Below are 54,646 nucleotides of genomic sequence, written 5' to 3'. Positions count from 1 at the left end.
TGCTTGAGCAATATGCAGACCGCACCGCGGCAGCCCGATTGAAGGGCCTGCAGGTTGCGATTCCACGAAGCCAGTTGCCTGCGTTATCAGGAAGCGGCAAGGATGGTTATTACTGGACTGATCTGATCGGTCTTGAAGTCATCAATCTCCAGGGAGAAGAGCTGGGGAAAGTAACGGGTCTGCTTGAGACCGGCGCCAATGATGTGCTTCAAGTGCAGGGGCTCGCAGAGGATAAAGAGGATAAAAAAAAGCGGTTGATTCCTTTTATTGGTTCTGTGGTTGTGCGGGTGGACCTGCAGGGGCGGTGCATGACGGTGGATTGGGGCGTGGATTGGGCATGACTTGTGAATTTGATGTCATCACGCTGTTCCCGGGCATGTTCAAGGCCATCACCGAGCATGGCATAACCGGCCGGGCGAGTATAAATCATCGTTACCAGCTGCATGCGTGGAATCCGCGGGACTTTACCGAAAATAATTATCGCACGGTTGACGACCGTCCCTACGGCGGCGGCCCGGGGATGGTGATGCTGGCGGAGCCGCTGGAAAAAGCCATCATCGCAGCAAAAAATCGGCAGCTGGCCAGCGGCTTGAAGGAAACAAAGGTAATCTATCTTTCTCCCCAGGGGCGCATGCTGAACCACGATGTGGTCCGAGAACTGAGTGAGTTGCCGGGGTTAGTGCTGCTGGCCGGGCGGTACGAAGGAATTGACGAACGTCTGATTGCGCACCAGGTGGATGAGGAGATTTCCATCGGGGATTACGTGCTATCGGGAGGCGAGCTTCCTGCGATGGTGTTGATAGACTGCCTGGTGCGGCAAATTCCAGGCGTCCTGGGCGACCCGGAATCGGCCAGCCAGGATTCGTTTGTCGATAGGCTACTGGATTTTCCTCACTATACGCGGCCTGAGGTTTATCGGGGAAGCCCCGTGCCCGAAGTTCTGATGTCCGGTAATCATGCCCTTATCAGGCGCTGGCGTCTCCAGCAGTCATTGGGAAGGACATGGTTGAGGCGGCCGGATTTGCTGGCGCAGAAGATGGAGCGGGGACTAACGAGCGAGGAACTGAAATTGCTGGAGGAATTCAGGCATGCGCATGCAACCAGCTGAGCAATTGAATCAAAAAATAAGGCAAGGAGTAAACAATGAATCTCATCGAGCAACTTGAAAGCGAAGAAATCAGCCGGCTTGGCAAGACCATTCCTGATTTTGCACCTGGCGACACCGTGGTGGTGAATGTCAAGGTGGTGGAAGGAGATCGCAAGCGGATACAGGCTTACGAGGGGGTCGTGATCGCCAAACGCAACCGCGGCCTGAACTCGGCTTTTACCGTGCGCAAAGTATCCAGTGGCGAGGGCGTGGAGCGAACCTTTCAGACCTACTCGCCGTTGATAGCCAGCGTGGAAATCAAACGCCGCGGGGATGTCCGCCGCGCCAAACTTTATTATCTGCGGGATCGCTCGGGCAAGTCCGCGCGTATCCGCGAGAAGCTTCCCGCTCGCTCATCGGTAAAAAAGGGCGCTGAAAAAACAGAGCCAGCGCAGTCCACACAGTCGGCTTCTAAATAGCGGCGGCGCCAGCGCCAGTCATTTCGCTGACCTGCCATCACACTATGCCATTCGACGGATAGTATTGCCTCGCCTTGCGTCCGGTAGCGGCAATACCTTCATCACGGTTACGCCGGTAGCCCAGGCAGGCCCTATTTTTGTTTCGGCTCAGGCTTGACCTCGATTTCCTTATACCAGATGTCGTAAACCTCGTCTGGCCACAAGGATTTGATCCAGACGATCACATCGTCTATCTCCTGGTTTGTCAGCCTGCCGTCCCATGCCGGCATTCCCCCCGCACCGTCGGGGCTTCCTAATCGAATCATTCTTTCCAGCGTTTCCGTGGAGTGGTGCCAGGCATGAGCGCTGCCATCCAGCGGAGGTGGCGGGTACCGCCCATCAGGGCCCGGATTTCTCCATCCGGAAGTAGCCTCGCCATTCGGGCCATGGCAGCTCGCGCAATTTTTATGGTAGACAGCCTCGCCGCGCTTGATCTTTTCCGGATCGAGTTTGCGCGCCGCCAGGTTTTTTGGCGGCTGTGCCGATGCAACAGGAGGCGTTGTTGACTTTGCTTCCTCTGCAGGCGGAACAGCAGGTTCCGCGGCGGGTGAAGCGGGCGGAGCAGGAGCCTCTGATTGAGGCAGGGCGGGTGCAGATTGCGCTGGTGCTGCTGTCGTCGCGGGCGCAGCAGGTGGTTTTGACTCTCCGCAAGCTGCCATGAACGCGGCTGCCGCGGTGGCGAGAAGGAAGCAGCGGATGCTCATGATTGCACCCTCCATTGCGTCCCGGATTCAGGATTTCCCGGGCGAAACTGCAGGGGATCTTCCTTCGTTCCCGTACGCTGTTCATACCCGCCAGGATTCATGCTGATCATTTCAATCTCATCATGGACTCTTTCGGATCTGAGGGCAGGTGGCGGCTATACACTGTCGTATCCCCCTGCTTGTTGATCAGGAGCACATCATAGGGATCGCTGCGCGCGCCTTCCATTCCTGGAGAACCGTGCGGCATGCCCGGAGCGGTGAGGCCAGTCGCGCGGGGACGTTCCCTGAGCAAACGTTTTATATCCTGCGCCGGTACGTGCCCTTCGATTGCATATCCGTCGACAAGGGCGGTGTGACACGAACCGAGCGTGGTGGAAATGCCGGCAAGTTCTCGCGCTTCCTTATTGCCGACGTCATGGGTATTGACGGTAAAGCCATTTGCGCGCATGTGATCGACCCATTTTGCGCAGCATTTGCAAGTCGAGCTTTTGTAGACCTCCACCGTGGAAGAGGCAAGCGCCGAACCGGTCAGTATGCCGGCAAGAATGGATCCGGCCAATATTTTATGAATCGACGTTTTCATTTGGCCTCCACGTTGATCGTTCCAAGCATGCCTTTCGAGTGACCCGGCAAGGGGCAGGCAAAATTGACGGTGCCTGCTTCAGCGAATTGCCATATCAGCTGCCCCGTTTTTCCCGGCTGTATGGTGATCATGTTGGGTTCATTGGGGTGTTCCATATCCGGAAATTTTTTCATTATCTTGGCATGCTCATCCAGTTCTTCCGGAGTGCCGATCATCATCTCGTGTTTTTTCTTTCCACTATTTTTCAGTACGAATTTTATCGTTTCTCCCTGCTTTACCGTTATATCCGCAGGCTTGAAGCGGTTGTCCACCATGGTTATTTCGATCGTGCGCGATACGCTGCCAGGATCGCCAGGGCTACCGATGGAAGGATCAGCCACGCTATCATGATGGTCATGGCCATGGCTGCCATGGTCAGTATCTGCAAACGCATTCATCACGACAAGGCTTGAAATCAATGCGGACAAGATAAAGATTTCTTTCATGGTTTTCCCTCTGCAACGCGTGGGGAGCGGCTACCGGGTCGAACTCCTCATGCTCATGTTTGAAAATATCGCTTCTATCGTCTCCAATGTACCGAAAGGACATCGTACATTCGCGGGCGATAAGCATTGCCGATCAATATAAACCCGAAACAGAATTTTACATTATGCGGATGCGTGATTCATCCTTATCCGGCAAATTTCGCCCGCAATGACTCACTGCAAAAAAACACCTCTTTATCCGGCTTCCCGCCATCTCCTGCAGCGATATGGTCTTATGCGCCTTGGGTGGTAGACTAACGGGCTCCCGCGAAGTTCCTGGGTCCCATGGAGACTTCGCGTTCCAGGCGGAATCGATCCGGTTCGGAAACTGCACAGGTAACTGTACAATGCCAGGGGTATTTATGCGAACATAGCACGGGCCCTCATTTGCATACTTCCTACCGAAGATCTGGATGAAAACACGGCGTACACGACCCACTTTCACATGGCCGAGTCCCACCTGGCATTTTGTTTATTTGACGCCGTGGCTCATGCTCGCGCTTGCGCTGACCGGCTGCGTATCGCCCATCGCACTCAACCGCGCCGTCCTGGCCTATGACGAAGCAATAACCAGCGCAGCTTCCAAGCAACTGCTGATGAATATTGCACGGGCGCGCCACCATCAGCCGGTCCATTTTACCGGTGTATCGAATGTTGCCGCCACTTTCGATTTTCGCTTCAGCGCGGGTGCTACTCCGGCACTGGGAGGGCTCGCGGGAGCGGTGCTTATGCCGATATTTGGCGGTAGCATCGCGGAAAACCCCACCATCAGTATTGTTCCGATAGAAGGCGAGGAATTCACGAAGCGGTTGCTTACTCCATTCCAGCAAAATAAATTTACCCTGCTGCTGCGTCAGCGCTTTGACGTGGATCACTTGCTGCGGCTGATGGCGCAGGAAGTGCGGCTCGAGCAATCCGGGCAACACATCGCCTATCGCAACACGCCTTCCGACCGGCAAGGCTATGAGATGTTCCGGCGCGTGGCCCTGCACCTGTCGGCTATTCAGGACCAGAACCAGCTCTATACTGAACCGTTGACCGTAGAGCATATCTGGAATATCCCGGCTGGAGCGGTTTCAGCGGAAGGCTTCCAAGCGCTGGAGAAAGAGTATTCTGTCATTTATGACAAAGAGGACAATACCTACACGTTGCGCAAGCGTGTGGCCGGACCCATCCTGATCACCAACTACGATCCTGATATCCTGTCCCCGGAGGAACGCGCGCGGTTGAGCGGCGCGGCCCAGGACTGGGCGACAAGCGATGTGACATTCGATATCCGCCCCAATCATGTGGGGGGAGAATGGCCTATCACCGGCACCTTCCGGCTCAGGAGCTTTCATTCCATTCTTCATTTCCTTGGCCAGGCCCTGGGTAATGAACCCGAATTTCCAGTAGAGAAAGATCCGCGCACTCCTCCCGTTACTAATGATGAAAACCCGGTAGCGGCGATGGATATCATCGTGTCGGATTCGCCTCCCCTGGACTCGGACCTGTCGATCCGTCTGCATAACCAGTATTACACGGTGAATACCACCGGCCCGCTTGTCCGCTGGAACCGGGACGGCTTCCAGATGTTATACCTGCTATTCCAGATGACCATTTCGGATATACCCCGCGTGGGCGTGCCAAGCATCACCATTGCCAAGTAATTTTTTATCGAGAACGGACAGACATTCCTGTTTCAGGCGAGTTTGCCGGCTGCTCAAATGAAACATGAAACGGGACGGAATTGAAGTTATTCGGGACCCTGAACTGGTTTGTACAACGCTTCCGGCCCGAGAAGCGCCTGCCCGATTTCGATCACCTTGCGGCGGGATTTTGTTCCTCGTTTGAGCGTTACTTGCCGTAGCGGCACGCTAAAAGCCCGGGCGATGAATGCCATGAGTTCGGCATTGGCAGCACCTTCGACCGGTGGCGCGGATAGCCGGATTTTGAGCGCATCGCCATGCAACCCGGCTACTTCTGTTCGTTTCGTCCCCGGCTGCACATGGAGGTTGAGGACGAGCGTTGTCCCTTTCGGATTATCGATAATCTGGCACCAGGTGCAGGGATGAGATGCTATCCGGCCTTGTTGCAAGCCTGATACCCCGTGCGGAGCCGACAGGGGACGACCTGGATCAGAATAATCGGGCAATTTCCGTTTCCGATCTGGCAACCACGAACAACAGCAACTGGATAATGATCAGCACGAACAGTGGCGACAGATCGACGTTGCCTATGGGCGGAACACGCCCGCGGATGGCTCCCAGTATGGGTCGGGTGAAACTGTCGAGCAGCGGCGCCAGCGGGCTATAGGGATTGATCCAGGACAGGATGGCCTGGATGATTATTGCCACCATGAATATATATAGCGTGGTTTTGATGATCTCCACCAGAGCCAGCAGGCTCAATCCGCCTGCCGCGATCCCGGCACTGGAACTGAAATTGTATCCCTGGAGCATGAGCACGCCCGCGAGCATCGCAAGCTTGGTCAGCCATGCCAGTACGAGCGTAGGCATATCCATGCCGCGAAAGCTTGGAATGATTTTCCGTGCGGGCCGCACCATGAAATCGGTTACCGCGATAAGAAACTGGGATAGTGGATTGCGGTACGGCGCGCGCAGCAGTTGCATGTAAAAACGCAGCAGCAGCGCCAGCGAAAAAAGGTTCAGCATTGTTTCCAGCAGGAAGACCAGCATCTGGCTCAGCATATGAATTTTCCCAGGCTATTTTGGCTACTCGGATATCTCTGGCGAACGACGATAATGCTCTTGCCAGGCAACCGTCATCTTTCCACCCCTTCAAGCATGCAGGCCCGGACTTATCCAGGGCCTTCTCAAGCCTTGCCGAATTCATCGGCCAATTCGCGGGAACGGCGTCGCGCCGCGTGGGCTGCACTGAGGATCGCATTTTTGACGCCTTCTCTCTCAAGCACTTTTATTGCCTGTTCGGTAGTGCCTCCTGGTGACGTAACCCGCGCCCGCAGTGTGGCGGCCTCTTCCTTGCTGCTGGCTGCGAGGGTCGATGCGCCCAGGAATGTCTGCAGGCTGAGCGATCTCGCCTGGGCTGGATCCAGCCCCAACTCCCGGGCGGCTTGCTGCACTGACTCGATGAAATAAAAGATATAAGCCGGTCCGCTGCCGGAAATCGCGGTTACCGCATCCAGCATCTCTTCGTTTTCGCACCAAAGCACGGAGCCCACCGCTCCCAGGATGGCCTCCGCAGCGCGCTTCCCTTCGGTGTCCACATCCGGCAGGGCATACAGGCCCGTCACGGCTGCGCGAACCAGAGCCGGGGTGTTGGGCATTGCGCGCACCAAGCGTTCGTAACCGCCCAGCCAGCGCGCAATATCCCTGGCGCGAATGCCGGCGGCGATGGAGACCACGAGCTGGCCGGAAAGCAGTGGTGCAAGCTCGCGCGCCACGGGCGCCAGTTGCTGCGGCTTTACCGCGAGCACGATCACGCCGGTATTGGCCGGGCCTCCAGCATCGAAGACCTTGCCACCGAGATCCGGTGCCGCCTCCACATCAAACTCGCGTTTTATCCTGCCGCGCTGGTCGGCATTCGTCTCCACCACGGCTATTTGCTCGCGGGAACAGCCTTGCTGCAGCAGACCGCCAATCAATGCGGCGGCCATATTGCCGCCACCAATGAAACGAATATTCATGATGATTTTATGATTTCGAACCCATGGCCTGTTAACACACGTTTTGCGCCCGCGATAATGGAGGATCTCCACCGGAACGAGGCACGAGCCGCACGGCAGAGCGGAAAGCGAGCGCTTCCTTAGGATGATATACCAAACCTTGAGGTTTTAACTGAACCAGATCACGAGGATTTATCCAAAGGTTTCTTAGAATTCGGCATGGACCCTGAGTCCGTAAACATTCACGGGGCCACGATCGGCATTGAAACCGGGATTGGAGATATGCTGATAGTCGGCCGTCACCCAAAGCGAACGCAGCACATTAACGCTATAGAAAATATCCACTACGTGCTCCGCACGAGCCTTGATGCGGCCATCACCGATAAATCCGTCGATGCCTCCCATATTGAGGTATTTGGCATGCTGGCTCGAAATCCAGCCTGCGGCAAATCCGGCTCCGAGCAAATCCTTGCTTCGTCTCCAGCGGGAACCGTTGGCCAGAGCACCAAATGCAATCGACCGGTCGGTCGAGGTATAGGAATACACTTCGGTTTTGCCATCGCTATACATTCCCCGGAGGAACACGCCCACATCATCCAATACCTCTTGTTCGAGATTGATCCCTATACCCATCTTGTCGTTCGGCTTGCGCGCCCAGCATAAATCCGGGGCGCCCGCATTGCCTGATTCATAATTGAAACCGGTGCAGGTTGTGGCGTTTTTATTGGGGTCGGATCGGAACGCGGCAATGGCATCGCTGAATTTACCCATGTTTTCATGATTCCGGTAAGCCAGCACCCGGACGGCCCCGGGACGGCCATGCCACCGATGGCGGCGCTCGACTTCGACCTGATGCCCGTAAAATTTGAATGCCCTCATGTCGAGCGGGAGCTGGTTGGGATCCTTGGAGGGGATGACGTGGGCGAAGCGCACTGTCCAGTCGTCATGAAAATATTCGGCTACGCCACCCCAGGTATATCCTCTTGCATCCGCGGCGAAATCGAAGGCCGCGTAGGTCATGAAGGCCATGTTCAAAAATTGCCTGCGCAGATCGCCGGAGTATGAATTCTTGTCGAAGAAATCGATCACACTGAAGTTGCCGAACCTGAGAACGAGGCGCCTGCTGTCCACCGTCGTTCCGAGCTGCATCGGATCGGAAGCGAGTTGTATGCGCTCTCCGCCAAATCCGAAAGTCTGTTTGAAAAACAACCGGGACTGGTAATAGATGGGAGTCTCGCTGCCGCCTTTTTGCAGCTCGAAGTTTTGTATCACGCCGCCCAGCCCTTTCAAGTTCGACAACGGCCGCATGGATATCATTTCCGGCGCAAAATAAATTTCTCCTCCCTGCCATGTCTTGAGTCCGAGATAGAGCGTGGCGGTTCCGGTGAAGCTTCTTTCGCTTCCCGGCAACAGGGAATTAGGACTTCCATTCAGGTTGGTATACAAAGCTGGAAAAGCACCCTTCCAGCTGGAAATGTAGGTGAACTGACCGTAGGCATTCCAGCGCTCATCCTTCAAATCATGCCATTCCTTTTTTGCCAGCATATTCATGATATCGAATTCATCTTCGCCGCGCGGATCCGGCTCCGTCACGCCGGCTTGCACCGGCGCAACGGAAAATAGCAGGCAGCAGACGAGAAATATCTTGAATAGTGGCACTGTCGCTCCTATGGAGCCTCCGAACAAATCCTCATAGGCGCGACGGCAGCTTTCCGGGATGGAATGCCCGAAAGAGCAGTCTCTTCCAGAGGAAGATGCGACCCCGTAACGGGCTGTTTGAGAGCGGTGCGGCTCGATATCCGATCGGCCGCCCGCGCATGCTTCTTGCTTATTATTTTAGGTTTCAGCCTATTTCTGGCAACGAGGGCAATAAAAGCTCGAACGCTGTCCCTGTCTGATCTGAATGATGGGCGTGCCGCACTTCCGGCAGGGTTGCCCGGTTCGCCCATATACCCAATACTGCTGCTGGAAGTAGCCGGGTTTGCCGTCACTGTCGACAAAATCGCGCAAACTGCTGCCCCCGGCCTCGATTGCGAGATTGAGGGTGTGCTTTATCGCTTCCGCCAGTTTCTTGTACCTGCTCAAGCCGATTCGATCGGCAGGGGAAAGAGGGTTGATGCCTGCGTGAAACAGAGCTTCGCTAGCGTAAATATTGCCCACTCCCGCCACGATATGGCTGTTCATCAGTACCTGTTTGATGCTGGCGCTGCGGCCTCGCGTTTTCTTATGGAGCACCGCGCCGTCAAACGCGGCATCCAGCGGCTCGGGACCAAGCTGGGCCAGCAATTTGTGATGCAGCGCATCGTCGCATGACCAGAGCATTGCTCCAAAACGACGCGGGTCACGCAGACGAAAAATAGTGCCATTGTCGAGAATCAGATCGATGTGGTCATGCTTCTGCGGCGCCACGGCAGCCAGCGCTGACGGCATTGCCGTCGAAGGGATCAACAGTCTCAGGCTTCCGGACATCCCGAGATGCAATATCACTGAGCCCTCGCCGCAATTCAGCAGCAGGTATTTTGCGCGGCGCGACACGGAATTGATTTTCAGGCCACGCAGGGTTTGCGCCATGTTCGGCGAGACCGGCCAGCGAAGATTCGGGTTGCGTATCGCGACATCGGCAATATGCCGTCCCTCCAGATGAGGCGCGATACCGCGGCGGATCACTTCGACTTCAGGGAGTTCAGGCACTGGATTGGAAAACGCAATCGTTACTCTTGGTGTGTTCGTATCTCTGCCGCCACGTGTTGCCACGATAGCGCACTACTCGTTTGCGTGGCAATAATAATACGGTTTTTTTCAAATACCGGGCTTTGGTAGGGCCGGACTATTGAAGGTGGTTGCAGCAGGGGACTTCAGGCATTGGATGCCAGTACCTAAAAAAACGAGGAGGAACTGATAAGGATGAGGAGCAGAGCATGACCCTAAGGAAGCGCTGAACAAATCATCATTTGATCGAAGATGGCACGAGCAGGCGGCACTCATTCATCATTTACATCGACGCGGGCAGGAAATGCCTGCTCTGCTCCTGTTTTTGGGCGGCATTTGCCCTGTTTTCCCGCGAATTTCATCGTTTCGCCTATTTCAGGACGCACCTTGGGCGTCGAGTGCAAACCGTCGCCGCTTGGCGATCAGCAGATTCGCCAATCCGAAGAGGGTATAAAGCTGTGCCGTGTTTTTGGCCAGTCCGCGATAGCGCACCTTCTTCATGCCGAAGAGGTTCTTGACGATGTGGAAGGGATGCTCGACCTTGGCCCGCACACTCGCCTTGATCTGCTCGATCTGCTCCTTCAGGCGGCCAATTGGAGTATCCGGCAACGTCTTGCGCTTGCCGGGGCGCATCGCTACTTCCCATTGAACTTCGGTATTCAGGTTCTCTTCCCGTTTCTCGACACCCTGATAGCCAGCGTCGCCAAAGACAACCTTCTCATTCCCATGCAACAGCGCATGGGCTTGGGTAACGTCATGGGTATTGGCTGGCGTGGTAACCAGCGTATGGGTAATGCCAGACTCGACATCGACGCCAATGTGGGCCTTCATGCCAAAGTGCCACTGGTTGCCTTTCCTGGCTTGGTGCATCTCTGGATCACGCCCGCCACTCTGGTTTTTGGTCGAGGACGGGGCTGCGATGATCGTCGCATCGACGACGGTGCCCTCCTTGAGAATCAACCCCTTCACGGCCAGCAAGGTATTGATGGCGGCAAAGATGCGCTCGGTCAGCTTGTTGTCTTCAAGCAGGCGACGGAACTTGAGCAGGGTGGTGGCATCCGGTGCCGACTCACGCAACAGGTCAATCCCGACAAAGGACCGGAGAGCCTGACTGTCGTAAATGGCATCTTCAATGCCTTCATCCGAAAGACCAAAGCATTGCTGGGCGATGTACATGCGCAGCATGCGTTCCACGCCAATCGGTGGACGACCACGGCCTGTGCCCTTGGGGTAGAATGGCTCAATCTCGGCCACCAGTGCCAACCACGGTGTCACAGCATTGATCTCGCCCAGAAATCGGTCGCGTCGCGTCACCTTCTTCTTCGCCGCGTATTCCAGGTCAGAAAAACTCCCTTGCATCGCCAAGTGCCTATCTGTTTTCAATGCACCAATTCTCGCATGTCATCCACTGCCTCCGTTCGTCAAAATGCATTAAATCAGCGTTTCCCTAATTATCGAATTTGAAAGCAAGACCCGGAGTGCGGCGGGCTTGGGGCATTGGTAAATTGACAACCGTTACCAATATGCAACTGGAGGCAATCGTGAATTCGAATAAATCAGTGAAAAAAGCGCCGCTTGCCGACGCCACGCTCAACGACCCGCGCTGGACGGCTGTCAAGGCGCGCAGCATCGAAGCGGACGGCAAGTTTTATTACGGTGTACAGACCACTGGCGTTTACTGCCGCCCTTCCTGCGCCGCCCGTCCAGCACGGCCGGAGAATATCCGTTTTTACGGAACGCGCGAAGAAGCCGAGCAGGCCGGTTTCAGACCCTGCAAACGCTGCCAGCCGCACCGGCCCGTGTTGGCTGAGCAATATGCAATCAGGGTCACCCAGGCCTGCCGCATCATCGAGGGAACGGGGAATACCCCGACCCTCGACGTCCTTGCCAGGCAAGTGGGCATGAGCACTTATCACTTCCATCGCGTGTTCAAACAGGTGACCGGGTTGACGCCGAGACAGTATGCCGCCGCACAACGCGAGAAAAAGATACGTGATGAACTGGGACGCGGCAGTTCGGTGACGAATGCTATTTTCGACGCCGGATACAGTTCCAATAGCCGTTTCTATGAAAAGTCGAACAAGGTCCTGGGTATGACACCCACCCGCTATCGTGCTGGCGGCGCCGACACGAAAATCCGCTTTGCCATCGGGGAATGCTCTCTGGGGTCGATCCTGGTTGCACAAAGCGAGCGTGGCATTTGTGCGATTCTTCTGGGAGATGATGCGGAAAAGCTGGTGCGCGACCTGCAGGACAGTTTTTCCTGTGCCAACCTGATCGGCGGGGATGCGGATTTTGAACAACTGGTGGCGCAGGTAGTCGGCTTTGTCGAGGAACCGAGGCTTGGCCTGGATCTGCCGCTCGATGTACGGGGCACCTCGTTCCAGCAGCGGGTGTGGCAGGCGCTGCGCGAAATTCCCGTGGGGCAGAGAGTCAGTTACACCGATATTGCAAAACGCATCGGCTCGCCCCGGGCAGTGCGGGCAGTGGCGCAGGCCTGTGCGACCAATCGGCTCGCGGTGGCCATTCCCTGTCATCGGGTGGTACGCAACGATGGCGCCTTGGCTGGCTATCGTTGGGGCGTGGAGCGCAAGCGTTCTCTTCTGGAAAAGGAAGCAGGCGAGGAGGTGCGAGCATGAATACCCTGGTGCCGAAAGCATGGGAAACCATGCTGAACAAGGAGTTTGCCTGCCGCGTGCATGAGCTTGACTGGGAAGGGATAGGGAATGACCTGGATGCGCAAGGGTCCGCGGTTATCGAAAATCTCATCACACCGGCGGAGTGCGATGCGCTGGCCGCTCTTTATTCGAAGGATGAGATTTTTCGCAGCCGTGTCGTGATGGCCCGGCACGGTTTCGGACGGGGAGAGTACAAATATTTCCGTTATCCGCTTCCCGAGATCATTTCGGATTTGCGCAATGCGGTCTATTCATGCCTGGTTCCAACCGCCAATCGCTGGAATGAGGCGATGGGCATGGATGTGCGCTACCCGGCGAAACATGCCGACTTTATCGGGCGCTGCCATGAAGCCGGCCAGTTTCGTCCGACCCCGCTGCTGTTGCGTTACGAATCGGGAGATTACAATTGCCTGCACCAGGATCTGTATGGGGAACATGTATTCCCGCTTCAGCTCACCATTTTGTTATCCGAGCCAGGACGTGATTTTACAGGCGGCGAGTTCGTGCTGACCGAGCAACGGCCGCGCATGCAGTCCCGTCCGGAGGTGGTTCCACTCGGGCAGGGTGATGCTGTCGTATTTGCCGTGCATCATCGGCCGGTCCAGGGCGCACGCGGAGTCTACCGGGCCAATCTGCGCCATGGGGTCAGTCGCCTGCGCTCAGGCCATCGCCACACCGCGGGGATCATTTTTCATGATGCGGCCTGATGACGATGAACAAATGATGTTGCCCCTGTTTCCAGATGCGGATACTGAGCGCCTCCCCGAGAGGGAAGAATTGTGTCCCGGCGCGGTTCTGCTGCGCGGCTTCGCGCTGGCGCGCGAAACCGGGATTCTTGATGCGCTGCATGTTATTACAGCAGAGGCTCCGTTTCGCCACATGATCACGCCGGGCGGCTTTTGCATGTCGGTAGCGATGACCAATTGCGGGTCCTACGGCTGGGTATCCGATCTTACGGGTTACCGCTATGATGCGATAGACCCGGAAAGCGGGAAGCCCTGGCCGTCCATGCCTGCGGTTTTCCTGAAACTGGCGCACGAGGCCGCGGCAAGCGCCGGCTTTGAAAATTACGTGCCTGACGCCTGCCTTGTCAATCGCTACGAGCCCGGGGCGCGGCTATCCCTGCATCAGGACAGGAACGAGCGTGATTTCAGTTCGCCCATCGTTTCGGTCTCGCTGGGAATTCCGGCGGCTTTCCTATGGAGTGGTTTACGACGCAAGGATAGGCCTGTGCGAATCCCGTTGATGCATGGCGACGTAATGGTGTGGGGCGGACCGGCAAGGCTACGCTATCATGGCGTGCTGCCGGTCAAGGAGAGCAGCCATTCTTTTGCCGGCAGACATCGGATCAATCTGACCTTTCGCAGGGCTGCTTCGAGCCGCCAAGGCTGATAGGTCGCCAATGGCTGATCCCGAGTGACCGCAAAATCCGGGTACAGGCTCATCCGCGGGATTCACGAATGGTTGTCCCGAGACGTGAGCGGTTCCATATTGCCTTAAGATATGCCTGCTTCTCACATCTGCCCATGTTGCAACCTCATCGGTCCGGTTGCCAGCAATCCGAGGTAACGTATCTCCTTAACCTACTTCTTTGCCACTCTTTCGGTTGCTTTTTTATTGAGGGTTGCTTTTTTATTGAGGCAATTCGTGAGGCAATTTGGTCCTTGTAATTTGCCGCCTTTGATCTATGAATAAACTTCAGGCTGACAGGTTATTCGCTTACACGCCTGCGGCAGCGGACCAGGGTTGCGCTCGATGTCCCGCATTCGGTCGCGAGTGCGCTGGCATGAGCTGGTGTGCGTCAGGAAGGGGCAACGATGAAAGGCAGGTGCAGGAGTGCAGGGATACGGGTTATATGGCGATCTATCTTTTCAAGCACGTTTATTTTCCAATGCATCCGTCCCGCTTTTCGGAATAGGGCATTGACAGAAGGAGCAGACAATGGGCTGGGCACCGAATTGGGTTGGGGTCAGCGGTGGTGTGACAGCACCATCCACTTCCATTACCTCGATAGCGAGGTATCCGCAGCATCTCGATATCTTTTGCGTGGGCACGGATCACGGAATCTACAGTGCGTGGTGGGATATTGCCACGGGATGGGCGAATTGGTTTCAGGTTCGGGGCGGTATCGCAGCACCAGGAACGACGATCACCGTGGTTGCCCGCAATCCGGATCACCTCGATCTTTTCGTCGTGGGCACGGATCACAAAATCTACAGTATCTGGTGGGACGCCAACGGGGGCTGGGCCAATGGGTGGTTCCGCGTCTCCAACCTAACCGCGGCGCCCGGCACTTCCGTTGCGGCCATTGCCCGAAACCCCAACCATCTGGACCTGTTCGTGGTCGGCTCGGACATGAAAATCTACAGCATCTGGTGGGATGCCAACGGGGGTTGGGCAGCGAACTGGTTTGTCGTCAGTGGCGGTGTCGCGGCAGGCGGCACGTCGATCACGGCCGTGACCCGCAACCCCAACCACATAGACCTGTTTGCGGTTGGGTCGGACCACGGCATCTACAGCACTTGGTGGGACGCCAACGGGGGCTGGGCGAACTGGTTTCAGGTGGCTGGCGGGGTCGCCGCTGCGAACAGCTCGGTTGCGGCCATCGCACGCTATCCGACCCACCTGGATCTGTTCGTCGTTGGCACGGACCATAGAATCTACAGCATCTGGTGGGATGCCAACGGGGGCTGGGCAGCGAACTGGTTCGTTGTCAGCGGCGGCGTGGCCGCGCCCGATACCTCCATCAGCGTCGTCTCGCGCTATCCCGATCACCTCGATGTCTTCGCCGTAGGCACGAACCACGGCGTATTCAGTGTCTGGTGGGACGCCGGCACCGGTTGGGGCTCCTGGTTCCAGATTGCCGGAGGCGTCGTCGCGCCACAGACTTCGATCAATGCGCTGAGCCGCTATCCCGACATACTCGACGTCTTTGTCGTTGGAACCGATTATCATGTCGATACGATCTGGTGGCTCGACCAGATCTATTTCTTCATGCAGCAGCAACAGCAGTCGAACTGGTGCTGGGCAGCGACAGGGACCAGTGTCGGCCTGTTCTATCAACCAGGAAGCGGCTGGACGCAGTGCGCGGTGGCCAATGGCGAACTCGGCCGAAACGACTGTTGCGGCGCGGGCGCATCCGGCCCCTGCAACGTCTACGGCTATCTCGACCAGGCGCTCACGGTGGTGGGTCACTTCGACCACTGGGTGGGCGGCATAGCCACCACCGCCCAGATCGAGAACGAGGTGACCTTCGCCCGTCCCCTGGGGATTCGCGTGGCCTGGTCGGGCGGCGGCGCCCACTTCCTCGTCATAAAGGGACAATACAGCGCGGGGGGTATCGACTACGTTTCCGTTGATGACCCGATCTACGGCCGCTCGGACGTCAATTACGCCACCCTCCAGACCGCCTACAAGGGATCGGGCACGTGGACCCACACTTACTACACTAAATACTGAGGAGCTTCTGATGGCCCTTATTACTCCAACCCCTCCAAAGCAGGCCGTGGACGCCGTGCATTCCACTTTCCTCGAATTGAACAGGAACCGTGCCTTCAGATCTCCGGCCTTGCGTGGTGCAACCGGGACTTTACAGCTCACCGAGCCCCATCAGGTATTCACGCTGGGGCTCACCGACCTGGCGGCGGGAAAAGGGCTCGATGCAGCCAGGCCAACCGGGTGGCGCTATCTCGTGCAGGAAGGTGACAAGGTTCTTGCCTCCGCCGAATCGGTTGCCATGGGTGCCGCAAACGAACACGTATTCTCAGCCTTCAACGAAGGCGGTTTTGTCGCATCGAGCGCGAGTGCGATCCGCGCAGTGAGGGAGGCTCCAGAGGTGGAGCAAGGTGGTTTCGAGCTGCGGCTTCTCAACGTCCCCGGACTATATGTTCTGGCCCTCTGGCTGCATGGCGCCCCGGGGAAAGGCGATCTCCTGGTGCCGCTGGCGCCCTCTCCAGTGGAAACTCCAGCAGGCAGGCCGGTTCCTGCCGCCGTACTGCTCAAGGAGCTTGCCGACAAGGCCCAGGCGCCTATCGCGGCCGCCGACCGGACTGGCGGGTAGGGCCGCTGAGCAATGCGCTCATGTTGAAGGCGAGCGCAAACCTCAAGACGCCGCCACGAATCCCGCAAGGGGTTGTGCGCAGGTTGATCCCGGTCTCGGCGATGAATCGCCGGAAGGCATGGCGGAGAGGATACAGTCCCCTCCGCTTTCAAAGCTGTTCATTTCTCAGTCTCCATCACAGGCGCACCCTCCAGTCGTCGCCGCGCACACGACGGTTGAGGCAGCGTGCCAGAAAAGACATATCGCCTTTGAAGCCAGGAGGATGGCCGTCGAAGTAACCGCCCCAATCTTTGAGAAACCGCCTTGTGTAATCGCTGATGCGGGGAAGCGACGCTCGTTTACTTATGGCTGTTCTTTTCGAGGTCATTACGTACTACGATTTCTAGACAATATCGTTATTGCAAGACATAATGATCGTATTGATCATGAAGGTTAATGAAAATCAATGATAACGGAAGTCAATGCCGTAAATTTTCGCCAGAACCTGGGAGAAATGCTCAACCAGGTCCAATATCGCAATGACAGTATCATCATTAACAAGGACGGCAAACCTGTAGCCGTTCTGGTGGATGCGGAACTGTTTGCCCGTATCCGCCGGATGCACGACCGCTTCGACGCGCTCAGCAACCGTTTGGCCCAGGGATATACAGGCGTTCCCGAGGAGGAAGGCCTGGCGGAGATTGATGCCTTGCTGGCCGAGGAACGGAAGAATCGCTAGCGCCAGCATGCGGGTGGTACTCGACACCAATGTGCTCGTATCAGGGTTGGCCTACCCAGGCAGCGTGCCTGGCAGAATCGTAGGTGCCTGGCGGCTTGGAAGCCTGGATGTTGTACTGTCGCGTCACATTCTGGATGAGATGGCGCGGATTCTCCCGCGTCTGTCCAGAGTGAAACTCAGTGCTGCTGAGATTAGAGACCTGGTAGACAGTTTCATGTTCCTGGCAGATGTAATAGAACCGGGTAACGAACCGGACCCCAACTTGCGCGACCCTGCGGATCAGCCAGTGTTGGCCACATTAACAACCGCCCAAGCACGCTATCTCATAACAGGCGGCAGGGATCTGCTGGCTTTGGCTGATCGGTATCCGATCGTATCACCGGCGGAATTCTGGAAAAAATACGGCGGTTGACATGCCTTATGCTCATGTCCTGTCACAGGCTGGGCAGGGCGAGGTGCGAAGATAACGGGAGAACACCGGATTGCCGGTGTCCCAGGCCAGGAAGCTGGCGGAATGCGGCACGACGTCACGTATACAACATTCATCCCGGCAAAGCGAAGCGGTCTTAATTTCTCGTTCTCTTGCGCCAGATAATGACTCCGGTCATGACGAAAACCAGGGGAAGCACGAGCAGGAAACCCGCGCTGATCAAGCCGAGCACTGTTTTGTTCAGGTTCAGGCTGCTATCGAGCGTGGCGCGAGGCTGGATGGCAATCAGATTTTCATCGCCGGCCAGCCAGTTCATGAGGTTGATCCCCAGATCCAGGTTTTTCCCCTGGCCAAGGTAGTCGTTGGCGAGAAAATAACCCGTGCCGACCACGGCAATGCGCTGCTCCCGTTCCTGCAGATTCCGGCTCAGGGTAACAGCGATACTGACGGGGCCCGCCACATCATACATCTTGTCGAAAGTCATTTTACCATCGAGCGCTCCGGCTTCAACCCAGCCTTCGTCCGCTACATCCACCAGCGACAGGCTTTGCCATTCGTCATTGTCATTGACAGTGATCTGGCGGGCAAAGGGAAATACCGTGGTATATTCGAAATCAACGGCGACCCGGTGCTGTCCATAATTTGCGCCTATGGCGAAGGTAATGGGCAGATTCAGCTGACGCGCCTGTGGATCGATCACCACTCCTGGCGTGAGGGTCAATGCCAATTTTTCCGCCAATGGCTGCAGGCCATGCAGAGGCTCCGAGTCGATCAACCACAGAAGATTTCCGCCGCGCGCAATATAGGCGAGAAGTTTCGCCACTTCCTCTTTCTGCAACCCGATCTGCGGGGAAGAAATAACGAGTACATCGGTTTCCGCCGGGACTTCCCAATCGACGGAAAGGTTGAGGTTCCCGACCTTGAAGCCCTTGCTTGCCAATTGTGCGCCAAAGCTGCCCAGGTCGCGGCCGGCTGCACCATCGAATTTACGTTCTCCATGCCCGGCAAGCGCTGCCACAATTTTTTTTCTTGGCCGGACCAACTGCAACAAGACATTGGTAAACGCCTGCTCGTTAACCGATGCGAGGCGTTCAAGCCTGCCATCGAAGGCGACTATCATCTCTCCGTTTGCCTGTATTCCCGCTTGCTGGGCCTGCTGGGGTTGCTCGGTGGGATCGATGAACGTGACAGTTATGTCGGACTTCGCCCGCTGGTAAAGCGACAGGAATTCGCCGATGATCTTGCGAATATTTCCCAATTGCGCATCATTAGCGGTTGCATACACGGTAACGGCCAGCGGTCCGTTCAATTCCTTCAGCACCGCCAGGCTGGCCTGGCTCAAGCTGTTGCGTGCGTTCTGGCTGACATCCCACTGGATACGGTTTTCCTGCGCCAGGTACCCCAGCAGCAATGCAAGCGATATCAACGCCACCACGAACAAACTGTGCCTTGCCTGCCATCGTCCATGGCGTTTTTTATCGGTGGTGATCATTGTCTGCCTGGTTCAACTGCCGATCCGCTCTCCATGCAGGCGATGTATCGCCAGCACCAGAAAGACGAGCACGAAAAGCATGAAATAGGCAAGATCGAACGTATCGATAATGCCGCTATTGAAACCTTGATAATGCGAAAGCGGGGAGACGTGGCCTATTGAATTCGCCGGCCCGTCTTCCGCGGCCATATCCACGACCCATAGTCCCAGCAGGATGCCCAGGGCAGCGGCTCCTGCAATAGCGGGGTGTGTGCCGAGGGTTGAAATATATAGCCCGAATGAAGCGAAGCAGGCACAGACAAGGAGAAGTCCCGCAATATTGCTCAGCAACAGGCCGAGATCGAGCACCCCTCCGGCAAGCAGCGAAACCGACATGAGCGCGACCAGGGCAACCACCAGGGAAAGGAGCATGAGAAGGCTGAGAAATTTGCCCAGGACGATCTCTGCCATGGAAACCGGGGCTGACAGTAAAAAAGTGAGCGTATGGTTGCGCCGCTCTTCCGCGATAAGGCGCGCCGCAAAAAATGGTGTGATCATGAGCAGAACCGCCGCCGCCATGGCGAATACCGGCATGATGATGGCTTCGGTTACTCCCGGGGGATTGGCGATTTTCACCAGTTGGGGCTGAATTTCCAGAAAAGCATTGAGATGCGCCAGAAAAGTCCAGGCCAGTATCACCTGAACCAGCGCTAGCACCATCCAGGCGAACGGCGAACCGAGCAGGATTTTCAGTTCCTTATGGGCAATGGTTAAAATCATGGCTGCGGGTAACGTGAATAATCGAGAGAAGAAGCAGCGGCTTCATGAATCAAGCGAGGAGTCACTGCGTAGCGGTTGAGGCGGTTCATCGAAGCGTTCAGCGAGGTGATCGGACACTTCCCGGTCCTGCGTGAAACGAACAAAAAGCTCCTCCAGGCTTTCCCCTTTCTGTTTCAGGCGTTCGATCGTCTCGCTGAAAACGATGTGTCCCTCATGCATGATCTGGATGCGATCGCACATGGTTTCAGCCTCATGCAGGATGTGGGTGGAAAGAATGACGGCTTGCTCCGCTCCCAGATCACGTATGAGGCTGCGTATCTCCCGGATCTGGTTAGGATCGAGGCCGGACGTCGGCTCATCGAGTATGACGACGTCAGGCTCATGAATGATTGCCTGAGCGATTCCAACGCGCTGCTGATAGCCTTTGGAAAGCGTGCCCAGCAGCTTGTTCCCGAGGCTGGACAGACCGCATCGCTGCTTGATCCGGTGCAAAGCGGAAGCGATATCCTTTGGAGCGACTCGATGCAGGTGTGCCGCGAACCGAAGATATTCGTCTATGGTCAATTCCCGGTAAAGGGGCGGGATCTCGGGCAGATATCCAAGATGTGCCTTGGCATCCCGCGGCCTATCAAGCAGATCTTCCCCGCAAACTTCAACCCTGCCGCAGCTCGGGGCAAGGTTTCCCGTCAACATCCGCATGAGAGTGGTCTTGCCGGCCCCGTTGGGGCCGAGAAATCCCAATACTTCCCCATGCCTCAGCTCCAGGCTGATGTCTTGCACAACCATCTTCCCGCCGAATTGGCGGGACAGGCGATGTGCAGAGAGGGCAGGCGGATGTTGTCCGGGACTGATCACGGGAGCGCTCCTCCCCGCATCGACTTCCTCCTGCGCCAATTTACGGACGAGGGTTTCATGCCATTTCCAAGATGCTGCCGGTGTTGCCATGGATAGCGAATTATTTCGCACATCGAATTCATTGTACCGCCAAAAACCCTTTTGAAGACTCTGCGGGAGCGCAATGCGCACTTGTGATAAGCGTAAAATATACCTAATATGGCGGCTTATCGTAGGTCAGCCCGCCTCTTTATTTCCTTGATAGCATTATTTTTCGAACCCTGTGTGGATTTTCCATGAATCTTAAAATTCCTGGCGCTCTGTTGCTGCTTTTTCTCGGTGCCTGCGCGCAGATTCCGACAAAGACAAATGTCGAGACGCGCAAACCGGATGAACAGAGCGACGCTCAAAAATCAAAAATACCGAATCAGGAATTGACCTCGCCGATGCTGTTCGATTTCCTGCTGGCGGAAACTGCCTTGCAGCGCGGTGATCAGGATATCGCAATCCGCACTTACCTGAAACTGGCACGAATTACCCGCGACCCGCGCGTTGCGCAACGCGCAACGGAAATTGCTCTTCAATCGCGCCAGGCGGCGCCAGCCCTGGAAGCAGCAAAGATCTGGATAGGACTGGATCCGGATTCCATTCCTGGGCGCCAGACTGTGGCGGCCTTGCTGGTGAATGCGGGGAAGCTGGAAGAGGCCAGACCTCATCTCGAAAAGTTGCTTGCCGGGGAAGGAGGCAGTGTCGGCGAAGCGTTCATGCAATTGAACAGCTTGCTGGTGCGCAGCACCAACAAAAATGCGACATTCGAACTTGTCACGCAATTGGCGGAGCCCTATTCCAATCTGCCGGAAGCCCATTTCGCCGTATCCCAGGCGGCATGGTTTGCAGATCAATTCGACGTCGCCCTGGCCGAGATGAAGCAGGCCCTGGCGCTTCGCCCGGATTGGGAAATCGCCGCGATATATCAGGGCCGGATATTGGCGCGCACCTCCGAAGCCAGCGCGCTGGCATTTTATGAGGATTATCTCAAGCGTTATCCCAAAGCCAACGATACACGCATCACGTATGCACGCTTGCTGCTTGCGGAAAGAAATTACACCAAGGCGCGCGAGCAGTTCCAGAGATTGCTTGCGGAGAATCCAGGGAATGCCGACGTGGCCGTCGCGGTGGGATTGCTGTCGATGGAATTGCGGGACTACGAGGTTGCCGAGTCCAATTTTAAAAAAGCGCTGGAGCTGGATTACAGGGATCCGGGGATGGTGCGATTTTATCTAGGCGGCGTTTATGAGAAAACCAACGATATCGATACAGCCATGGAATCGTATCGGTTGGTGACCAGTGGAGCGCAATACATTCCCGCGCAGATAAAATATGCCATTCTCTTAAGCAGGAAAGGCAAGACGGAGGAAGCGGTCCACTATCTGCAGCATCTGCCTGCGGCAAATGAGCAGCAGCAGGCCCAGTTGATCATCGCCGAAGCGCAGTTGCTGCGCGAGGCCAAGGCCTACCAGAAATCCTATCAGTTGCTTAGCAAGGGTCTCGAAAAATTACCGGATTATCCCGATTTGCTCTATGATCGCGCCCTGGCCGCGGAACGAATCGGCAAGACGGAGTCGATGGAGCGGGATTTGCGCAAGCTGATCGAGTTGAAGCCTGATCACGCACATGCTTATAACGCGCTGGGTTACGGCCTTGCCGAACATACCAACCGCCTGAAGGAGGCGCTGGAGCTTATCGAAAAGGCGATCAGGCTTTCCCCGAATGATCCCTACATCATGGATAGCCTGGGATGGGTGCATTACCGCCTGGGTAACTTCAACCAGGGCCTGAGCTATCTCAGACAGGCATTCAGCATGAATCCTGATCCGGAAATTGCAGCCCATCTGGGAGAAGTGCTATGGATGCAGGGAGTAACGGATGAGGCGAAGGAAATCTGGCAGGCAGCACTCAAGGATCATCCGGGGAATGAAGCGCTGCTGAGCACCATGAAGCGATTCATCAAGTAGGCGTGGCGCAGCACACGCAGAGGCAGCATGTCTGGCCGGCTGGCATAAAATGGCTGCGATACGAAGCGCTTCTGCGCCTCTGTCACGAAAACCGGTGGATACTTCGAAGGCGCTATCTCGTCATTTTATGCATTCTGCCTTTTTTCGGCTGTGCCTCTCTTGTGCCGCAAAATGCCAGCGTGCATACCATAGCCGCCGAACCGGGGGGAGGCCTTAGCTCGGAAGCACTACCGAGCTTCGGGCTGAGCGGGAGAATTGCGGTCAAAGGGAGCAAGGAAAGTTTCTCCGGGGGAGTCCAGTGGCATCATGCGGAAGGCCGCGACGACATTCTGCTGCTTTCGCCGCTAGGGCAGGCGCTGGCCCAGCTCGAGCGCACTACCGAAGGCGTGTACCTGACGACTGCCGAGCGGGAAAATTATTATGCATCCGACGTGGAAAGCCTGACCGAACAGGTTCTGGGATGGCGTCTGCCGATCATGGGGCTGCAGTACTGGGTGCAGGGCAAAAATTCGCCGTTGACTTCTTCCGCCATCGATCTCGACGATGAGGGCCGCGTGGCAGCAATCAGGCAGGACGGGTGGGAGATCGTTTATTCGAGCTATTTCCCTGCGGAACCGGCTCTAGCTGCAACCCCGCAGGGCGCGCGCGTCAGGCTGTTGCAACTAAAGCGTAGCGGGTTGCAGATAAGGCTCGTAGTGGATAGATGGGATTCGGTCGATACTGATGGGATGCTTGATTGACAACTCAGCTTGCATGCGTTGCCCCTGCGAAACTCAACCTCTTTCTGCATGTTGTGGGACGCAGGGCGGACGGCTATCACCTGCTGCAAACGGTTTTCCGTTTCATCGATTTTTCGGACCGGCTTCATTTTTCTCTACGCGACGACGGTAATATCAAATTGCGCTCGCTGTTGCCCGGCGTGCCCGAGGAAACAGACTTGTGCGTTCGTGCAGCAAGATTATTGCAGCAGAAAAGCGGTGTCGATCTGGGTGTGGAAATTGCATTGGAAAAGCGCATTCCCATGGGCGGCGGCCTGGGCGGCGGCAGTTCCGATGCGGCTACCACGCTGCTGGCGTTGAACCGCTTATGGGGGATTGGCTGGAAAAGAGACCAGTTATTGAAACTTGGACCCGAGCTCGGCGCAGATGTGCCGGTGTTCATTTTCGGTGAAAGCGCCTTTGCCGAAGGCATAGGCGAAGAACTATCGCCTATTGCCTTGCCAGCCGCCTGGTATCTGGTCCTTATACCGCCCGTAAGCGTTTCCACGGCACAGGTTTTTACCAGTAAGGAATTGACACGAAACACGATTCCTATCAAAATACCGCCCTTTTCCGTCGAGCATGGCCATAATGACCTGGAGCTCGTGGTATGCCGGAGATATCCGGAGGTGGCAAGTTATCTGGAATGGCTCAGGCGGCTCGATAATTGCCGGAAGGCAGCGATGACGGGCTCCGGTGCTTGCGTTTTTGCGGAATTCGCCACAGAATCGGAAGCGCGGGCAGCATTGGTCCGGCTTCCGGCCGGCATGGAAGGGTTTGTAGCGCAAGGGCTGGATCGTCATCCCATGCATGATTTCGTTGAACAGTAAATTTGGGGAGTCGCCAAGCGGTAAGGCACCGGATTTTGATTCCGGCATTCGTAGGTTCGATCCCTACCTCCCCAGCCAGTTTTTAGCCGGAACGCCTCCAGCACTCGATTGCGGCCGGATTGACAAGGCAGAGGCCTGGTAAGGCGGGAGCAGGTCGCGGCAAAGTTGGCCGGAGGGTCCAGCCCGGTCCGTGATCCGAGGAACAGCCGCCATTGTATGTGTCATCATGAATAACACTGCCAGAGAGCAGTCCCGGTTTTTCAGCGGCAACTCTCCGGCGAACCACAGTCACCATGGCCTACGATAGCTTGATGGTTTTTACCGGCAACGCCAACCCCAGGCTTGCCCAGGATGTCGTAAGGCACTTGAGTATCAGTATCGGAAGGGCGGTCGTAGGCCGTTTCAGCGATGGCGAAGTGATGGTGGAGATCCTTGAGAATGTCAGGGGAAAGGACGTGTTTGTCCTGCAATCCACCTCCATGCCGACGAACGATAACCTGATGGAGTTGCTGGTGCTGGTGGATGCGCTCAAGCGAGCTTCCGCCGGGCGAATCACGGCTGCGATGCCTTACTTCGGCTATGCCCGCCAGGACAGAAGACCGCGCTCGGCGCGTGTGCCGATCACGGCAAAGCTGGTCGCAAATATGCTGGCTATCGTCGGGGTAGACCGTTTGCTGACCATGGATCTGCATTCAGACCAGATCCAGGGTTTTTTCGACATCCCCGTGGACAACATCTATAGCATGCCCATCCTCCTGGGTCATCTATGGAAAAATGATTACCAGAAGCTCGTGGTCGTCTCACCGGACGTGGGAGGCGTGGTCCGGGCGCGGCAGATGGCGAAGCGGCTGGAATGTGACCTGGCGATCATAGACAAGCGCCGCCCCAAGGCCAATGTGGCAAAGGTGATGAACATCATCGGCGAGGTGGAGGGACGCACTTGCGTTATCATGGATGACATGGTGGATACCGCCAATACGTTGTGTGAAGCAGCCCGTGCCTTGAAAGAGCAGGGAGCGGCGAGTGTCATGGCTTATTGCACCCATCCCGTGCTATCCGGCAAGGCGGTGGAGCGTATCGCGGATTCCGCGCTGGACAAGCTGGTGGTTACCGACACCATTCCTCTCAGGGAAAACGCCAAGGCCTGCGCTCGCATTCATCAGGTGAGTGTTGCAAGCCTTCTCGCGGAAACGATGTTGAGAATCAGCAACGAGGATTCGGTGAGCTCCTTGTTCATGGAATAAGGAAAAGCGAATCTCAAGCGGGAAGCGGCGGCAACAGGCGATACCCTGATGGGGTGGGCAGGCGCAACGGCCAGGCCATTCCATGGCGGTTTTTGCCTCATCACTACAGATAGTGCAGGCATCATGGACAGAAAATTTTTTTAACCGGGCATCTGGTCGCGGAGCCCAAACTTTGGAGTAAATAATGCAAATCGAAATCAGCGCCAAAAAGCGCACGTTGCAGGGCAAGGGTGCGAGCCGCCGCCTGCGTGGTTCAGGCACTGTGCCGGGAATCATCTATGGCGGAGAAGGACCAGCGCAGCCTATCGAGCTGGACCATAACAACCTGTACCATAAGCTCAAGCTGGAAGCCTTTCATGCCTCCATCCTTTCGATGGATGTGGAGGGCCAGAAGGAACCCGTTTTGCTGCGCGATGTGCAAATGCATCCGTTCAAGCTGCAAGTGCTGCATATCGACTTTCAGCGGGTTGACCGGAGGAAGAAAATACACATGAAGGTGCCGCTGCATTTCATCAATGCGGACGTTGCGCCAGGAGTGAAGCTTTCGGGCGGTATCGTCAGCCATGTGTTGACCGAGCTGGATGTTTCCTGCCTGCCCAAGGATCTGCCGGAGTTCATTTCTGTGGACCTGGTCGATCTTGCCGCCGGGAATACGATTCACTTGAGCAATTTGCAGCTCCCCCCTGGCGTGGAGATTCCATTCCTTGCCAAGGGTGACGATTTGCCTGTGGCAACGATCATCATACCCAGAGCAGTGGCTGCCGAAGAAGCCGCCGCCGTGGCTGCCGCGGAGGTTCCTACCACTGTGCAGAAGAAGGAAGGAACAGCGAAGGAAGGCGAAAAGAAAGACGCCGGAAAGAAAAAATAATCTTGCGTTTTCAACTGGCCCGCCGGGTAATGTCAACTCCGGTGGGCTCTTCTTTTTTGCGGCGTCTCTTCTTTTCATTATTCGATGAAGCTTATCGTAGGTCTCGGCAATCCAGGCAGGCAATATGAGGCGACGCGCCATAATGCCGGCGCGTGGTGGATTGCCCGGCTTGCCGATGAATTGGGCGTCACCTTGAGAGCGGAAGCGCGATTTCACGGATTGTGCGCACGTATCGGTCAGGGTGAGGCGGAGTTTTGGCTGCTCAGTCCGCAGACCTACATGAATGCCAGCGGAAGATCCGTAGGCGCGTTGTGCCAGTTTTACAAGATTCCGCCCGAGCAGGTTCTTGTGATCCATGATGAACTGGATTTGCCGCCAGGCAGCACCAAGCTAAAGTTGGATGGCGGGTTGGGCGGCCATAACGGATTGAAGGATATCGCCGCCCGGCTAGGCACAAAAAATTTCTGGCGCCTGCGTATCGGCATCGGGCATCCCGGCGATAAAAATGCCGTGGTCAACTACGTATTGCAGCCTCCGCGCAAGGAAGAAGCCCTGTTGATCGATGAAGCCATGCAGCGAAGCCTGGAAGTCTGGCCTCTGATTGCGAAGGGCAATTGCGAGGCGGCGATGCTGAAACTGCATACCAAAACTACAGCGGACTGAACCGATCTCGCATCGATCGAGCTATTGGTCTGGCGAGAAAATTGTATGATCGTCATACCTGCGCAAGCAGGTATCCAGCAAGGCCGACCTACAGCTACTTGTGCGGGACAGGTATAGTCCTGTTTTCCTTATGTCCAGTCCGCTTGCTACTTTCGAAGGATAACCATGAGCCTTAAATGCGGTATTGTCGGCCTGCCCAATGTCGGCAAATCCACGCTTTTCAATGCCCTGACCAAGGCTGGCATCGCAGCCGAAAATTATCCCTTCTGCACCATCGAGCCCAATATCGGCATAGTGGAAGTGCCGGACCAGCGCTTGTTGCGCCTGAGCGAGATCGTGAAGCCGCAAAAAGTCCAGGCGGCAACCGTTGAGTTTGTCGATATCGCCGGGCTGGTCGCCGGGGCTTCGAAGGGCGAGGGGCTGGGCAACAAATTCCTTGCCACCATTCGCGAAACCGATGGCATCGTCAATATGGTCCGCTGCTTCGCCGATGACAACGTGGTGCACGTCAGCGGCAAGGTGAATCCGGTTTCCGATATCGAAACCATACAGATAGAGCTGGCGCTTGCTGACCTGGCGACAGTGGAGAAGGCGATTCATCGGGAAACCAAGCTGGCGAGATCAGGGGACAAGGAGGCGGCCAAGCTTGTCGCGCTGCTGGAAAATGTCCGCGCCTGGCTCGATCAGGGCAAGCCTGTCAGGAGCATGGGGTTGGACAGGGAACAGCAGCAATTGCTGAAACCGCTATGCCTGCTGACTGCCAAGCCGGCAATCTATGTTGCCAACGTGGATGAAAAAGGTTTTGCCGGCAATCCGCTGCTCGCCGCGGTGCAGGAACATGCCGCGCGCGAAAATGCGCCTGTCGTGGCAATCTGTGCCTCCCTGGAGGCAGAAATCGCCGAGCTGCCGGATGAGGACAAGCAGATTTTTCTTGCCGACCTGAACCTGGAAGAACCGGGCCTGAACCGTCTGGTCCGGGCAGCCTATGAGCTGCTAGGGTTGCAAACTTACTTTACCGCGGGGGTAAAGGAAGTGCGCGCCTGGACCATATCGAAAGGGGACACCGCGCCCCAGGCCGCAGCCGTGATCCATACCGATTTCGAGAAAGGCTTCATTCGCGCCGAAGTCATTTCGTATGATGATTTCATCGCCTGCAAGGGCGAGCAGGGCGCGAAGGAGGCGGGGAAGATGCGGCTGGAAGGCAAGGAGTATGTAGTCAAGGATGGGGATGTGATGCATTTTCGGTTTAATGTTTGATTCTTCGGATTTTGGCCCATATTCTGGCGGAAGAACACTCGCTAAAATCCAAGTGATATACGGATAAATAATGGTCTCGACAAGAAATACGAAAAGGACGGGAGCAACCGAGGACCGGCCCGCGTCTGAGCTGATCGACGAAAGGATCGCCGAGCTTGGGGACTGGCACGGGGAGACCTTGGGCAGGATGCGCAAGCTCATCAAAGAGGCTGATCCGGACGTCGTGGAGGAATGGAAGTGGATGGGCACTCCCGTATGGTCGCACGATGGGATCATTTGCACTGGCGAGTCATACCAGTCGATAGTGAAGCTGACTTTCTCCAAGGGAGCCTCATTGGAGGACCCTGCCAGGCTTTTCAACTCGAGCCTCGATGGAAAGGTAAGGCGCGCGATTGATATTCATAAGGGAGAGGAGGTCGACCCAGATGCGTTCAAGGCGCTTATCCTCGCCGCGGTTGCCCTCAATACATCCACCAGAAAGGCAAGGATGAGGCAAGCGAGGTAGGCATGGGATGCGGTCTTGCACCCATCCTTGTGCCTCGGACATCTGCAGTCAAGAGGTCGCCGCTTTCTTGCAACCCGTTCATACGGTTCCAGCCATGGCAGCACTATTCCATTTCCATACCCGGCCCTCGGATGAGGTGCATGCTTGATAAGGCAAAGACACTCGCCGGTCAATATTATTCAGGCATAGGCGCTGCTATGGCTTTCGTGTGTAAACGATCTCCATCATCTTCATTTCCTTACCGCCATGATGGGTCCCGAACATATCAAATGTCTGAGTATTGCTATCGATAATCTTCCAGATAGCGCGGTGGGTCATATGTCCTCCGCCTGGTTCGGCATGTTGTCCCTTCAACGTGATGGTCTTGTCATTGGCGCTCGCCGTACCTTCCATGATGAAGATACTGGTGCCCATGGTACTCATCCAGGTTGTGACATAGCGCTTGAGAAGATTGTCGTAGCCGATTAGCTCAAGTCCGGAGAAGGCCTGTCCCATCATTTGGCCGCTGTATTCCTGCTGAAGAAAACGTCCATCCAGCCGCATTTTCATTTCTGCAGAACCGGTGGACTCCACAGCCGGTTTACCGGGTTCCATCCATTCTTTCGTTTTGGTGGTCCAGCTTCCCGCAAGGCTGGCTAACAGCTTATGGGGTTCTCCGGGGGTGGCCAGTTTCTTGTAGAGTTCCATCGCAGCCTGCGGGTCCATGGGTTGCGCTGCCTTGTTATCCTGTGCAAAGGCAACCGATGTCATCAGCATGCAGAGTGTGGCTAGGGTAAATTGTATGGTACGCATGGAATCCTCCTTGTATATTGAAGCGGTTGGTGCACCAATTACGTTTGCTACTTTTTTCACGCATGGCCGTAAAGTAGCTTAGAGGGAAAGCCGCCATAAGATATCTTATTACTATAATCCAGGACATTCCGTTCGGTTTCATACGGAACAACCCAGGTTATTTCCTTATGTAGAACTGGGCAGCGGAAGGTTGGAGGTGGTGCTCCGTATGGATGAGTGGAATGAGTGTGTGAGGTTGCGTACTCCCGCCGACTTGTAGTCAGTCGCTCGGTACGAAATCATAGTTTCCTTTCTGTATGAGCAAATAGGACGACGGTTCTTTTTCTGAATTAATCAGCTTATGGATTATCCTGGGAGGAATTGGGTGAATCTGCCCAGGCGACAGGGAGACCCTTGTCTTTTGTAAACCATACTGCAAAACAATATTGCCAGACAGGCAAACAATGTTCTCGGCAACATGAGTGTGATGATGCTAAGGTGACTCCTCTCCGGCCGACATGGTAATAATGGCTACTCTTGCATCGTCGGTAAAAATGAGGTCTGACCTCTCCATTTGCTCATTCCCTTATGCGCCAGTCCGAGATTCTGGTGCCGGATGAGTGCATGCCATACCGCAACTCCTTGGCAAAATATGCCGTCGCCTTTTTAGAGCACGAGGCGGAGAATTTGCCGCACTGGTCATGCCTTTCGCGCGAGTCCCGCCCTATTCTACATTTAGCTTAAACCCTTTGGTTATTAAGGAATTGCTAATAGTTTTTCTTAGCATGAAACCAGTGTTTCCCCAATATTTTCATTTGAAAGTTTAAGATATAAGCAGGTTTCCAGGTAAATGCATATACATGATTGAAGTTGCGGATCGCGTCCAATCAACAGTCGGGATAGCGATAAATCGGGTAATGCGTTTTGCAAGACAAGAGAGTAGTGAATCATGTTCAAACTGAGACCGATAAAAGATATGAAGATGCCTGCTCATCTATACAGCAAGACAATTCTTCTCGTTGCCTTTGCTGCAATTTCCGGCGTGGTCCACGCACAGGAAGACCATGGAAAAAAGGCGGAAGAGCACTTGGAAATGGCCTTGAAGAGCGGGAAGGCGGGCGACGCGAAAGGCGTGATCAGCCACACCGAAGAAGCCAGGAAAGAGCTTATTGACGATAACGAAGAGCATCCTTATACCCATCTTCATAAACCAATCTACGGAGAGCACCAGAAGGCGGAGCGCGACGAAGAAATTTTCGAGGAAATGGATAAGGCCATTGATGAAGCCAGGGAGGGACATACCCAGGAAGCGGTGGAGGCTGTGGAGCGGGCTTCAAGGCATCTGCGGGAAAAAGAAGAGGCGAAGTGAGGAAGAAGGAAAAAAACCGGGATCGAAGAAGAGCATAGGCATGCTGTTCGCTGGTTTTTTGCCGTTTAACTCCCGCCTGTAAGGATCAGGGCTGTAAGGATCAGGGCAATTCCCGCTCCTCTCGCCTCGAGAGGAGCAGGGCTGATCGTGCCTGAAGCCGTGCGGGGATCAGGGGACCGGCGTAAGGACGGGTTTCTCGCTGCTCTTCAACAGGAAAACCAGGAACCTGGCGGGCTTGGTGAGACTGGCGTTGCGTCCAATCGTATGCACATCGTTCGGGCCTTCGTAGAAGGTCTGGCCGGGCGTCAGCGTTATCTCCTTTCCGCCCTTCACTCCCATCACGATCGAACCCTCCAGCACGTAGACGAAAGCATGCGCATCGTGGCGATGCACGGGGTCGACGGCGCCCGGCGGATAGTCGACGGTGATCATCAGGACTTCCTTGCCCGGATAATCGGCGAGCGCCTTGGTCATCAGCGATGTCACGCTTGCGGACGGCGCCTCCTGTGCCCCGGCGGTACCGGCTGCCAACAGCAGCAGCACAGTAAGAGTTCTGACAGTTCTGAAAATAGTCATGGCTTTATTTCTCCTCATTATCGGGTCTGGGCGACCCCCAGATCGCCAGAATTCGGTGAACCGACGCACCTTTACGTGGCTGCGTCGATGCATGATCAGGACAGGCCGGCTTTATCCAGACCGTATGCCTTGTCGGCTGCACCGGGTGGGGCGCGGAAGCCCACGCTGGCGCGATTCCACCCATTTATCGCCATCACCAGAAAAGTCAGGTCCGACAATTCCCTTTCGGACAGTTGCGCGCGAACGCGTTCATATATGTCATCCGGCACACCTTCAGCGGGGAGATGGGTCAGGACTTCGGTCCATGTCAATGCGGCGCGCTCACGCGCGCTGAACGTGGGGATTCGCGCCAGACCGCGATGTGGTGCAGGCGGAGCGGCCGTTCGCCATGGATCGTCGCTTCCTTGACGTGCATGTCCACGCAGAACGCACAGCCGTTGATCTGCGATGCCCGGATATTCACCAGATCATGAATCGACTCCTCGATTGAGGAGTGCCTCAGGGCCATGCTGAACTCGATGAATTTCCTGAACAACTCGGGAGATTGTTTCTGGTAGTCGATGCGCTGGGTCATGAGAGATCCTCCATGATGAACAAGCTTATGAAGATGGACGGGTATCAAACCGCCGCACAAATCGGTCAATTGACGCGCCGGCGATAGGTGACTGAGCCAATTCCGGAAGCGGGCTGAGCCGGATAGGTTATCGCCAGAGGTCAGCGATCCACCATTCAACTCAAACCAGCCGGCCTTTGCTACCATAGTATAGTTATCGGCTTCAAGCCTTAAACATGATTTTCACGAGGGCTGTGCCGTTAATGTCGGCTCGTTTTGAATGGTCAATATTCCGGCTCAAATTCGACACCATAGATTCTTTGGGAGTTCCATATTGCTCTGGTTTGCTGCTCTTCCTGCCTCCGCAGGTTTTTCCATCCCCTTTCCTCTGAAACTGGGCCTGCTTTCATTCAAGCGCCTCCAACTGCGGCAATCTGTCGCATGCGGCAATATGCCGCATTGATCCATGTCCATAATGTGTATATGGTTATATCGGCTGAAGTATTTTCATTTTTTTGCACGAAAAGAAGGTTACGGGTGAACCTGTAATAAAAACCTCCAGGAGGAAAGATGGGTTCCAGGTCGGCTCATCTGAAAATCAAAGGCATGCACTGCACCGGCTGCGAGGAGACCATCGAAAACGCGGTGGGGCATCTGGCCGGAGTCCGGAATGTCAAAGCGGATTATGTCAAGCAGACCGTAGACGTGGAATTCGATGCCGGGCTGATTGGCGATAACGAAATTCGCCGGGCGATCGAAGAAAAAGGTTATGAGTTTGAAAGCGTCTCGAAACCTCCCAGCCAGTATCTGCGGAACAGCCTGATTTTTTTGTGCTTCCTGCTGGTGGTAGGCGGAGTCACCTTTTGGGGAAAAAGCATGATACCGGGGCTGGTGGGGGAGATGAGCCCCAATCTCGGCTATGCCATGCTGTTTTCCATAGGTTTTTTTACCGGATTTCATTGCATCGGAATGTGCGGCGGCTTTGTGGTGGGTTATGCAACCGCAGGCGGCCCGCAATCCCGCGCTACAATGGCTACTCGTCATCTGATGTATGCCGTTGGCAAGACGGCTTCTTACACGATGATAGGGGGCACTTTGGGCCTGGTGGGCTCCGCCATAACCTTCACCCCCTTTCTGCGAGGCATAATCAATCTTGCAGCCAGTCTTTTCGTAATAATCTACGGCTTGAAAATGCTCAACATCTTTCCGGCATTGCGCCGCTTCACCTTGCGTATGCCTCATTTCGTCACCAAAGGCGTATCCAATAAATTAAGGGGTGAACGCAGTCCGCTCGAAATTGGCTTGCTGAATGGTTTGATGCTCGGCTGCGGTCCCTTGCAGGCGATGTACATCATGGCGGCGGGCACAGGCAGCCCGCTTGAGGGAGCAGCCATGCTGTTCTTCTTTGGCCTGGGTACGCTATTGCCGCTTTTGAGCTTCGGCCTTGTTGCCAGTAACATATCCCATTCCGTCATGCGTCAACTGGTTATCGCTTCAGCCATCCTGGTTATTGCCATGGGCCTGATGATGGCGGATCGGGGGTTCAAACTGACAGGATCTGGTTATGACTTTAATTCTTTATCGTCTCGCTGGCAGCAACCTGCGCCCGCAGTCGATCACATGGAACCGATAGAAAGAGGGAGCAGGTAGATTGAAAAAGTGTGAGCCAAAAGAAATATGAATCGATTTTCGGTTGCTCCTGCCATTCCCAACCTGAATACTGGAAACACTGTCAAATGGAGACTCGGTAATAGCATCGTTACGGCGGTTACCGCCAGTTATGAGTCAACTTCAACCAAAAGGAGTAATGAAATGCCAACAGAAATCATCAGCGTTAAGGGTATGTCGTGCATGGGTTGCGTAAACAAGGTTAAAACCGGCCTGGAGAATACCGCGGGGGTGAAAAGCGCCGAGGTATCGCTGGAACAAAAGCAGGTGACAGTTCAGTACGACGAGACAAAGACCCGGCCAGACCAGCTCAGGGACGCGATAAAGAAGGCAGGTTATGAGGTTGTGGGTTAGAGTCTGTGAACACTTGTTTTACGCTCACGTTGCTACACGAAAAAGCGTAAGAGCAAGGCGCGAAGCGCAGGGAGTTCGGTAAAGGTGTCTGCGCCGCGCATAATATGTTGGGATTGAATGAACTCTTCAGTTCAACGCTTCAGCCAGCATGACGATGACGCCCGCTCAGATATTTCAGCAGCCTGTCAGGCCCTGTAGTATTTGCGATACCAATGCCCTTAACTTCGTATTCGATGTTCGTATACCACTAGCGAGTAGTTTCTTCTCTGTCCGCCGGTTGACATCTATACGCACACTCTCCGTCCCTTCATGGCGAAGAAAGACATAGCCGCCGCTCACGTAGAACTCTTCACGTTTACCCAATGGGGCAATATCCGTGACCACGTTCAATCCGCGATAGCCGAGTGGAGCAGGTCTCGGAATCTTTCTGCTTTCCGTCCTTAAGTGACTAATTTCCTCTAATACATCCCGACAAGTTTTATCGTCCAATTTCCAACACGGATTGGGTTGTCCGCTGTAAACATCAAGCTCGACAACCGTTGAACATATCATTGCCTGAAACGCTGCCAGATTCCTGATTATCTGATCCGATGTCGTTGGCTGTTGCATCCATAAAAATAGCCGCAGAACTGCGTATAGGGACCGCGATTGCACGTTTGCGGGTCAAAAATCACATTGCCGCTATTATCAACGTTTCTGGCCTGAGTACCCCCAGGCTTGTGCCCCCAGAATCCCTCTTTATGTTTGCGATACCAGTGGTAATCAACGAATCCCGGTCCGGGAGAGACGACCATGGCTACCAGAAAACGTGGTTTCTCATTATCCGGGAAGCAATCGTAACGATGGTGCATTCCATCTGATAAAGCTCCTGAAGATACATCAGGGCATGTAATTGCAGGATAGATGTGACCTGAACCGCGGCCAGGCTGAGCGAATGTATTTGTTCGCCAGTTACTAGCGTAGTTATAACAGTTGTTATGGCTGAGAGTGTTAGCATTATTGTTCCAAAACCCGGGATTGAACGGCCACAATTCAATCCAGCACACCTGAGCAAGTCTTTCCAGATGCGGCTCAGGAGGGTGTTCTACTAAATGATCCTGGAAGGAGCCTGCCAGTGACAACCTGAGTTGTTCCATGAGGTATTGGTGCAATGCTTCATCGTCGCCCAGCGTCTCAGACTCTTTGACCTCATGACGTTTTCCGCGGCTCAGTAGTGCAATGAGCCGCTCTGCGAACTCGTTGCTGCGCCAATGCCGTGAAAGATGTTCCAGCGGGATATAAAAGGAAGACTCTAAACCGAATTGATAGGCCAGATGATCATCCAGCAGCTCAACTTTAAACCCCCGAAATCCCAAACCCGCCTCTATTGGAACATCCGGAAAAACAACACCCCGTTCTGAGGAAAGAAGTCCTAGCGTAGCCCTGAGTTCGGGTCCCTCTTCAATCAACCATTGAGGATTGGGTCTCCCCGAAAAAAGATCGGCAGCGACAATTAACATGATTATCTCCTTCAAATATAAATGGACGTGGTTCAATTGGAAGCTCGTAATCGAGCAATCGACGGGGAAAATACATATCTACCATTCAACTTTTTATAGGCTATGAAATTATTAATAGCAAACCATCATGAAAATCCCGAATTACGCCACCTTGTTCTCAGTTTCGCTGAAGGCAAAAAAGGAATTGCTGGTCATAGATGACGGTTACCGGCAATCGGAAGCATCATGGAAGAAGGTCTTGCTGGACCTGAAAACATGCATTTTGAAGATAGACCCGCAGTTGGCCATCGGTGATGGTGCGCTGGGTTGACCGGCCGGCCATTTTTCGAATACCGCAGCCATGGAAAGAGTTTTTCGGTGGCATGGTGTGCTATTGTTGGACTGGACTATGCGTCCGAAGATATCATTTCATGCAAGGATGGCGAAGCTTCGGTTAATTTATTGGGGGTGCGCATGATTTACAAGGTTCTGATTACCCATGTCGAGCCAAGCGCTAATGACAGGCCTGATTACAGCGGTGTGCTGGCCGACTATGAGATAGAAGCGGCTTCAGAGGATGAGGCGAAAGACCGGGCTTTTACGCGCTTCTGCGAGGAAAAGCCTTATCACTCCCTGAACCGGGATGATTTCATCATAGACGCGCACTAAGGAAGCCCTGAAAGGAAGTCCCGAACAAGTCTCCGCTGGCAAGACGGTGGCTTTGCGGAATGATTTGTCCGGACGGTAACAAGACCGTCAAAGGACGTGTCCATCCTCGACGTTTTTCATTTGCAAAAATGGGGTAATCGGTAACAAGGGTATCGGCTGGGGCAATCTTGTATTTTCCCGGTTCGCCCAAATGTATTGGTTAATTTGTGGGCAGGCCAAGTGGCTGAGGTATAATTTCTTATTGTGATTTTGCGTTGCTGGAGGTTTGCATGCCGATTTATGAGTATCGTTGTGGCTCTTGTGGTCTTGAAAAGGAATATTTGCAAAAGGTAAATGATGCGCCCGTTGCAGCATGTCCCGCATGCGGCAGCAATGCTTTTGTCAAGCTTATTTCTGCCGCGGGTTTTCAATTGAAGGGCAGCGGCTGGTACGCCACCGATTTCAAGAATGGTTCGCAGCCGAAACCCAAGACGGAAACCGAAGCGGCGGGGGAAAAGAAGACCGACGCCATGACCGCTGCGCCATCCGGCACCGATGCTTCCTGTTCAGCTTGCGCCGCCGACTGAAATATATCGTTCGCTTATTGATATGAAACGTTATTTCATCACCGGGCTTTTGATCTGGGTGCCTCTTGGCATCACCGCCTGGGCGTTGAAATTTTTGATTGGCACGATGGACCAGTCGCTGCTGCTCCTGCCGGACAGTCTCCGGCCGGAGGCGCTGATCGGGGTATATATCCCCGGCATGGGTACCGTACTCACGCTGCTGGTGGTCTTTCTGACCGGGTTGCTGACAACGAATATCATCGGCCAGCGGCTGGTATTGTTCTGGGAGGGGGTGCTATGGCGCATCCCGGTGGTCAAATCGATTTATTATGGGGTCAAGCAGGTCAGCGATACGCTGTTTTCCAGCCAGGGAGAAGCATTTCGCAAGGCCCTGCTGGTGCAGTATCCGCGTCAGGGCTCATGGACCATCGCCTTCATGACCGGATATCCGGGCGGTGATGTCGTAAACCACCTCAAAGGGGAATATATCAGCGTCTATGTTCCGACCACCCCCAATCCCACTTCCGGTTTTTTTCTCATGATGCCGAAAAGCGACGTGATCGAGCTCGACATGAGCGTGGATGCGGCGCTCAAATATATTATTTCCATGGGTGTTGTCACGCCAGCCAATGGGAAAAGGGTGGCCGATCCACAACAGGCAGCATTACTGAATACCCGCGGCACCGCCAGCTCCACGCCAGACGACAATCCCTGATCCCAATTTCCCCGATTTTCCGAGACGTCATGCGAACTGACTACTGTGGCCTCATTGATGCCAGATACATGGGACAGCCGGTTGTCCTTTACGGCTGGGTGCATCGCCGCCGCGACCATGGAGGCGTCATCTTCATCGATCTGCGCGACCGCGAGGGGCTGGTGCAGGTAGTATGCGATCCGGATAATGACGCAGCTTTCCACAGCGCCGAAAAAATTCGTAACGAGTATGTGCTCAAGGTCGCCGGCGTCGTGAGAAACCGCCCTGCAGGTACCGTGAATCCCAATCTCGTCAGCGGCGAAATCGAGGTGCTGGTGCAGTCCATCGAAATTCTCAACACGTCGCAACCCCCTCCATTTTTGATGGATGATGAAAACTTGAGTGAATCCGTGCGCCTGGAACATCGTTATCTCGATCTGCGCCGGCCGCAGATGCAGGCAAACCTGCGTCTGCGTTACAAGGTGGCAATGGGGGTGCGAACGTTTCTCGACAAGCATGGGTTTATCGATGTCGAAACCCCCATGCTCACCAAATCGACCCCGGAAGGCGCGCGTGATTATCTTGTGCCGTCGCGCGTCAATTTCGGTCATTTTTTTGCGCTGCCGCAATCGCCGCAGCTATTCAAGCAATTGCTCATGGTCGCCGGCTTCGACCGCTATTACCAGATTACCAGGTGTTTCAGGGATGAAGACTTGCGCGCAGACCGGCAGCCAGAATTCACGCAGGTGGATATCGAGACGTCTTTCATGGACGAAACCGGCATCATGGGCCTGATGGAGGAGATGATCTGCGGCGTATTCAACAGCGCGATGAATATCGAACTGCCGACGCCATTCCCCCGCCTGACTTATGCCGAGGCCATGTCCCGGTACGGCTCCGACAAGCCGGATTTGCGCGTGCCGCTGGAACTGACCGAGCTCACGGATGTAATGAAGGAGGTCGAGTTCAAGGTCTTCCGCGAGGCGGCGCAAAGAACGGGAGGGCGTGTTGCGGCTTTAAGAGTTCCCCAGGGGGGCAGCCTGTCGCGCAAGGAAATAGATGACTATACCGCCTTCGTGGGAATATACGGGGCCAAGGGTCTGGCCTATATCAAGGTCAATGCCATGGACAAAGGTCTCGACGGCCTGCAGTCGCCGATACTGAAATTCCTTTCGGATACGGCAATAAAGGCCATTCTCGACCGCACGAACGCAAGAGACGGAGACCTGATATTCTTTGGCGCGGACAAGGCCAGGGTCGTCAATGAGGCGCTGGGCGCGCTACGGGTCAAAATCGGGCATGAGCGCGGTTTGGCCGAATCGGGCTGGAAGCCCCTGTGGGTGGTCGATTTTCCCATGTTCGAGCGAGACGAGGAAGAAAACAGGTGGAAAGCGTTGCATCACCCGTTTACTTCCCCCGCCGATGGGCACGAGGATTTGCTGGAGACACAGCCGGAACAGGCCCTTTCGAAGGCCTATGACATGGTTTTGAATGGTTCGGAAATCGGCGGCGGTTCGGTGCGTATCCACCGGTCGGATGTCCAGTCGAAGGTTTTTCATGCCTTGAACATCGGAGCGGAGGAGGCCCAGGAAAAATTCGGGTTTTTGCTGGAGGCGCTGCAATATGGAGCGCCACCGCATGGCGGCATCGCCTTCGGCCTGGATCGCGTGGTTGCAATGATGAGCGGCGCCGAATCGATACGGGACGTGATCGCTTTTCCCAAGACGCAGCGCGCCCAGTGCCTGCTGACCCATGCGCCCAGCGCAGTGGGCGAGAAGCAGTTGCGGGAACTGCATATCAAGCTGCGGCACGTGGAAGGGCTGAAAAGCTGAGAGGCGCCCGGTCATAGGGTTGTGGCTGTAGTAGCGCGGGATTGCGGTAGTTGCGATGTAGCTTCCGGAGAAAATGGTCAAGATTCCGGTTTCCGTTCTGGTCATTATACATACGCCGGATTTGCAGATTCTTCTGCTGGAAAGGGCGGATCATCCCGGTTATTGGCAGTCGGTGACCGGGAGCCAGGACCAAAACGAAACGCTTTGGCAAACGGCGGTGCGAGAGGTGGCGGAAGAGACCAGCCTGGATGCCAGTCGCTATGTTTTGACCGACTGGCACGCGCAGACCCGATACGAAATCTACGAGGAGTGGCGCTGGCGCTATGCGCCCGAAGTAACGCACAATACCGAACACGTTTTCAGTCTGCTCGTGCCGGAACCCGTTCCAGTCTCGGTGGCGGCGCGAGAGCATCTGGCTTTTGCCTGGCTGCCCTGGCGGGCGGCGGCGGAGAAGGTTTTTTCTCCCAGCAACGCGGAAGCGATCAGGACTCTTGTGCAGAAGTTTTCCGGAGAGAAAGGCGGCAATACAGCCAAGGAGCCATAAATAAGGCTTATGCGGGTGAACCCATACGGTGCCTCTTACCTGAGTTCCTCTGTTGGTCCGGCGAGTAACAGTATATGTAAACGTCATGCCGCCGGAAGCCGGCATCCAGGGCGTTTGAAACAGGCTGTTTGCTGATCTGGAGCTGGATTCCGGGTCAGGCCCGGAATGACGTATTCATGGTATTTTCCAGCCGGATCAATTGGCTTCCTTAAGAAGAGAGGAGGGGAGAACCGATCCTGGAAGACGTTGTCTGACATTGTTTTCATTGTTTGACCTGTTTTCAACTGTTTCAGTTGTCTTGATGGAGCGGCCATGCGAGCAGAAGCGATAGCGTTTGACCACTTTGATTCTTTGAAGGACGACGATTGCGAGGAACGCATCGTCGCCGCGAAAGCCGCCCTGGGCAAGCGCGCAGTGATACTGGCGCATCATTACCAGCGCGCGGACGTATACAAGCACGCCGATCTGACTGGAGATTCACTGAAGCTTTCGCGCCTTGCAGCGGCAACAGACGCGGACTACCTGGTATTTTGCGGCGTGCATTTCATGGCCGAAGTGGCGGATATTCTGTCCAAGCCGGAGCAGACCGCGATTCTGCCCGATCTTGCCGCAGGTTGCTCCATGGCTGACATGGCGAACCTCTCGAAGGTGGAGCGCGCCTGGCGCGAGCTGATGGAGGTGCTGGACCCTGATGAGACGATTACCCCGGTAACCTATATCAATTCCGCCGCCGATCTGAAGGCTTTTTGCGGTGAGCACGGCGGTATCGTTTGCACCTCCAGCAACGCGGTCAAAATCCTGCAATGGTCCTTCTCCCGCCGCGAGAAGGTGCTGTTTTTTCCGGATCAGCATCTCGGGCGCTGGAGCGGGCACAAGCTGGGCATTCCGCTGGATGAAATGCCTGTCTGGGATTTCGATGAACCGATGGGCGGCCTTGAGCCTGAGCAAATCAGGAAAGCTAAAATTCTGCTGTGGAAGGGGCATTGTTCCGTTCACCAGATGTTTCAGCCGCAGCATATCATCCGCTTTCGCAACCAGCATCCCGAGGGCAAGGTGATCTCCCATCCGGAATGCAGTTTCGAGGTGTGCAGGAATTCGGATTTCGTGGGATCGACGGAATATATCATCAATACCATTCGTGAAGCCGAGCCGGGAACCCGCTGGCTGGTGGGAACGGAGCTGAATCTGGTCGGGCGCATCGCCGAAGAATTCAAGCCTGAAGGGAAAATCATCCAGTTCATGGCGCCGACGATATGCATGTGCTCCACCATGGCACGTATCGATCCGCAGCACCTTGCTTGGGCGCTGGAAAATCTTGTGGCGGGAAAAGTGGTGAACCCCATCAGGGTTCCGGAAGCGGAAGCGGAGCTGGCGAAACTTGCGCTGGAGCGGATGCTGGAGGTTTCATTATAATAACGGACTCCAAAATACCATGAATCTCGTCATTCCGGGCTCGACCCGGAATCCAGCTCCAGACCCAGCCCCAGGCCGGCAAACAGCCTGTTTCAAACGCCACTGGATACCGGCTTCCGCCGGTATGAGTTTTATACGGCTTGGCTAGACCAACAAACGATGAGGATTTTCCTTTCCAGGCCGGCCGTCTTACATGCTGAACAAGCTGCATATCGCGACATATAACATCCACAAGGGGTTTTCCCATTTCAAGCGCCGCATGACGGTGCATCAGCTGCGCGACAATTTAAGAAACCTTGGCGCAGATATCATTTTCCTGCAGGAAGTGGTCGGGCAGCACAAAGGCCATGCAGAACGGTTCGAAGACTGGCCGCCCGCGCCACAGCATGAGTTCCTGGCCGATTCAGTCTGGACTGACTTCGCCTATGGGAAAAATGCCGTGTATGATGAAGGCCATCATGGCAATGCCATACTGAGCCGTTATCCCATCGTGCGATGGAACAATGTGGACGTTTCCGCGCACCGTTTCGAAAGCCGTGGCCTTCTTCATTGCGAAATCAGCATGCCAGCCTGGTCGGAGAACCTGCATTGCATCTGCGTTCATCTGGGGCTGTTCAAGCGTGGGCAATCCCTGCAATTGCAGGCGCTGGAGCAGCATATCGAACAGCTTGTTCCCAAGCATGCGCCCCTGGTCATAGCGGGCGACTTCAACGATTGGCGCGAACTCGCCAGCGGTATACTGGTCAGGCGTCTCAATCTATCCGAAGTATTCGAACTGACTGGAGGGAGAGTGGCGCGCAGCTTCCCTTCCGCCTTGCCGCTGTTTCGCCTCGATCGAATCTATGTGCGCGGTTTTCATGTGGAGAATGCGCAAGTGCACCAGGGCAGGCCGTGGTCACGGATCTCTGATCATGCGGTGCTGTCCGCGAGGATGATCCGCAGGTGACCGCGTGGGCATCTGACGGGCTGGCGTGGGATGTGCCAGGTATGCCAGGTATGCCAGGTATGCCAGGTATGCCAGGAAAAGCTGGCTTTCGGGTTGAAATCGTTGCAACCGGCGAATCACTGGCATGACCAGTGCACCCGGAATGCATGACCAGATCATCCACGCCGCCACGCTTCTCAAGGCAGGCGGCATCGTGGCCTTCCCGACCGAGACGGTTTATGGACTCGGGGCCGATATCTCCAGTTCTGCCGCGGTGAGGCGCATTTTTGAAATCAAGAAGCGGCCTGCGGACCATCCGCTGATCGTCCATTTCGGGGATGCTTCCCAGTTGCGCCGCTGGGCCAGGGTCATACCGGACTCGGCCATGGCACTGGCCGTGCGTTTCTGGCCGGGACCGTTGACATTGATTTTGCCCCGCACCCGTCAAGTTTCGGGGTATGTGACCGGCGGCCAGGGAACCGTGGGGTTGCGGGTGCCGAATCATCCGGTTGCCCTGGCCCTGCTCGCGGAACTTGGCGAGGACAGGGCGCTTGCGGCGCCTTCGGCCAACCGGTTCGGGCATGTGAGTCCTACCATGGCAGCCCATGTCCGTCAGGAATTAGGCGATGCCGTAGACATGATTCTGGATGGGGGGCCATGCGAAATCGGGCTGGAAAGCACCATTGTCGGTTTTGAAGGGCAAACCGCGATCGTACTGCGCCCCGGTGGCATTCCACTCGCTTCGCTGGTGGAGGCGCTGGATGGCAATGTGGTCCTCGCAGATGGAACCCGCGCGCAGCGCGTTCGCGTGTCCGGATCGTTAGCATCGCACTATGCGCCGGCAACGCCGCTCGAACTGTTGGCGGGAGAAGCGCTGTGGCAGCGCGCCCTGGAACTGCGAGCCCGGCGATTGCGCGTTGCGGTAGTGAGCTGGTCGGCATCGAGCAGGGAACGGCGTGCGGAAGTGGTGGATGAAAAAAATATCCTGAATGTCTCCATGCCAGCCGATGCCCTGCAATATGGCCATCGCTTGTATGCGACCCTGCGCAATCTGGATAATGACGGGTTCGACCGGTTATTGGTCGAAACCCCTCCTGACGATCCAGCCTGGCTGGCCGTTTCAGACCGCCTGCGGCGGGCTGCCCATGCTCCATGATTCCGGAGGCCAGCAGTCCGGCGAGGGCGGTGAAGCGAATAAATAGTACGTTGTACCGAACTACGAACACCACAAACGGGAGCATGTTTGAAAACATATACTGAAAAAAATGGACCATTGCGGGCAGTCCTGTTCGACGTGGATGGAACGCTTGCAGACACCGAGCGCGATGGTCATCGCCCCGCGTTCAATGCCGCTTTTAGCGAACTGGGACTCGGCTGGGATTGGGACGTCGAACTCTATGGAGAATTGCTGGCGATAACCGGTGGCAAGGAACGCATACGCCATTACATGGAAAAATACGCTCCCGATGAATTGGGTAGACACGAACTGGATAGCTGGATTGCTTCCCTGCACAAGATCAAAACGCGGCATTATGTAAACATGCTCGAAAACGGGGGAATACCGCTGCGCCCAGGGGTGGCGCGCTTGATCCGGAACCTGCGCGACGAGAACATAAAAATTGCCATCGCCACCACTACCACGCCGGAAAATGTGACTTCCTTACTGAAATCTGCTTTGGGGGAAGATTCTCCGGACTGGTTCGACGTGATCGGCGCCGGGGATATCGTTCCCGGAAAAAAGCCCGAGCCGGATATTTACCATTGGGTTCTTGAACAGCTTGGGCTGCCGGCAAGCCAGTGCATTGCGATAGAGGATTCGGAGAACGGGATAAGGGCATCGCTTGCCGCGGGGCTCGATACGGTGGTGACGGTCAACGCGTACACCCAGCTGCAGAACTTCGATGGGGCCGCGCTGGTATTGTCAGACCTGGGAGAGCCGGCTCAGCCTTTCCAGCTATTGGAAGGAAGAGCCGGTATCAATGGTATCAACGGATGGGTGGACCCCGATTTGCTGCGCAAGCTGAAAGACCGATAATTCAGCTTTTCAAGATCGTGCAATCGTTCACCGGTTTGCCTGAAATTGGAATTGTCATACGGAAGAGGTAGTATTACCATCTTCCCAACCTGATCATTTTCCCGAAGAATGCTTCATCCCCGCGCCGCCCAATATTCCCGCCGTACCCTGTACTTCTTCGAAGGCGCGGGGCTGATCGTCATCGCGCTGGCGACGATATACGCGGGCTACCAGGAAACCATGCTGATGGTCACGAACGCCAGGGTTACGCTGGCGGATCTGCTGCTGATGTTTCTCTACCTCGAAATTCTGACCATGGTAGGATTGTATTTCGAGTCGGGCAAGCTGCCGGTGAGATTTCCACTATACATCGCCATGGTGGCGATGGCGCGCCACGTGATCGTGGATATCAAGGAGATGGACAATATCCACCTCCTGGGCGTTTCGGCTTCGATCGTGCTTGTAGCCATCGCTGTGCTGGTCATACGCTATGGGCACGTGCGTTATCCCTATCTCGAGGATCTGGAGGAGTTGGCGGATTCCACCTCCAAAAAGAACAATCTCAGCGATTAGAAAGGCATTAATGGAAAAGCCGCGAGTGGGCGTCATAATGGGCAGCATCAGCGATTGGGAAGTGATGAAGCACGCGGCGGGTGTCTTGAAAGACTTCAATGTGGCGTATGAGGCCGAGGTGGTATCGGCTCATCGCACTCCCGATCGCATGTTCCGGTATGCGGAAAGCGCCGTTGAGCGTGGGCTCAAATGCATTATTGCTGGCGCGGGTGGCGCAGCACACCTTCCCGGTATGATCGCGGCAAAAACCATCCTGCCGGTCCTGGGTGTGCCGGTCACCTCCAGGCCGCTTCAGGGCATCGATTCACTCCTTTCCATCGTTCAAATGCCTAAGGGCGTTCCCGTCGCCACATTTGCGATAGGCGAGCCCGGCGCTGCCAATGCCGGTTTATTCGCGGTTTCGCTGCTGGCAGCGGAAGATGCGGAGCTCGCCGGTCTTCTCGTCAAATTTCGCCAGACCCAGGCGGAAACCGTCCTGGCAATGACATTGCCAGCGTCATGAGGACTGGCAGCATCATGCCGGGAGCAATGCTGGGAATTCTTGGCGGAGGCCAGCTCGGCCGCATGTTCACCATGGCGGCGCAACGCATGGGGTACCGCGTGACTGTGCTTGACCCGGACGAGCACAGTCCGGCCAGCAATATTGCCGAGCGGCATGTGCGCGCAGATTATCTGGATTCCGCTGCCCTGCGGGAGCTAGGGTCTTCCTGCGCCGCGTTTACCACGGAATTCGAAAACGTACCCGCTGATTCCCTGAAAACGCTGGCTGAATATGGCGTGGTCAGTCCTGCCGCGAGCAGCGTGGCCATTGCCCAGGATCGCATTCTTGAAAAGCAATTTCTTGCGGACAGCGGCTTTGAGGTCGTTCCCTACGCGGTAATTCAGGATGGAAAAGGTTCCTGGAACGTTAAAAGCATGTTTCCGGGAGCGCGTTCAGAGTCGAGTTCGGCCTTGCTTCCAGGCATCCTCAAGATAAGCCGGCTGGGCTACGATGGCAAAGGCCAGCAGCGGGTAAGCAGCCAGGTTGAGCTTGACGAGGCGTGGGCCGCGATGGATCACGAGCCCTGCGTACTGGAACAGCGCGTGGCTTTGTCGAGCGAGGTTTCGGTAGTCGTGGCGCGCGGTTTCGATGGCGAGGTGGCGACTTTCCCGGTGTCGGAGAACCAGCATCGCAACGGTATTCTCGACATAAGCATCGTCCCGGCCAGGGTAGCCCCGGAGATCATTCGAAAAGCATGCGAAATAGCGGTTTGCATTGCCGAAAAACTGGATTATCGGGGTGTGCTATGCGTAGAGTTTTTTATCCTGGGCGATGGACCAGATGCCCGGCTACTGGTAAACGAGATTGCGCCGCGTCCCCACAATAGCGGCCACTATACAATGGACGCCTGCGTGACCTCCCAGTTTGAGCAGCAGGCGCGCACTCTTTGCGGCATACCCCTTGGAAGCACGGCAATGCGGGGAACTGCCGTGATGGTGAATTTATTGGGCGACTTGTGGCGGGAGGGAGAGCCTCCATGGCAGGAAGTATTGCGGCATCCCAATGTAAAATTGCACTTGTACGGCAAGCAGGCTGCCCGGCCTGGAAGAAAAATGGGTCACTATACAGTCCTTGCGGAAACCGTCGAAGCGGGCCTGCAGCTTGCGCTGGAGATCAAGGAGGCGCTTACCGCATCCTTATGCCCGGAGCAGCGCAGCAGGCACGATGCACATGACAGCGCGCATAGCGCACAAAGCGCATGACGGAAGCGAATCATGGCTGAGCGGAACGACGCACAAGGCAGCCTGCTTGAAACAACCATCCAGAGCCTGCCGCTCCTGCATCGCGGAAAAGTCCGGGATATTTACGCCGTGGATGAAGACAAGCTGTTGGTCGTGCAAACGGACAGGTTGTCTGCTTTCGATGTCATCCTGCCAACGCCCGTACCGGGAAAAGGCAGGCTGCTGACGGCGCTATCCAGCTTCTGGTTCGAAAAGCTCGATCACATCATTCCCAATCACCTTACCGGCATTGCACCCGAATCGGTCGTGGCAGAGAACGAGCGTGAGCAGGTAGCCGGCCGCGCATTCGTGGTAAAACGGCTGAAGCCCCTGCCGATAGAGGCCATCGTACGAGGATACATCGCGGGTTCCGGCTGGAAAGATTATCAAGCGACCGGGGCCATCTCCGGGATTGCGCTTCCCCAGGGTCTGCAGCAAGCGGCCAGATTGCCAGGCGAACCCATTTTTACCCCTTCCACCAAAGCTGCAGCAGGCTTTCATGATGAAAACATTTCATTTGCAGAGGCGGAAAAATTGCTGGGCAAGGACCTGGCAGCCACAGTGCGGGGCAAGGCCATAGCACTCTATGCCGAAGCTGCGGATTATGCCATCATGAAAGGCATTATCATTGCGGACACCAAGTTCGAGTTCGGCCGGGATGAAGCAGGAGCGTTGTACCTCATAGACGAGGCGTTGACCCCTGATTCATCGCGTTTCTGGCCGGCTGATCAATATTCGCCGGGACGCAATCCGCCCAGCTATGACAAGCAGTTCGTGCGCGACTGGCTCGAAACCCAGGACTGGGACAAGAAGCCGCCAGCCCCCGCATTGCCGCCCGATGTTCTTGCGAATACCAGCAAGAAGTATGAAGAAGCCCTGCGCCGGCTGAGGGAATAGCCGCGCAGGCAATAAGATAAGACGTTGGGGTCTATAAGAAAGGATAATGATGCCCTCCTCTGGTTGCATGAAGAGATAACTACTATCATACGTTGTACGTGTACGTACAATACGAGGTTAATCATGCATAAACGAATGACTATTACTCTTGACGAAGCGGTGTACGAAGGTCTTTATCGAACGGTCGGCAAACGCCGCATGAGCCAGTTCATCGAGGACTTGGTAAGGCCGCATGTCATGAATAATTCTCTGGATGAAGAGTATCGGGCGATGGCTGCCGATAAGGAGCGAGAGGCGGGGGCAAAGGAATGGATTGATGCGCTTGCCGTCGATATGAGCGATGAAACGCGGTGAAGTGTGGTGGATGGAATTTGACCCTGCGGTCGGAAGCGAGGTTCGTAAGACGCGACCCGCTGTTATCGTCAGCAATGATGCTGCCAACCGAAATCTCGCACGCGTTGTCGTAATCCCCTTGACCAGCAACACGACCCGTCAATATCCTGGCGAGGCATTAGTGACCATAAATGGAAAGCAGGGTAAGGTAATGGCCGATCAGATCATGGCCTCAGATAAAATTCGCCTGAAAAACCGGGCCGGTATCCTGTCAAAGATCGATATGCTGGCTGTGGAAGATGCAATCCTGATTCATCTGGGGATGCCCAGATAAAGAAATTCTGATACTCAGCAGATGAACCTCTTTTTCGGATCAGTGGCAGTAGGGCGCCAATAAGCGAAGCGCATTGCGCCGTATGGCTGAGTTAACAATTTGTCCGGCTTGATCCTCAAAAAAATTCCATCAGCATTTTTATCCCCAGAAAATAAAGCAGCACCACAAAAATCTTCCTGAGAGTATCCGTCTGGATGACGTGCGTGGTTTTTGCGCCCAGCGGCGCGGTCAGCATGCTCGCCAGCACTATCCATATCAACGCTGGCGGATACACGTACCCCAGGCTATGCTCTGGCAGTGGCTGGGACTGCGCCATTCCATTGACGATGTAGCCAATGGTCCCAGTCAGGGCAATGGGGAAGCCTATGGTGGCCGCGGTTCCGATGGCGTGCTGCAGCCTGACATTGCAAAAGGAGAGAAACGGAACGCTTAGCAGCCCGCCCCCGATCGCGACAAAGCTGGAAATCATCCCGATAAGGCTTCCCGCGCCGAACATGCCTAACCTGCCAGGCAGGGCGCGGCTGGGCTTGGGGGAGATCCGCAGCAGCATCTGCGTGGCCGCATAAAAAATGAACATGATGAAAATGATGCTGAGAGCCTTGCTTGAGAGCGCGTTCACCAGTGTCGCGCCTGTCAGCGTGCCGATGATGATCCCCGGGGTAATGTGTTTCACTACCTGCCAGTTCACCGCCCCGTGGGCATGATGCGTGCGCAGGCTCGCAATAGAGGTGAAAACGATTGCCGCCATGGTAGTGCCTAGGGCAAGGTGGAGGACGCGGTCAGGCGGGAAGTGCTGCGCGTTGAAGATGAAAGTCAGCACGGGCACCAGAACCAACCCGCCGCCAATGCCCAGCAGCCCGGCAAAATACCCGACAACTGCACCCAACAGCAGATAAGCCGGCGCCCATTCCACCTCAGGTTCTATGATGATGGATGGCTGGCTTCAATTTCTGGAATGGCGGAAACAAGCGGATCGGCGCAGGTGCCAAATCTTGGCCAGGCTTGGCGAAACGCCTGGGCAGGCCATCAAAGAATACCCAGGATGAATTTCCATTCAGCAGGGTCCACCGGCGTAATGGATAGCCGACTGCCTTTTTGCAGAATGCGCAGGCTGGCCAGTTCAGGGTAGGTCCGCAATTCCTTGATGCCAACCAGGCGAGTCTTCTTTTTGAATCGCACATCCACATTGAACCAGCGGGGAGTCTCGTGTGTAGCCTTGGGGTCGAAATATTTATTGCTGGAATCGAACTGCGTGGCATCGGGATAAGCCAGCTTGCTCACCTCGGCAATGCCCGCGATTCCCGGCTGATCGCAGCTCGAATGATAAAAGAAAACGCCATCCCCGACGCGCATCTGGTCGCGCATGAAATTACGCGCCTGATAATTGCGCACACCATACCAGGCGACGGTTTGCTGCGGCATAGCCGCGAGATCATCGATGCTTACGTCGGAAGGTTCCGATTTCATGAGCCAGTAGCGCATATGAGGTTTTTAAGGGCCTATCGGATTGCTCGCAAGGCGTGGATCGAGCATGGGCATTGGACTGGACCGGTCCACCGATGGAAGTATAACAGCTCGAGTTTCGTAGGCGAAAGGTGCATTCGAGAGGGCTTATGAATTGTAGTAGTCACGACTTCATCTGACAGTTACCCGATTTGACCTGGTGCGGTGTCAGATCAGATTTGGCTGTTCAGTGATGTGATTTTATCGTTCCAAACCTCCTTTGCGTCAATCAATATTTGCATGGGTGTGCGACCGCAACACATCTTGCCCTGATGGGTGCGGGCCTCGTTGTAATAGCGCAACCAGTCATCCAGATCGATTTGCAACTCCTCGATTGACCCGGTATATCTTGCGCGGCCCGCCACCTGGTAGAACTCTTGCAGGATGGTCTTGTGGAAGCGCTCACAGATGCCGTTGGTCTGCGGGTGATTGGCTTTGGTCCGGGTATGCTCGATGTCGTTGATCGCCAGGTAGAGCTGGTAATCATGGGTTTCTGGCTTTCCGCAATACTCGGTCCCGCGATCAGTCACACACGGATCAGGCCCATGCCTTGCCCTGCGAAGAAGGGCAATACCTGATCATTGAGCAGATCGGCTGCCGTGATCGGCGTTTTGGTCGTATAGAGCTTGGCCGCCGCCCACTTGGAGTAGGCATCGACGAAGGTCTGCTGATAGATCCAGCCCACACCCTTGATCGTTCCCACATAGAAAGTATCCTGGCTGCCAAGGTAGCCAGGATGCGCGGTTTCAATCTCGCCATGGGCCGCATCATCGTCCTGCTTCTTCTCCAGGGCACAAACCTGCACTTCGGTCAGCACTTCGCCGGTTTGCGCAACATGGCGTTCCAGGGCTGCCAGCCGCTTCCTGAATAATTCCAGATCGTGCCGCAGCCAGACTGAACGAACTCCTGAGGGCGAAATGAAGATGCCGCGTTTGCGCAGCTCGTTGGATACCCGTACCTGCCCGAACGCAGGCTGCTCAATGGCAAAAGCGGCCATTGCCATCTCCGCCGCTTCTTCAACCCGATTCCTGGGGTTGGGCTTTTTCCGGTTGGCATCGATCAGGGCATCGAGTCCGCCATCGCCGATTGATAGCGATAAAAGGTATCACGGGAAAAGCCCATTACCCTGCAGGCGCGCGATACATTGCCAAGCTCGGCTGCCAGATTGAGCAGGCCTACCTTGTGTTTGATGACGTTTTGTTGAAAACTACTCATGGGGTTACTCCTTTGCGCTTGCGCGCTCAATTGATAAAGATTTCGCAACCTCTATCAAACCGGGTAACCCCACCCTTTGGCAAGGCCCTACTGTCATAGATGGTCGCCCCGGTTTGTCAAGCATTCAGTCAATGACGGTAAGAAGGTAAAGACTGCAGTCATAGATCCGGACTTTCTTTGAGGCAAGGCCTCTGTCCCTGATGGAATATGCTGACTGGCTCCTCTAACAGATTAACGTGCTTTTTAAACACTCTGACAGACTCGGGTTTTGCCAGTCACGGTTCTGACCTATCTTGCCATCACGTCATGATTGCCTGAGCAATCGGTGGAGTACCTGCTCTACCAAACTTGAGCTGGTTGCGCAACTATATTGCGGGGAACCCGTATTCGTTCGCCATCCCATAGTCGGCTTCGTAGTTCCGGTCATGTGCCAGGAGCGCCCAAACCGTGCGGGCGTTCTTGTTAGCTAGAGCGACCGCTGCCCCAGTCGCTGCAGCAACAAACGGAACGCGCCAGGCAGATCGTTCTCGCCATCTTCCATAATCTCCGGTAGGCGCTTGGCCATGTGGCCGATCCCTTGCGGGATGACGATCCCATACTCCGTCAGCAGTCCTCGGATCTGGTTGGCTTGTGCTGTTCGTGCTTTGACGAAACCTTGCCGGGCACGGTGCAGGGACAGCACCGCCTGCTGCTCGGCATTCTTCATCGGCACAAAGCGCATGTTTTGCCGACCTACCGCTTCGCAGATCGTCTCGGCGTCTGCGGCATCGTTCTTGTTGGTCTTCACGTACGGCTTCACATACTGCGGTGCCATCAGCTTGACGGTGTGGCCATACGCCTCAAGTTTCCGCGCCCAGTGGTGCGCGCTACCGCATGCTTCCATTCCTATCCGGCACGGCGCAAGGTTGGCAAAAAATGCCACCACTTGAGCGCGCTTCAACTGCTTCTTCAATACTGTCTTGCTTCGCTCATCCACGCCATGCACCTGCAAAACATTCTTTGCCAGATCAATACCGATTGTCGTAATCTTCATTTCGGTCGCCTCTCCTCGTTTGTGGAAATTCCCATTCCCACTTTGGCACTCAGATGCCGTTTGGGGAAGGGGCGACCATCCCATTAGATTAAATCGGAACTACTACACGTAACGGGCGCTACCGTTCTTCCGATTTCATATTGTTCGGGGAAAACGCTAATCGTCATACCTGCGGAAGCAGGTATCCAGTCGGTCAAACGACTATTCCGGATTTCAGGCCGAGTCCCAAAATCCCAGAACAGTGGAATTTGGATATCAAACTGTCAGGCAACAACGGTTCAAGGTTGCCCAGCTCCGGGCAGGTTAAGAAATTGACGCCGTGTCTTCGGCCCGTAGGTAAGAAAATGCGGTTCCGGATGCTCAAGGTAAGCGAGCCGTTCCCCCGCAATGCGGTCGCGGCGCGCATCTCGCCTGATTTCCTCAGGATTGATCGAATAGACCTTGGCAGCGTTCAATCCAAAGATCTTGGCGCGAAGCTGTGGGGTGATTTCGGGATAGCCATACTTCTCCCGCAATTCCGGGGAGATCTGGAAGGTGCGGAATGCCTGGATCTGGTCCTGGGGTGAGCCATACCATATCGAGTCCGTTCCCCAGAGCACGTTGTTCTCGCCGCAGTACTTCAGGAGCTTGCCCAGTGCATGGGCCGCGGCTTCAGGGTCGCGCATCAGGTAGCGCCAGGTGCTGCCTAATTCACCATAAACATTGCTGTTGGGGGCGACATTGTTTTCGATGAGAGACTGGATCAGGGTATCGATGCCATCGTCCGCGCCCTTGCCTTCGAAAGCGCACTCCGGAACCCCGGTGACGAAGCCGGAGTGGTAGACAAGGAAGGAAACGTCGGGGAAGCGTTTGGCGACTACGCCGATGTCGCGGCATTGGCTATGCTCATAGGACTGCCTGCCAAAGGGCAGGCCCTTGTGCACGCAGATGACGTTGACGCCGAGCTTGCGCGCTTTTTCAATGAATCGGGTGCCGATATCGTCCGACAGGAAGTAGCCTTTTCCTCCGGGCCCAAATTGCGTATAGGTTTTCCACGCGGAAACACCCCAGCGTCCTTTCAGTTCATCCATCGAGTCCAGGTCACCCGCCTGGTTGGGGTTGACCCGGCCATGCAGCAGCAGGCGGTGCATTCCTTCCATGCGCTCGACTATCCTGCGCACCGCATCGGCGGTCTGGATGGTGAGCGGTTCCGCGTCCGGCTTGGAAGGTACGAAGGAGAGCACCATCATATCCGTATCGGAATCGAGGAAGACATCCTTGATGAATTCTTCCGGACCCAGGCAGCGCAAGTAGCTGTGCGCGCCCGGCTCGGCCGCGAGAGCGCAACCTGTTTTGGGCATCTGGCTCAACGGCTTGCTTCCGGCTGGCAATTTTTTCAGCCACGCTCCATTGGGGTCCACGAAATGTCCCTGCACGTCGAAGATGAATTCGCTTTTGCCACCTCTCAGGGATGTCTCGGCCAGCGAAGGCTCGAGCGCGGCGCCGGTGGGCAGATCGAAAAAACCGCCAAGTTTGCCAGCCGCGGCATTTGCGGCATTGAATGCAAGCAGCGTCGACGCAGCGCCGCAGGCGGAGACAAGAAAGCATCTTCGAGACATGGCAAGACGCTTCGCGTTGACTGTCGCTGCTTCGTGAGCAAGTTTATTTGCCGCCTTATTCGTCGGGGACAACGGAACCGGCTCAAACTCGCCATTTGAAGTCGCATCGAGCTTGATGGGGAGGCGCGTGCCTTCGGGATCGATGCGAGGGTGGGAAGGTTTCATAAGCAATCCTCCTCAAAAGCGGCTGGCAGCTTGTGGTTCGAGTGGAATATCGATTTTCCCCACTGGCCGATATAGAGCTTGTGATAGGCAAATATGGGCAAATCCGGCTCAATTTCAACAAAAAGAGCGGCATCGCCGCTCTTTTTGCACTACGAAAATAAAGTCCCCGCAAATGCCGTCAGGTCATTATCTTGAACCTCTAGGTCCAAGTTGGTCACTGGCCGGATGCATCAGGCGCTTCCGTATAGGATTCGCACAACAGCATCGCTGTGGTTCGTAACCGGTTCTTAAAAAATTGGTTCAAAGAATATAGACCTTAACAAACACCGCAGGGAACAACCTTGATCCGCTTTCCGATTCTTGTCCTGACAACTTTACCTTGATACCGGGCGCCTCTGGTTTTCAGGATCGAAACCGGAGTTTCCCCCGCATGGACATTCCCGGCCAGCTATAACAGTTTATCCTGTTCCGGCATTACCGCATCCAGCGCTGCCTGCATGCGATCGATTCTACGCTTAAATTCCTCTGTGTCAAAGTCCCCCCTGTTTCTCGCGACGAGCATCTCGTGGGTGACGTTGAGGGCCGCCATGATGGCGATGCGTTCCGCGCCCACCACTTTGCCGCTATCCCTGATTTCACGCATTTTTTTATCGAGATAGGTTACCGCCTGCAGCAATTCTTCCTGCTCGTCGTCAGGACAGGTGACGCAGAATTCGCGGCCCATGATAGCCACATCCATGACCTTACCTGGTTTCATCGTCGCCTTCAGGAATATGTGACAGCAGCGCTTCCAACCGGCCAGCCGCCGCGCTTATCTTCTGGTTGAGCTGTTTGTTCTCGCTGGTTGCGCCTGCGAGAGCCTGGCGCAATTGCATGTTTTCAGCACGTAATTGCTTGCACAGTTGCACGAAGTAGTTGATTTTTTCTTCGAGGGATGTTAGTTCCGGTTCCATCTGGATGCTGTGCTT

The 54,646-nt window shown here is 55.4% G+C and carries 59 protein-coding genes, 1 tRNA gene, 1 other RNA gene and 4 pseudogenes (1 of these 65 cut by a window edge); 39 read left to right on the top strand and 26 right to left on the bottom strand.

The window, feature by feature from the left end; all coding sequences use genetic code 11:
* The 3 genes in view from rimM to rplS are tightly spaced (at most 35 nt apart) and all read left to right on the top strand, a layout consistent with a single transcriptional unit that may run on beyond the window.
* Nucleotides 1-341: the 3' portion of a ribosome maturation factor RimM gene (gene rimM / locus ACZ5CE_RS12765; RefSeq protein ID WP_464575288.1), read on the top strand. 175 nt of this gene lie to the left of the window's left edge; 341 of the gene's 516 nt are visible here — the last part of the coding sequence; its start codon lies off the left edge, out of view; the stop codon is at nucleotides 339-341.
* Entirely contained in the window at nucleotides 338-1,108 is a 771-nt protein-coding gene (gene trmD / locus ACZ5CE_RS12760) for a tRNA (guanosine(37)-N1)-methyltransferase TrmD (protein WP_464575287.1), read from the top strand. Before rimM ends, trmD begins: the two co-directional genes overlap by 4 nt.
* Nucleotides 1,109-1,143: 35 nt before the next feature.
* Nucleotides 1,144-1,566 (top strand): 50S ribosomal protein L19, encoded by a 423-nt coding sequence (gene rplS / locus ACZ5CE_RS12755; RefSeq protein ID WP_464575286.1) that lies wholly within the window; start codon nucleotides 1,144-1,146, stop codon nucleotides 1,564-1,566.
* 131 nt (nucleotides 1,567-1,697) lie between these two features.
* Here rplS and ACZ5CE_RS12750 read toward each other — a convergent pair whose 3' ends face one another.
* The 3 genes from ACZ5CE_RS12750 to ACZ5CE_RS12740 form a co-directional block, all read right to left on the bottom strand.
* Nucleotides 1,698-2,309, bottom strand: a complete 612-nt coding sequence (locus ACZ5CE_RS12750; protein ID WP_464575285.1) for a c-type cytochrome — start codon at nucleotides 2,307-2,309, stop codon at nucleotides 1,698-1,700.
* A 106-nt stretch (nucleotides 2,310-2,415) separates the two neighbouring features.
* Nucleotides 2,416-2,892, bottom strand: coding sequence for a DUF411 domain-containing protein (locus ACZ5CE_RS12745; RefSeq protein WP_464575284.1), 477 nt, complete (start codon nucleotides 2,890-2,892; stop codon nucleotides 2,416-2,418).
* Complete coding sequence (locus ACZ5CE_RS12740) at nucleotides 2,889-3,377, bottom strand: cupredoxin domain-containing protein (protein ID WP_464575283.1); 489 nt, start codon at nucleotides 3,375-3,377, stop codon at nucleotides 2,889-2,891. Before ACZ5CE_RS12740 ends, ACZ5CE_RS12745 begins: the two co-directional genes overlap by 4 nt.
* A gap of 452 nt (nucleotides 3,378-3,829) precedes the next feature.
* Here ACZ5CE_RS12740 and ACZ5CE_RS12735 point away from each other — a divergent pair, with 452 nt between their 5' ends.
* Nucleotides 3,830-5,065 (top strand): hypothetical protein, encoded by a 1,236-nt coding sequence (locus ACZ5CE_RS12735; RefSeq protein ID WP_464575282.1) that lies wholly within the window; start codon nucleotides 3,830-3,832, stop codon nucleotides 5,063-5,065.
* An 86-nt stretch (nucleotides 5,066-5,151) separates the two neighbouring features.
* On the opposite strand, the gene ACZ5CE_RS12730 is transcribed toward ACZ5CE_RS12735, so the two are convergent.
* From ACZ5CE_RS12730 to ACZ5CE_RS12705, 6 genes are all read right to left on the bottom strand, one after another.
* On the bottom strand, nucleotides 5,152-5,550 hold the full coding sequence (locus ACZ5CE_RS12730) for a DUF167 domain-containing protein (protein WP_464575281.1): 399 nt from the start codon (nucleotides 5,548-5,550) through the stop codon (nucleotides 5,152-5,154).
* Nucleotides 5,534-6,106 carry a YggT family protein gene (locus tag ACZ5CE_RS12725; protein WP_464575280.1) on the bottom strand — a complete coding sequence of 191 codons (573 nt, stop codon included), beginning with the start codon at nucleotides 6,104-6,106 and terminating at the stop codon, nucleotides 5,534-5,536. The genes ACZ5CE_RS12730 and ACZ5CE_RS12725 overlap by 17 nt, the downstream gene beginning before the upstream one ends.
* 125 nt (nucleotides 6,107-6,231) lie before the next feature.
* Nucleotides 6,232-7,062: a pyrroline-5-carboxylate reductase gene (gene proC / locus ACZ5CE_RS12720; protein WP_464575279.1), complete on the bottom strand. Its 831-nt coding sequence runs from the start codon at nucleotides 7,060-7,062 to the stop codon at nucleotides 6,232-6,234.
* A 186-nt stretch (nucleotides 7,063-7,248) separates the two neighbouring features.
* Nucleotides 7,249-8,700, bottom strand: a complete 1,452-nt coding sequence (locus ACZ5CE_RS12715) for a carbohydrate porin (RefSeq protein ID WP_464575278.1) — start codon at nucleotides 8,698-8,700, stop codon at nucleotides 7,249-7,251.
* Nucleotides 8,701-8,889: 189 nt separating this feature from the next.
* Nucleotides 8,890-9,732 (bottom strand): bifunctional DNA-formamidopyrimidine glycosylase/DNA-(apurinic or apyrimidinic site) lyase, encoded by an 843-nt coding sequence (mutM, locus tag ACZ5CE_RS12710; RefSeq protein WP_464575277.1) that lies wholly within the window; start codon nucleotides 9,730-9,732, stop codon nucleotides 8,890-8,892.
* A 393-nt stretch (nucleotides 9,733-10,125) separates the two neighbouring features.
* A complete protein-coding gene (locus ACZ5CE_RS12705; RefSeq protein ID WP_464575276.1) occupies nucleotides 10,126-11,109 on the bottom strand; it encodes an IS5 family transposase in 984 nt (327 codons plus the stop codon).
* 164 nt (nucleotides 11,110-11,273) lie between these two features.
* Between ACZ5CE_RS12705 and ada the strand changes: the two genes are divergently transcribed.
* From ada to ACZ5CE_RS12670, 7 genes are all read left to right on the top strand, one after another.
* On the top strand, nucleotides 11,274-12,389 hold the full coding sequence (gene ada / locus ACZ5CE_RS12700; RefSeq protein WP_464577518.1) for a bifunctional DNA-binding transcriptional regulator/O6-methylguanine-DNA methyltransferase Ada: 1,116 nt from the start codon (nucleotides 11,274-11,276) through the stop codon (nucleotides 12,387-12,389).
* Nucleotides 12,386-13,135: a 2OG-Fe(II) oxygenase gene (locus ACZ5CE_RS12695; protein WP_464575275.1), complete on the top strand. Its 750-nt coding sequence runs from the start codon at nucleotides 12,386-12,388 to the stop codon at nucleotides 13,133-13,135. Before ada ends, ACZ5CE_RS12695 begins: the two co-directional genes overlap by 4 nt.
* Before the next feature lie 16 nt (nucleotides 13,136-13,151).
* A complete protein-coding gene (gene alkB, locus ACZ5CE_RS12690; protein WP_464577516.1) occupies nucleotides 13,152-13,820 on the top strand; it encodes a DNA oxidative demethylase AlkB in 669 nt (222 codons plus the stop codon).
* A gap of 549 nt (nucleotides 13,821-14,369) precedes the next feature.
* Complete coding sequence (locus ACZ5CE_RS12685) at nucleotides 14,370-15,887, top strand: DUF8189 domain-containing protein (RefSeq protein ID WP_464575274.1); 1,518 nt, start codon at nucleotides 14,370-14,372, stop codon at nucleotides 15,885-15,887.
* A gap of 10 nt (nucleotides 15,888-15,897) precedes the next feature.
* The gene (locus ACZ5CE_RS12680) at nucleotides 15,898-16,488 is read left to right on the top strand and encodes a hypothetical protein (protein ID WP_464575273.1); all 591 of its coding nucleotides are present in this window, start codon (nucleotides 15,898-15,900) and stop codon (nucleotides 16,486-16,488) included.
* A 445-nt stretch (nucleotides 16,489-16,933) separates the two neighbouring features.
* Nucleotides 16,934-17,206 (top strand): type II toxin-antitoxin system Phd/YefM family antitoxin, encoded by a 273-nt coding sequence (locus ACZ5CE_RS12675; protein ID WP_464575272.1) that lies wholly within the window; start codon nucleotides 16,934-16,936, stop codon nucleotides 17,204-17,206.
* Nucleotides 17,172-17,618 carry a putative toxin-antitoxin system toxin component, PIN family gene (locus ACZ5CE_RS12670; protein WP_464575271.1) on the top strand — a complete coding sequence of 149 codons (447 nt, stop codon included), beginning with the start codon at nucleotides 17,172-17,174 and terminating at the stop codon, nucleotides 17,616-17,618. The genes ACZ5CE_RS12675 and ACZ5CE_RS12670 overlap by 35 nt, the downstream gene beginning before the upstream one ends.
* 154 nt (nucleotides 17,619-17,772) lie before the next feature.
* On the opposite strand, the gene ACZ5CE_RS12665 is transcribed toward ACZ5CE_RS12670, so the two are convergent.
* From ACZ5CE_RS12665 to ACZ5CE_RS12655, 3 genes are read right to left on the bottom strand one after another with little or no spacing between them, the layout of a single operon-like run.
* Nucleotides 17,773-19,128 carry a GldG family protein gene (locus tag ACZ5CE_RS12665; RefSeq protein WP_464575270.1) on the bottom strand — a complete coding sequence of 452 codons (1,356 nt, stop codon included), beginning with the start codon at nucleotides 19,126-19,128 and terminating at the stop codon, nucleotides 17,773-17,775.
* 12 nt (nucleotides 19,129-19,140) lie between these two features.
* The gene (locus ACZ5CE_RS12660) at nucleotides 19,141-19,887 is read right to left on the bottom strand and encodes an ABC transporter permease (RefSeq protein ID WP_464575269.1); all 747 of its coding nucleotides are present in this window, start codon (nucleotides 19,885-19,887) and stop codon (nucleotides 19,141-19,143) included.
* Between the two features lie 42 nt (nucleotides 19,888-19,929).
* The gene (locus ACZ5CE_RS12655) at nucleotides 19,930-20,673 is read right to left on the bottom strand and encodes an ABC transporter ATP-binding protein (RefSeq protein ID WP_464577514.1); all 744 of its coding nucleotides are present in this window, start codon (nucleotides 20,671-20,673) and stop codon (nucleotides 19,930-19,932) included.
* A gap of 344 nt (nucleotides 20,674-21,017) precedes the next feature.
* Between ACZ5CE_RS12655 and ACZ5CE_RS12650 the strand changes: the two genes are divergently transcribed.
* From ACZ5CE_RS12650 to ACZ5CE_RS12610, 9 genes are all read left to right on the top strand, one after another.
* A complete protein-coding gene (locus ACZ5CE_RS12650; protein ID WP_464575268.1) occupies nucleotides 21,018-22,736 on the top strand; it encodes a tetratricopeptide repeat protein in 1,719 nt (572 codons plus the stop codon).
* Nucleotides 22,737-22,738: 2 nt separating this feature from the next.
* The gene (lolB, locus tag ACZ5CE_RS12645) at nucleotides 22,739-23,476 is read left to right on the top strand and encodes a lipoprotein insertase outer membrane protein LolB (RefSeq protein ID WP_464575267.1); all 738 of its coding nucleotides are present in this window, start codon (nucleotides 22,739-22,741) and stop codon (nucleotides 23,474-23,476) included.
* Nucleotides 23,473-24,324: a 4-(cytidine 5'-diphospho)-2-C-methyl-D-erythritol kinase gene (gene ispE, locus ACZ5CE_RS12640; protein WP_464575266.1), complete on the top strand. Its 852-nt coding sequence runs from the start codon at nucleotides 23,473-23,475 to the stop codon at nucleotides 24,322-24,324. The genes lolB and ispE overlap by 4 nt, the downstream gene beginning before the upstream one ends.
* Nucleotides 24,325-24,327: 3 nt before the next feature.
* A tRNA-Gln gene (locus ACZ5CE_RS12635) sits at nucleotides 24,328-24,402 on the top strand.
* 215 nt (nucleotides 24,403-24,617) lie between these two features.
* The gene (locus ACZ5CE_RS12630) at nucleotides 24,618-25,568 is read left to right on the top strand and encodes a ribose-phosphate pyrophosphokinase (RefSeq protein ID WP_464575265.1); all 951 of its coding nucleotides are present in this window, start codon (nucleotides 24,618-24,620) and stop codon (nucleotides 25,566-25,568) included.
* Between the two features lie 184 nt (nucleotides 25,569-25,752).
* Complete coding sequence (locus ACZ5CE_RS12625; protein ID WP_464575264.1) at nucleotides 25,753-26,436, top strand: 50S ribosomal protein L25/general stress protein Ctc; 684 nt, start codon at nucleotides 25,753-25,755, stop codon at nucleotides 26,434-26,436.
* Between the two features lie 84 nt (nucleotides 26,437-26,520).
* Nucleotides 26,521-27,099, top strand: a complete 579-nt coding sequence (gene pth, locus ACZ5CE_RS12620; RefSeq protein WP_464575263.1) for an aminoacyl-tRNA hydrolase — start codon at nucleotides 26,521-26,523, stop codon at nucleotides 27,097-27,099.
* 165 nt (nucleotides 27,100-27,264) lie between these two features.
* A complete protein-coding gene (gene ychF, locus ACZ5CE_RS12615; RefSeq protein ID WP_464575262.1) occupies nucleotides 27,265-28,356 on the top strand; it encodes a redox-regulated ATPase YchF in 1,092 nt (363 codons plus the stop codon).
* A 70-nt stretch (nucleotides 28,357-28,426) separates the two neighbouring features.
* The gene (locus ACZ5CE_RS12610) at nucleotides 28,427-28,861 is read left to right on the top strand and encodes a DUF1801 domain-containing protein (RefSeq protein WP_464575261.1); all 435 of its coding nucleotides are present in this window, start codon (nucleotides 28,427-28,429) and stop codon (nucleotides 28,859-28,861) included.
* A 195-nt stretch (nucleotides 28,862-29,056) separates the two neighbouring features.
* On the opposite strand, the gene ACZ5CE_RS12605 is transcribed toward ACZ5CE_RS12610, so the two are convergent.
* Together ACZ5CE_RS12605 and ACZ5CE_RS12600 are read right to left on the bottom strand one after the other, a co-directional pair.
* A complete protein-coding gene (locus ACZ5CE_RS12605; RefSeq protein WP_464575260.1) occupies nucleotides 29,057-29,653 on the bottom strand; it encodes a DUF1579 domain-containing protein in 597 nt (198 codons plus the stop codon).
* Between the two features lie 259 nt (nucleotides 29,654-29,912).
* Nucleotides 29,913-30,113 (bottom strand): annotated as a pseudogene (locus ACZ5CE_RS12600) (cupin domain-containing protein); the annotation flags it as partial.
* Between the two features lie 468 nt (nucleotides 30,114-30,581).
* Between ACZ5CE_RS12600 and smbP the strand changes: the two are divergent.
* Nucleotides 30,582-31,001: a small metal-binding protein SmbP gene (smbP, locus tag ACZ5CE_RS12595; RefSeq protein WP_464575259.1), complete on the top strand. Its 420-nt coding sequence runs from the start codon at nucleotides 30,582-30,584 to the stop codon at nucleotides 30,999-31,001.
* A gap of 168 nt (nucleotides 31,002-31,169) precedes the next feature.
* On the opposite strand, the gene ACZ5CE_RS12590 is transcribed toward smbP, so the two are convergent.
* The 3 genes from ACZ5CE_RS12590 to ACZ5CE_RS12580 all read right to left on the bottom strand — a co-directional run bounded on the left by ACZ5CE_RS12590 (nucleotide 31,170) and on the right by ACZ5CE_RS12580 (nucleotide 32,151).
* A complete protein-coding gene (locus tag ACZ5CE_RS12590) occupies nucleotides 31,170-31,577 on the bottom strand; it encodes a cupin domain-containing protein (RefSeq protein WP_464575258.1) in 408 nt (135 codons plus the stop codon).
* A gap of 95 nt (nucleotides 31,578-31,672) precedes the next feature.
* On the bottom strand, nucleotides 31,673-31,888 hold the full coding sequence (locus ACZ5CE_RS12585; RefSeq protein ID WP_464575257.1) for a carboxymuconolactone decarboxylase family protein: 216 nt from the start codon (nucleotides 31,886-31,888) through the stop codon (nucleotides 31,673-31,675).
* Entirely contained in the window at nucleotides 31,885-32,151 is a 267-nt protein-coding gene (locus ACZ5CE_RS12580) for a carboxymuconolactone decarboxylase family protein (RefSeq protein ID WP_464575256.1), read from the bottom strand. The genes ACZ5CE_RS12585 and ACZ5CE_RS12580 overlap by 4 nt, the downstream gene beginning before the upstream one ends.
* A 549-nt stretch (nucleotides 32,152-32,700) precedes the next feature.
* Between ACZ5CE_RS12580 and ACZ5CE_RS12575 the strand changes: the two genes are divergently transcribed.
* Together ACZ5CE_RS12575 and ACZ5CE_RS12570 are read left to right on the top strand one after the other, a co-directional pair.
* A complete protein-coding gene (locus tag ACZ5CE_RS12575) occupies nucleotides 32,701-33,780 on the top strand; it encodes an urease accessory protein UreH domain-containing protein (protein ID WP_464575255.1) in 1,080 nt (359 codons plus the stop codon).
* A 162-nt stretch (nucleotides 33,781-33,942) separates the two neighbouring features.
* Nucleotides 33,943-34,152 carry a heavy-metal-associated domain-containing protein gene (locus tag ACZ5CE_RS12570; protein WP_464575254.1) on the top strand — a complete coding sequence of 70 codons (210 nt, stop codon included), beginning with the start codon at nucleotides 33,943-33,945 and terminating at the stop codon, nucleotides 34,150-34,152.
* Between the two features lie 578 nt (nucleotides 34,153-34,730).
* On the opposite strand, the gene ACZ5CE_RS12565 is transcribed toward ACZ5CE_RS12570, so the two are convergent.
* Complete coding sequence (locus ACZ5CE_RS12565; RefSeq protein ID WP_464575253.1) at nucleotides 34,731-35,651, bottom strand: hypothetical protein; 921 nt, start codon at nucleotides 35,649-35,651, stop codon at nucleotides 34,731-34,733.
* 175 nt (nucleotides 35,652-35,826) lie between these two features.
* Between ACZ5CE_RS12565 and ACZ5CE_RS12560 the strand changes: the two are divergent.
* The 16 genes and pseudogenes from ACZ5CE_RS12560 to ACZ5CE_RS12485 all read left to right on the top strand — a co-directional run.
* Nucleotides 35,827-35,958 (top strand): annotated as a pseudogene (locus ACZ5CE_RS12560) (IS256 family transposase); the annotation flags it as partial.
* Between the two features lie 50 nt (nucleotides 35,959-36,008).
* Nucleotides 36,009-36,299, top strand: a complete 291-nt coding sequence (locus ACZ5CE_RS12555; RefSeq protein WP_464575252.1) for a hypothetical protein — start codon at nucleotides 36,009-36,011, stop codon at nucleotides 36,297-36,299.
* A 320-nt stretch (nucleotides 36,300-36,619) separates the two neighbouring features.
* A complete protein-coding gene (locus ACZ5CE_RS12550; protein WP_464575251.1) occupies nucleotides 36,620-36,865 on the top strand; it encodes an FmdB family zinc ribbon protein in 246 nt (81 codons plus the stop codon).
* 22 nt (nucleotides 36,866-36,887) lie between these two features.
* Nucleotides 36,888-37,559 carry a DUF502 domain-containing protein gene (locus tag ACZ5CE_RS12545; RefSeq protein WP_464575250.1) on the top strand — a complete coding sequence of 224 codons (672 nt, stop codon included), beginning with the start codon at nucleotides 36,888-36,890 and terminating at the stop codon, nucleotides 37,557-37,559.
* A 29-nt stretch (nucleotides 37,560-37,588) separates the two neighbouring features.
* A complete protein-coding gene (aspS, locus tag ACZ5CE_RS12540) occupies nucleotides 37,589-39,370 on the top strand; it encodes an aspartate--tRNA ligase (RefSeq protein WP_464575249.1) in 1,782 nt (593 codons plus the stop codon).
* A gap of 73 nt (nucleotides 39,371-39,443) precedes the next feature.
* Entirely contained in the window at nucleotides 39,444-39,914 is a 471-nt protein-coding gene (nudB, locus tag ACZ5CE_RS12535) for a dihydroneopterin triphosphate diphosphatase (RefSeq protein WP_464575248.1), read from the top strand.
* Nucleotides 39,915-40,226: 312 nt separating this feature from the next.
* Nucleotides 40,227-41,327 (top strand): quinolinate synthase NadA, encoded by a 1,101-nt coding sequence (nadA, locus tag ACZ5CE_RS12530; protein ID WP_464575247.1) that lies wholly within the window; start codon nucleotides 40,227-40,229, stop codon nucleotides 41,325-41,327.
* A gap of 193 nt (nucleotides 41,328-41,520) precedes the next feature.
* Nucleotides 41,521-42,273 carry an endonuclease/exonuclease/phosphatase family protein gene (locus ACZ5CE_RS12525; RefSeq protein ID WP_464575246.1) on the top strand — a complete coding sequence of 251 codons (753 nt, stop codon included), beginning with the start codon at nucleotides 41,521-41,523 and terminating at the stop codon, nucleotides 42,271-42,273.
* 124 nt (nucleotides 42,274-42,397) lie between these two features.
* The gene (locus tag ACZ5CE_RS12520; RefSeq protein WP_464575245.1) at nucleotides 42,398-43,408 is read left to right on the top strand and encodes an L-threonylcarbamoyladenylate synthase; all 1,011 of its coding nucleotides are present in this window, start codon (nucleotides 42,398-42,400) and stop codon (nucleotides 43,406-43,408) included.
* 87 nt (nucleotides 43,409-43,495) lie between these two features.
* The gene (locus ACZ5CE_RS12515) at nucleotides 43,496-44,287 is read left to right on the top strand and encodes an HAD family hydrolase (RefSeq protein ID WP_464575244.1); all 792 of its coding nucleotides are present in this window, start codon (nucleotides 43,496-43,498) and stop codon (nucleotides 44,285-44,287) included.
* A 108-nt stretch (nucleotides 44,288-44,395) separates the two neighbouring features.
* Entirely contained in the window at nucleotides 44,396-44,839 is a 444-nt protein-coding gene (locus ACZ5CE_RS12510) for a phosphate-starvation-inducible protein PsiE (RefSeq protein ID WP_464575243.1), read from the top strand.
* Between the two features lie 10 nt (nucleotides 44,840-44,849).
* The gene (gene purE, locus ACZ5CE_RS12505; RefSeq protein ID WP_464575242.1) at nucleotides 44,850-45,341 is read left to right on the top strand and encodes a 5-(carboxyamino)imidazole ribonucleotide mutase; all 492 of its coding nucleotides are present in this window, start codon (nucleotides 44,850-44,852) and stop codon (nucleotides 45,339-45,341) included.
* Nucleotides 45,338-46,582, top strand: coding sequence for a 5-(carboxyamino)imidazole ribonucleotide synthase (locus ACZ5CE_RS12500; protein WP_464575240.1), 1,245 nt, complete (start codon nucleotides 45,338-45,340; stop codon nucleotides 46,580-46,582). The genes purE and ACZ5CE_RS12500 overlap by 4 nt, the downstream gene beginning before the upstream one ends.
* A gap of 12 nt (nucleotides 46,583-46,594) precedes the next feature.
* Nucleotides 46,595-47,497 (top strand): phosphoribosylaminoimidazolesuccinocarboxamide synthase, encoded by a 903-nt coding sequence (locus ACZ5CE_RS12495; protein ID WP_464575239.1) that lies wholly within the window; start codon nucleotides 46,595-46,597, stop codon nucleotides 47,495-47,497.
* Nucleotides 47,498-47,632: 135 nt separating this feature from the next.
* Nucleotides 47,633-47,851 (top strand): hypothetical protein, encoded by a 219-nt coding sequence (locus ACZ5CE_RS12490; RefSeq protein ID WP_464575238.1) that lies wholly within the window; start codon nucleotides 47,633-47,635, stop codon nucleotides 47,849-47,851.
* Complete coding sequence (locus tag ACZ5CE_RS12485; RefSeq protein ID WP_464575236.1) at nucleotides 47,838-48,164, top strand: type II toxin-antitoxin system PemK/MazF family toxin; 327 nt, start codon at nucleotides 47,838-47,840, stop codon at nucleotides 48,162-48,164. The genes ACZ5CE_RS12490 and ACZ5CE_RS12485 overlap by 14 nt, the downstream gene beginning before the upstream one ends.
* A gap of 115 nt (nucleotides 48,165-48,279) precedes the next feature.
* Here ACZ5CE_RS12485 and ACZ5CE_RS12480 read toward each other — a convergent pair whose 3' ends face one another.
* The 8 genes and pseudogenes from ACZ5CE_RS12480 to ACZ5CE_RS12445 all read right to left on the bottom strand — a co-directional run bounded on the left by ACZ5CE_RS12480 (nucleotide 48,280) and on the right by ACZ5CE_RS12445 (nucleotide 54,631).
* Nucleotides 48,280-49,077, bottom strand: coding sequence for a sulfite exporter TauE/SafE family protein (locus ACZ5CE_RS12480; RefSeq protein WP_464575235.1), 798 nt, complete (start codon nucleotides 49,075-49,077; stop codon nucleotides 48,280-48,282).
* Between the two features lie 113 nt (nucleotides 49,078-49,190).
* Complete coding sequence (locus tag ACZ5CE_RS12475; protein ID WP_464575234.1) at nucleotides 49,191-49,646, bottom strand: EVE domain-containing protein; 456 nt, start codon at nucleotides 49,644-49,646, stop codon at nucleotides 49,191-49,193.
* Between the two features lie 194 nt (nucleotides 49,647-49,840).
* Nucleotides 49,841-50,882: pseudogene (locus tag ACZ5CE_RS12470) on the bottom strand (IS481 family transposase).
* A 484-nt stretch (nucleotides 50,883-51,366) separates the two neighbouring features.
* A pseudogene (locus ACZ5CE_RS12465) lies at nucleotides 51,367-51,915 on the bottom strand (IS110 family RNA-guided transposase); the annotation flags it as partial.
* Between the two features lie 278 nt (nucleotides 51,916-52,193).
* Complete coding sequence (locus ACZ5CE_RS12460; protein WP_464575233.1) at nucleotides 52,194-53,678, bottom strand: amidohydrolase family protein; 1,485 nt, start codon at nucleotides 53,676-53,678, stop codon at nucleotides 52,194-52,196.
* Nucleotides 53,679-53,837: 159 nt separating this feature from the next.
* Nucleotides 53,838-54,016: non-coding RNA, 6S RNA (ssrS, locus tag ACZ5CE_RS12455), on the bottom strand.
* Between the two features lie 110 nt (nucleotides 54,017-54,126).
* The gene (locus ACZ5CE_RS12450; protein ID WP_464575232.1) at nucleotides 54,127-54,435 is read right to left on the bottom strand and encodes a cell division protein ZapA; all 309 of its coding nucleotides are present in this window, start codon (nucleotides 54,433-54,435) and stop codon (nucleotides 54,127-54,129) included.
* Complete coding sequence (locus tag ACZ5CE_RS12445) at nucleotides 54,422-54,631, bottom strand: hypothetical protein (protein ID WP_464575231.1); 210 nt, start codon at nucleotides 54,629-54,631, stop codon at nucleotides 54,422-54,424. Before ACZ5CE_RS12445 ends, ACZ5CE_RS12450 begins: the two co-directional genes overlap by 14 nt.
* Nucleotides 54,632-54,646 lie beyond the last annotated feature (15 nt).

This window comes from Nitrosospira sp. TNL200 (genome assembly GCF_055386305.1).
Note: the sequence above shows the minus strand (reverse complement) of the source record. Positions and strands in the feature narration are given on the sequence as shown.

Bases quoted from the DNA above. Each gene is read 5' to 3' on its own strand.
- trmD (WP_464575287.1), top strand. From the start codon at position 338: ATGACTTGTGAATTTGATGTCATCACGCTGTTCCCGGGCATGTTCAAG.
- rplS (WP_464575286.1), top strand. From the start codon at position 1,144: ATGAATCTCATCGAGCAACTTGAAAGCGAAGAAATCAGCCGGCTTGGC.
- ACZ5CE_RS12750 (WP_464575285.1), bottom strand. From the start codon at position 2,309: ATGAGCATCCGCTGCTTCCTTCTCGCCACCGCGGCAGCCGCGTTCATG.
- ACZ5CE_RS12745 (WP_464575284.1), bottom strand. From the start codon at position 2,892: ATGAAAACGTCGATTCATAAAATATTGGCCGGATCCATTCTTGCCGGC.
- ACZ5CE_RS12740 (WP_464575283.1), bottom strand. From the start codon at position 3,377: ATGAAAGAAATCTTTATCTTGTCCGCATTGATTTCAAGCCTTGTCGTG.
- ACZ5CE_RS12735 (WP_464575282.1), top strand. From the start codon at position 3,830: ATGAAAACACGGCGTACACGACCCACTTTCACATGGCCGAGTCCCACC.
- ACZ5CE_RS12725 (WP_464575280.1), bottom strand. From the start codon at position 6,106: ATGCTGAGCCAGATGCTGGTCTTCCTGCTGGAAACAATGCTGAACCTT.
- proC (WP_464575279.1), bottom strand. From the start codon at position 7,062: ATGAATATTCGTTTCATTGGTGGCGGCAATATGGCCGCCGCATTGATT.
- ACZ5CE_RS12705 (WP_464575276.1), bottom strand. From the start codon at position 11,109: ATGCAAGGGAGTTTTTCTGACCTGGAATACGCGGCGAAGAAGAAGGTG.
- ada (WP_464577518.1), top strand. From the start codon at position 11,274: ATGCAACTGGAGGCAATCGTGAATTCGAATAAATCAGTGAAAAAAGCG.
- ACZ5CE_RS12695 (WP_464575275.1), top strand. From the start codon at position 12,386: ATGAATACCCTGGTGCCGAAAGCATGGGAAACCATGCTGAACAAGGAG.
- alkB (WP_464577516.1), top strand. From the start codon at position 13,152: ATGTTGCCCCTGTTTCCAGATGCGGATACTGAGCGCCTCCCCGAGAGG.
- ACZ5CE_RS12685 (WP_464575274.1), top strand. From the start codon at position 14,370: ATGGGCTGGGCACCGAATTGGGTTGGGGTCAGCGGTGGTGTGACAGCA.
- ACZ5CE_RS12680 (WP_464575273.1), top strand. From the start codon at position 15,898: ATGGCCCTTATTACTCCAACCCCTCCAAAGCAGGCCGTGGACGCCGTG.
- ACZ5CE_RS12675 (WP_464575272.1), top strand. From the start codon at position 16,934: ATGATAACGGAAGTCAATGCCGTAAATTTTCGCCAGAACCTGGGAGAA.
- ACZ5CE_RS12670 (WP_464575271.1), top strand. From the start codon at position 17,172: ATGCCTTGCTGGCCGAGGAACGGAAGAATCGCTAGCGCCAGCATGCGG.
- ACZ5CE_RS12665 (WP_464575270.1), bottom strand. From the start codon at position 19,128: ATGATCACCACCGATAAAAAACGCCATGGACGATGGCAGGCAAGGCAC.
- ACZ5CE_RS12660 (WP_464575269.1), bottom strand. From the start codon at position 19,887: ATGATTTTAACCATTGCCCATAAGGAACTGAAAATCCTGCTCGGTTCG.
- ACZ5CE_RS12655 (WP_464577514.1), bottom strand. From the start codon at position 20,673: ATGGTTGTGCAAGACATCAGCCTGGAGCTGAGGCATGGGGAAGTATTG.
- ACZ5CE_RS12650 (WP_464575268.1), top strand. From the start codon at position 21,018: ATGAATCTTAAAATTCCTGGCGCTCTGTTGCTGCTTTTTCTCGGTGCC.
- ACZ5CE_RS12630 (WP_464575265.1), top strand. From the start codon at position 24,618: ATGGCCTACGATAGCTTGATGGTTTTTACCGGCAACGCCAACCCCAGG.
- ACZ5CE_RS12625 (WP_464575264.1), top strand. From the start codon at position 25,753: ATGCAAATCGAAATCAGCGCCAAAAAGCGCACGTTGCAGGGCAAGGGT.
- pth (WP_464575263.1), top strand. From the start codon at position 26,521: ATGAAGCTTATCGTAGGTCTCGGCAATCCAGGCAGGCAATATGAGGCG.
- ychF (WP_464575262.1), top strand. From the start codon at position 27,265: ATGAGCCTTAAATGCGGTATTGTCGGCCTGCCCAATGTCGGCAAATCC.
- ACZ5CE_RS12610 (WP_464575261.1), top strand. From the start codon at position 28,427: ATGGTCTCGACAAGAAATACGAAAAGGACGGGAGCAACCGAGGACCGG.
- ACZ5CE_RS12605 (WP_464575260.1), bottom strand. From the start codon at position 29,653: ATGCGTACCATACAATTTACCCTAGCCACACTCTGCATGCTGATGACA.
- smbP (WP_464575259.1), top strand. From the start codon at position 30,582: ATGTTCAAACTGAGACCGATAAAAGATATGAAGATGCCTGCTCATCTA.
- ACZ5CE_RS12590 (WP_464575258.1), bottom strand. From the start codon at position 31,577: ATGACTATTTTCAGAACTGTCAGAACTCTTACTGTGCTGCTGCTGTTG.
- ACZ5CE_RS12580 (WP_464575256.1), bottom strand. From the start codon at position 32,151: ATGACCCAGCGCATCGACTACCAGAAACAATCTCCCGAGTTGTTCAGG.
- ACZ5CE_RS12575 (WP_464575255.1), top strand. From the start codon at position 32,701: ATGGGTTCCAGGTCGGCTCATCTGAAAATCAAAGGCATGCACTGCACC.
- ACZ5CE_RS12570 (WP_464575254.1), top strand. From the start codon at position 33,943: ATGCCAACAGAAATCATCAGCGTTAAGGGTATGTCGTGCATGGGTTGC.
- ACZ5CE_RS12565 (WP_464575253.1), bottom strand. From the start codon at position 35,651: ATGTTAATTGTCGCTGCCGATCTTTTTTCGGGGAGACCCAATCCTCAA.
- ACZ5CE_RS12545 (WP_464575250.1), top strand. From the start codon at position 36,888: ATGAAACGTTATTTCATCACCGGGCTTTTGATCTGGGTGCCTCTTGGC.
- aspS (WP_464575249.1), top strand. From the start codon at position 37,589: ATGCGAACTGACTACTGTGGCCTCATTGATGCCAGATACATGGGACAG.
- nudB (WP_464575248.1), top strand. From the start codon at position 39,444: ATGGTCAAGATTCCGGTTTCCGTTCTGGTCATTATACATACGCCGGAT.
- nadA (WP_464575247.1), top strand. From the start codon at position 40,227: ATGCGAGCAGAAGCGATAGCGTTTGACCACTTTGATTCTTTGAAGGAC.
- ACZ5CE_RS12525 (WP_464575246.1), top strand. From the start codon at position 41,521: ATGCTGAACAAGCTGCATATCGCGACATATAACATCCACAAGGGGTTT.
- ACZ5CE_RS12520 (WP_464575245.1), top strand. From the start codon at position 42,398: ATGACCAGTGCACCCGGAATGCATGACCAGATCATCCACGCCGCCACG.
- ACZ5CE_RS12510 (WP_464575243.1), top strand. From the start codon at position 44,396: ATGCTTCATCCCCGCGCCGCCCAATATTCCCGCCGTACCCTGTACTTC.
- purE (WP_464575242.1), top strand. From the start codon at position 44,850: ATGGAAAAGCCGCGAGTGGGCGTCATAATGGGCAGCATCAGCGATTGG.
- ACZ5CE_RS12500 (WP_464575240.1), top strand. From the start codon at position 45,338: ATGAGGACTGGCAGCATCATGCCGGGAGCAATGCTGGGAATTCTTGGC.
- ACZ5CE_RS12495 (WP_464575239.1), top strand. From the start codon at position 46,595: ATGGCTGAGCGGAACGACGCACAAGGCAGCCTGCTTGAAACAACCATC.
- ACZ5CE_RS12490 (WP_464575238.1), top strand. From the start codon at position 47,633: ATGACTATTACTCTTGACGAAGCGGTGTACGAAGGTCTTTATCGAACG.
- ACZ5CE_RS12485 (WP_464575236.1), top strand. From the start codon at position 47,838: ATGAAACGCGGTGAAGTGTGGTGGATGGAATTTGACCCTGCGGTCGGA.
- ACZ5CE_RS12475 (WP_464575234.1), bottom strand. From the start codon at position 49,646: ATGCGCTACTGGCTCATGAAATCGGAACCTTCCGACGTAAGCATCGAT.
- ACZ5CE_RS12460 (WP_464575233.1), bottom strand. From the start codon at position 53,678: ATGAAACCTTCCCACCCTCGCATCGATCCCGAAGGCACGCGCCTCCCC.
- ACZ5CE_RS12450 (WP_464575232.1), bottom strand. From the start codon at position 54,435: ATGAAACCAGGTAAGGTCATGGATGTGGCTATCATGGGCCGCGAATTC.
- ACZ5CE_RS12445 (WP_464575231.1), bottom strand. From the start codon at position 54,631: ATGGAACCGGAACTAACATCCCTCGAAGAAAAAATCAACTACTTCGTG.